Annotated in this window: 30 protein-coding genes, 1 tRNA gene and 2 pseudogenes; 15 read left to right on the top strand and 18 right to left on the bottom strand. The window is 51.6% G+C overall.

Features of this window, described 5'->3' with window-relative positions; translation table 11 throughout:
• Window positions 1-107: 107 nt before the first annotated feature.
• Together ACP5D4_RS03705 and ACP5D4_RS03710 are read right to left on the bottom strand one after the other, a co-directional pair.
• A complete protein-coding gene (locus ACP5D4_RS03705; protein ID WP_428010280.1) occupies window positions 108-4886 on the bottom strand; it encodes a PAS domain S-box protein in 4779 nt (1592 codons plus the stop codon).
• A gap of 136 nt (window positions 4887-5022) precedes the next feature.
• Window positions 5023-6012, bottom strand: coding sequence for a GGDEF domain-containing response regulator (locus ACP5D4_RS03710; protein WP_428010281.1), 990 nt, complete (start codon window positions 6010-6012; stop codon window positions 5023-5025).
• Between the two features lie 822 nt (window positions 6013-6834).
• On the opposite strand from ACP5D4_RS03710, the gene ureE reads away from it, so the two are divergent.
• On the top strand, window positions 6835-7272 hold the full coding sequence (gene ureE, locus ACP5D4_RS03715) for an urease accessory protein UreE (RefSeq protein ID WP_428010282.1): 438 nt from the start codon (window positions 6835-6837) through the stop codon (window positions 7270-7272).
• Window positions 7273-7729: 457 nt separating this feature from the next.
• Here ureE and ACP5D4_RS03720 read toward each other — a convergent pair whose 3' ends face one another.
• Window positions 7730-8242: a DUF1269 domain-containing protein gene (locus ACP5D4_RS03720; RefSeq protein WP_428010283.1), complete on the bottom strand. Its 513-nt coding sequence runs from the start codon at window positions 8240-8242 to the stop codon at window positions 7730-7732.
• A gap of 123 nt (window positions 8243-8365) precedes the next feature.
• Window positions 8366-10774, bottom strand: a complete 2409-nt coding sequence (locus tag ACP5D4_RS03725; protein WP_428010284.1) for a phosphoketolase family protein — start codon at window positions 10772-10774, stop codon at window positions 8366-8368.
• 634 nt (window positions 10775-11408) lie between these two features.
• Between ACP5D4_RS03725 and ACP5D4_RS03730 the strand changes: the two genes are divergently transcribed.
• Both ACP5D4_RS03730 and ACP5D4_RS03735 read left to right on the top strand, forming a co-directional pair.
• A complete protein-coding gene (locus ACP5D4_RS03730; RefSeq protein ID WP_428010285.1) occupies window positions 11409-12041 on the top strand; it encodes a histidine phosphatase family protein in 633 nt (210 codons plus the stop codon).
• 49 nt (window positions 12042-12090) lie between these two features.
• The gene (locus ACP5D4_RS03735; RefSeq protein ID WP_428010308.1) at window positions 12091-13308 is read left to right on the top strand and encodes an acetate kinase; all 1218 of its coding nucleotides are present in this window, start codon (window positions 12091-12093) and stop codon (window positions 13306-13308) included.
• A 7-nt stretch (window positions 13309-13315) separates the two neighbouring features.
• Here the strand turns inward: ACP5D4_RS03735 and ACP5D4_RS03740 are convergent, their stop codons facing one another.
• From ACP5D4_RS03740 to ACP5D4_RS03765, 6 genes are all read right to left on the bottom strand, one after another.
• Window positions 13316-13819 carry a hypothetical protein gene (locus ACP5D4_RS03740; RefSeq protein WP_428010286.1) on the bottom strand — a complete coding sequence of 168 codons (504 nt, stop codon included), beginning with the start codon at window positions 13817-13819 and terminating at the stop codon, window positions 13316-13318.
• 345 nt (window positions 13820-14164) lie between these two features.
• Window positions 14165-15790 (bottom strand): magnesium-protoporphyrin IX monomethyl ester anaerobic oxidative cyclase, encoded by a 1626-nt coding sequence (bchE, locus tag ACP5D4_RS03745; protein ID WP_428010287.1) that lies wholly within the window; start codon window positions 15788-15790, stop codon window positions 14165-14167.
• A gap of 244 nt (window positions 15791-16034) precedes the next feature.
• On the bottom strand, window positions 16035-17426 hold the full coding sequence (gene hemN, locus ACP5D4_RS03750) for an oxygen-independent coproporphyrinogen III oxidase (protein ID WP_428010288.1): 1392 nt from the start codon (window positions 17424-17426) through the stop codon (window positions 16035-16037).
• A gap of 374 nt (window positions 17427-17800) precedes the next feature.
• Window positions 17801-18550 (bottom strand): heme oxygenase (biliverdin-producing), encoded by a 750-nt coding sequence (locus ACP5D4_RS03755; protein ID WP_428010289.1) that lies wholly within the window; start codon window positions 18548-18550, stop codon window positions 17801-17803.
• Between the two features lie 215 nt (window positions 18551-18765).
• Window positions 18766-19128 carry a DUF4359 domain-containing protein gene (locus ACP5D4_RS03760; RefSeq protein ID WP_428010290.1) on the bottom strand — a complete coding sequence of 121 codons (363 nt, stop codon included), beginning with the start codon at window positions 19126-19128 and terminating at the stop codon, window positions 18766-18768.
• Window positions 19129-19163: 35 nt separating this feature from the next.
• A complete protein-coding gene (locus ACP5D4_RS03765; protein ID WP_428010291.1) occupies window positions 19164-20105 on the bottom strand; it encodes an ATP adenylyltransferase family protein in 942 nt (313 codons plus the stop codon).
• Window positions 20106-20283: 178 nt separating this feature from the next.
• On the opposite strand from ACP5D4_RS03765, the gene ACP5D4_RS03770 reads away from it, so the two are divergent.
• The 3 genes from ACP5D4_RS03770 (at window position 20284) to ACP5D4_RS03780 (ending at window position 24149) form a co-directional block, all read left to right on the top strand.
• Window positions 20284-21777 carry a carotenoid oxygenase family protein gene (locus ACP5D4_RS03770; RefSeq protein WP_428010292.1) on the top strand — a complete coding sequence of 498 codons (1494 nt, stop codon included), beginning with the start codon at window positions 20284-20286 and terminating at the stop codon, window positions 21775-21777.
• A 369-nt stretch (window positions 21778-22146) separates the two neighbouring features.
• Complete coding sequence (locus ACP5D4_RS03775) at window positions 22147-22494, top strand: 4a-hydroxytetrahydrobiopterin dehydratase (protein WP_428010293.1); 348 nt, start codon at window positions 22147-22149, stop codon at window positions 22492-22494.
• Between the two features lie 920 nt (window positions 22495-23414).
• Window positions 23415-24149 carry a DUF3386 family protein gene (locus tag ACP5D4_RS03780; protein WP_428010294.1) on the top strand — a complete coding sequence of 245 codons (735 nt, stop codon included), beginning with the start codon at window positions 23415-23417 and terminating at the stop codon, window positions 24147-24149.
• Window positions 24150-24369: 220 nt separating this feature from the next.
• Here the strand turns inward: ACP5D4_RS03780 and ACP5D4_RS03785 are convergent, their stop codons facing one another.
• Window positions 24370-27558: an MFS transporter gene (locus ACP5D4_RS03785; protein ID WP_428010295.1), complete on the bottom strand. Its 3189-nt coding sequence runs from the start codon at window positions 27556-27558 to the stop codon at window positions 24370-24372.
• A gap of 99 nt (window positions 27559-27657) precedes the next feature.
• Between ACP5D4_RS03785 and ACP5D4_RS03790 the strand changes: the two genes are divergently transcribed.
• The 3 genes and pseudogenes from ACP5D4_RS03790 to ACP5D4_RS03800 form a co-directional block, all read left to right on the top strand.
• Window positions 27658-28119: an SET domain-containing protein gene (locus ACP5D4_RS03790; RefSeq protein ID WP_428010296.1), complete on the top strand. Its 462-nt coding sequence runs from the start codon at window positions 27658-27660 to the stop codon at window positions 28117-28119.
• A 703-nt stretch (window positions 28120-28822) separates the two neighbouring features.
• Window positions 28823-29215, top strand: a pseudogene (locus ACP5D4_RS03795) (PAS domain S-box protein); the annotation flags it as partial.
• Window positions 29216-29719: 504 nt separating this feature from the next.
• Window positions 29720-30484: pseudogene (locus tag ACP5D4_RS03800) on the top strand (adenylate/guanylate cyclase domain-containing protein); the annotation flags it as partial.
• Window positions 30485-30515: 31 nt separating this feature from the next.
• On the opposite strand, the gene ACP5D4_RS03805 reads toward ACP5D4_RS03800, so the two are convergent.
• From ACP5D4_RS03805 to ACP5D4_RS03815, 3 genes are all read right to left on the bottom strand, one after another.
• A tRNA-Ser gene (locus ACP5D4_RS03805) sits at window positions 30516-30600 on the bottom strand.
• Between the two features lie 102 nt (window positions 30601-30702).
• Window positions 30703-31614, bottom strand: coding sequence for a TIGR04168 family protein (locus tag ACP5D4_RS03810; RefSeq protein ID WP_428010297.1), 912 nt, complete (start codon window positions 31612-31614; stop codon window positions 30703-30705).
• Window positions 31615-31637: 23 nt separating this feature from the next.
• Entirely contained in the window at window positions 31638-32414 is a 777-nt protein-coding gene (locus ACP5D4_RS03815; RefSeq protein ID WP_428010298.1) for a ribonuclease HII, read from the bottom strand.
• 176 nt (window positions 32415-32590) lie between these two features.
• Here ACP5D4_RS03815 and rpiA point away from each other — a divergent pair, with 176 nt between their 5' ends.
• On the top strand, window positions 32591-33298 hold the full coding sequence (gene rpiA / locus ACP5D4_RS03820; protein ID WP_428010299.1) for a ribose-5-phosphate isomerase RpiA: 708 nt from the start codon (window positions 32591-32593) through the stop codon (window positions 33296-33298).
• Between the two features lie 95 nt (window positions 33299-33393).
• Here the strand turns inward: rpiA and ACP5D4_RS03825 are convergent, their stop codons facing one another.
• Window positions 33394-34029: a peroxiredoxin gene (locus tag ACP5D4_RS03825; RefSeq protein WP_428010300.1), complete on the bottom strand. Its 636-nt coding sequence runs from the start codon at window positions 34027-34029 to the stop codon at window positions 33394-33396.
• Window positions 34030-34235: 206 nt separating this feature from the next.
• Between ACP5D4_RS03825 and ACP5D4_RS03830 the strand changes: the two genes are divergently transcribed.
• Window positions 34236-34532 (top strand): hypothetical protein, encoded by a 297-nt coding sequence (locus tag ACP5D4_RS03830; RefSeq protein WP_428010301.1) that lies wholly within the window; start codon window positions 34236-34238, stop codon window positions 34530-34532.
• A gap of 51 nt (window positions 34533-34583) precedes the next feature.
• Here the strand turns inward: ACP5D4_RS03830 and ACP5D4_RS03835 are convergent, their stop codons facing one another.
• Window positions 34584-35132: a late competence development ComFB family protein gene (locus ACP5D4_RS03835; RefSeq protein ID WP_428010302.1), complete on the bottom strand. Its 549-nt coding sequence runs from the start codon at window positions 35130-35132 to the stop codon at window positions 34584-34586.
• A gap of 452 nt (window positions 35133-35584) precedes the next feature.
• Window positions 35585-36754 carry a glycosyltransferase family 4 protein gene (locus ACP5D4_RS03840; protein WP_428010303.1) on the bottom strand — a complete coding sequence of 390 codons (1170 nt, stop codon included), beginning with the start codon at window positions 36752-36754 and terminating at the stop codon, window positions 35585-35587.
• A 205-nt stretch (window positions 36755-36959) separates the two neighbouring features.
• Between ACP5D4_RS03840 and ndhL the strand changes: the two genes are divergently transcribed.
• Genes ndhL through trpA form a run of 3 tightly spaced genes read left to right on the top strand, consistent with a single transcriptional unit; the run spans window position 36960 to window position 38374 of the window.
• On the top strand, window positions 36960-37184 hold the full coding sequence (gene ndhL / locus ACP5D4_RS03845; RefSeq protein WP_428010304.1) for an NAD(P)H-quinone oxidoreductase subunit L: 225 nt from the start codon (window positions 36960-36962) through the stop codon (window positions 37182-37184).
• 10 nt (window positions 37185-37194) lie between these two features.
• A complete protein-coding gene (locus ACP5D4_RS03850) occupies window positions 37195-37530 on the top strand; it encodes a DUF3007 family protein (protein ID WP_428010305.1) in 336 nt (111 codons plus the stop codon).
• A 49-nt stretch (window positions 37531-37579) separates the two neighbouring features.
• Complete coding sequence (gene trpA, locus ACP5D4_RS03855) at window positions 37580-38374, top strand: tryptophan synthase subunit alpha (protein ID WP_428010306.1); 795 nt, start codon at window positions 37580-37582, stop codon at window positions 38372-38374.
• A gap of 267 nt (window positions 38375-38641) precedes the next feature.
• Here trpA and ACP5D4_RS03860 read toward each other — a convergent pair whose 3' ends face one another.
• Entirely contained in the window at window positions 38642-39655 is a 1014-nt protein-coding gene (locus ACP5D4_RS03860) for a GAF domain-containing protein (protein ID WP_428010307.1), read from the bottom strand.
• Between the two features lie 204 nt (window positions 39656-39859).
• On the opposite strand from ACP5D4_RS03860, the gene purB reads away from it, so the two are divergent.
• The gene (purB, locus tag ACP5D4_RS03865; protein ID WP_428010309.1) at window positions 39860-41158 is read left to right on the top strand and encodes an adenylosuccinate lyase; all 1299 of its coding nucleotides are present in this window, start codon (window positions 39860-39862) and stop codon (window positions 41156-41158) included.
• Window positions 41159-41613 lie beyond the last annotated feature (455 nt).

Below are 41613 nucleotides of genomic sequence, written 5' to 3' on the forward strand. Positions count from 1 at the left end.
GTCGGTGCGTGACGAGTACTCGGTTTGAGGTTCGACACCCGATTTTTCAAGTCACGCACCCTACGGGACGATCGCGCCGTTCATTGAGCAAAACCGCCGCGAGGGGGTTACGATCGCCGATCGAACCGATATTTGGACAGGGTAAATTTAATTCTCGTCCCTTCGCCGACTTCGCTCCAATCGATCCAAATTCGTCCGCCATGTTCGACGACGATCGATTTGGCAATGGCCAACCCCGCCCCGCTGCCATCGATAGCTAAATCCAGGTGAACTCGCTGAAACAAATCGAAGACGCGATCGCGACAGTTCGGCGGAATTCCCAACCCGTTATCTTCAACCCAAAACTCGAAGCGATCGACCCATTCCCGAGCGCCAATTTTTATTTTCTTCGGGGATTTTTGATTGTATTTAATACCGTTTTGAATTAAATTTTCAAACAGCACATAAATCCAAGTCGGCTGACAAAATACGCTCGGTAATTCCCCAAATTCTAGCTTGACATTTTCCGAATTGTGTGGTAAATCCTGGTAGATTTTCTCGAGAATAGATCGAATCTCAACTGTTTTAAACTCGACATCCTGGCGACCGACTCGAGATAGAACTAACAAATCATCGATCGTTTGTGTCATTTTTTCCGTCGATTTCAAAATACGAGAAATATAATCTCGTCCGCCTTCATCGAGGGTTTGGCTGTAGTCTTCATTGAGAAATTGTACGAAATAGCGAATTCGTCGAATCGGCGCTTTCAAATCGTGGCTGATGGTGTACGTATAATCTTCTAACTTCTGATTGACCTCTTGTAGTTTTTCCTCGGCATACTTGCGGTCGCTAATATCGACGGCAATCCCCTGATTGACCAACCGTCCGTCGGGCCAGTTTAACGCCTTGTTCGTACAGCGATACCAACGCCGGTCGATTTCGTTGTGATGTTCCCAAGTATAGGGTTGTCCGAATCGATTGCCAAACAACTGTTCTTTGGGACAAAACGGACAGGGTTCGCTTCGGTCGTGCAAGAGTTGGTAACATTTTCGAGCGCCCGGTTGCCCGAAATTACGCCGCGTGGCCTCGTTGACGTACAACACCTCATAAGTGGCGGGATCGCTGACGTAAACGGGCGATTCAAGTCCGTCAAAAATCGACAACAACCGCTGGTGTGCTGTCTGAATTTCCTTGTGGGCTTTTTGTCGATCGAGATAACTGCCAATCCGTTCGGCGGCCAGTCGCAACAGGCGCAGGTCTTCCTCTTTCCATTGACGGGGGGAGAGCGAATCGAAACCGATAAATCCATACCACTGTCGATCGACAAAAATCGGTAACAGTACAATCGAAACCACATCTTGGGACTTGAGGAGTTGACGAGTGCGTTCGGGCAAATCCGCAACATCAGCAGCGATCGATTCTCCCCGTTCCAGTTGCGTCGGCACTTCCTCAATTCCAATCTCTCCATAACTCAGATGTTGAAATGTGGGGTTATCCAATTCCGAAGAAACTCCCGGTGCGACCGCCTCGTGAATTTGTCGCATACAGAGTCCCTTATCCGGGTCTTCAAAATTTTCAAACAGATACAGACGATCGACCCCCGCCGCTTTCCGCAAATAGGACAAAGCCCGATCGATCGCCCCCTCTTCGCCGCCGAGTAACGCCTGAGAACACAACTCCAATCCCTTCTCGTGGCGGTGTCGCAACTGTAACGCCCGTTGCGCCTCGACGCGCTCAGTTAAATCCGTGGCGATTGCCCCGAACAACCTGGGAGCGCCTTGACGTTTCCGCACCAAAAACAACACCGACTGAAACACGAGCTGGCCTCCATCGCCGGGAATCCAATCTTCAACCACCAACGGCGTTTCCGTCTCCGCCAACCGCCGCATACGCGTCCTAAACATCGCCGCCGTTTCCGGTAACAACACTTCCTCAAAATGACGGCCGACAATTTCCGTTTCAGACCGACCGACTAACTGACAAAGAGATCGATTCACGCGCCGATATCGACCCGTTTCGTCGAACAAGCAAACCGGAGCCGGGGAATTATCCAAAAACGCTTGTAATTGCTCGTTGCTGTCCTGTAACGCCACTTCGGCCGCTTTGCGATCGCTAATCTCAATACTGGTTCCAATGAGGCGATAAATCCTCCCCTCCCCATCTCGCAACGGCGTTAAACTGGTCATCCACCAAGTCTCGCGCCCATGAAACGGCAAACATTCCTCATAAGAAATCGTTTCCCCCGCCTCCACACAATCACGATATCGCTGACAAACCGCTTCGGCGATGTCCAGCGGTAACACCTGTTGCGGCGTTTTCCCGCACAAGTCCGCCGCCGACAATCCCGTTAACGCTTGATGCGCCGGATTGAGATCGACGAATTGAAACGCCCCCGTCTCCAATACATCCACCACGAAAATCGACTGTTCCCCCCCCTCGTAAATACTGCGGAGAAACTGCTCCTGTTCGAGGATTGCCGCCTCCGCCGCTTTGCGATCGCTAATATCGGAATGAATACCGATGGCTCGCAGCGGTTGTCCCTCTTCCGTGCGTTCGATGACCTTCCCGCGATCGAGAATCCATTTATAACTGCCATCTTTACAGCGAACCCGATGCTCGGCTTGATAACAGTCCGTTTCTCCCCGTAAATGTCGTTCTAACATTGCTTGGCAACGGAGCAAGTCCTCCGGATGCACCCGCGACACCCAGGCTTCGATGCCGTTTTCAATCTCGTCCTCCTCGTATCCCAACATAGCTTTCCACTGGCGGGAGAAAAACACCTCGTTAGTTTGCAGGTTCCAATCCCATAACCCATCTCCCGTTCCCTCAATGGCAAACTGCCAGCGAGCTTCGCTGTTGCGAAGTGCCGCCTCCGCCGCTTTTCGATCGCTGATGTCTTGGAGATAGCCCAAATAATGAGTCACAGTACCGTCCGCTTGCCGAACCACCGTCGTAAAATCGTAAACCCACAAATAATGTCCCCGAGCGTGGCGCAGTCGATACTCTTGCTCAAAGCAAGGGTTTCCCGCCGCCGTATGAGTTTCCACCTCTGCCAACACCCCCTCAAGGTCTTTAGGATGGACGAATTCAGTAAAACGCAACCGTCCCGACATCAGCTCTTCCGGGCGATAGCCCAATTGCTCGAACAGATTTTGAGAAACGTATTCCACCGGCCAGCCTTCCTCAGCTCGCCATTTAAACACCACCGTCGGCCCAGCCACGAACAACTGTCGCTCTTCGATTAAGGCATCTTCAGCCTGTTTGCGTTCGGTAACATCCCGAGAAATACCAAACAGCACGTTGCGTTCGCTCCAGCGACCCAGTTTGACCCGCGTTTCCACCGGAATTAAGCTGCCGTCTTTGGCCTGCAACGGAATCGGACAAAACTGGCGGCGTCCGGCCATCATCTCAGCCACGATTTCAGTCGCTTCCTCTTGTCGTTCTGGGGGGTGAACCTCCAACACCGTCATCGACAGCAATTCCTCGCGACTGTAGCCGAGTCGCCGTTCCACGACGGGATTGACCTTTAAAATCTTGCCCTCTTGGTCGGTGACAAACAGAAAGTCTTCCAGGGTATCGAAGAGAGTTTGCAGGTTTTCCCGACTTTCGTGCAATTCGGCTTCCATCTTCAACCGCACCACCGTTTCCCCGATGCGGGTGGCGATGCTTTCGATGGCGTGGCGGACGGTTTCGGGAATGTCGTCGTGGCTGTGGGAGCTGAGGTTGAGGGCGGCCACCACCGAATCGCCGGGACAGTCTGAGGTGTTGGAGCAGATGGGAACGATCGCCACCGCCTGCAAGCCTTCGGTTTGGCGAACGGTATCGTTCTCTAGGTCTAAATCCAGCTTCTCATAGTGTTGGTAAACGGGTTTTCCCTGAACCAACAACCGCCCTTGAGCGGAGTCGAGTTCGATATGTTTCGCCTCGTCGATGAAATCCGGCGAGAGGTTGCGATGGACGACTAACTCGAACTGGCCGGTACGGTCGTCTCGCAGATAGACGCCGCCGCAATCGAGGGCGTCAATTTGTAACACCAAATCCAGCAATCGATCGAGCGCCTGTTGGAGATCGCTGGTAGACCCCAGGGACAGGGCGATTTCCTGCTCGATAGCCAGGAGAGCTTCCGTTTGTTTGAGATGGTGAACGTCTTCGTGAGTTCCGACGACGCGGTGGGGAACCCCGGAGATATCTTTTTCGTAACTTTTGCCTTTGGCCCGTATCCACCGCCAACTGCCGTTTTTACACCGCATTCGGAATTCAATATCGAACAAACTCCCCCGTTCGACGGCTGCGCGAACCACGGGAACCGCCCATTTGCCATCCTCGGGATGTAAGAGAATTTCCCAGGTTTCAAATTTCATGGGAAGTTCTTCCGGTTCGTACCCCAGCATGGTGTACCAGCGAGGACTGTAATACACCTCGTTGGTGGTTAGGTTCCAATCCCAAAAGCCATGTTCGGCGGCGTCCATCGCCAGTTCCAGCCGTTCTTGACTCTCTCTCAGTTCTTGCTGAACGCGCCGCTGTTCGGTCAGGTCGATGGCTACGCAGACGATAGATGTTATCTCGCCGTCGCCGTTGAGTCGCGGAGTTTTGGTAATGGAGAGCAATCGCGCTTCTCCCGTAGCGTTGGGAACCCATTCTTCTAAGACGATGCTTTGTCGCTGTTGGCAGACTTGGCGATTGCTTTTGATGCAAGTTCGGGCGACTTCTCTCGGGAGGAAGGTTTCAAGGGGCTGGTTTTGGATTTGGGATTTGGGCAATCCTAGGAAATCTGCGTGGGCTTGGTTGGCTAATCCGTAGGTTTCGGCGTCGTGAAGACACCACACTTGCGCTTCCATGACATCGAGGATGTCGGTCAATCCGGTTTCGAGATCGATTGAGGAGGAGTCGGGTTGAGGTACAGACATCGCAGGTGGGATTCGATCGATAGAAGTCGCCGCAACTGGAGGCTTGGCGAGTTTAGGCTGGGAATCTGCCTTAGACAAATGGCGGTTTGAGGGATGTTGCATTGTTGTGGGTTCGGGGAAAGACGACGGGAGGTGTTTAAGGGGAGGAATCGGACTCGAATAAATAGAGTTGTCCTTGGGAAAAGTAGGCGACGCGGTTTCGTCCCTGTTGTTTGGCGTGGTATAAGGCTTTGTCGGCTTCGGATAAAATATCTGCGACCGTCGTCGGTTGTCCGGAAAATTCTGTCACGCCTATGCTGAGGGAAATGTGAATCGGTCGATCTCCCTCGGGAATCGAGATCGATCGACGTTCGATCGCTTGACGAATTTCATCGAGACGCCGACAAGCATGGAGGAGGAAATCAGACCGATGGCTGTCTGAATTTTGGTTCAAGACCACGATAAATTCGTCGCCTCCGTACCGTCCGATAAAGTCGTAATCGCGAATTTGTTCTTGGACGAACGCGGTAATATTTTTCAGGAGAACGTCTCCGGCCAGATGGCCGTAAGTGTCGTTGATGGATTTGAAGCGATCGACATCAAAAAATACAACGGCAAATCGATCGAGGGACTGAATTTGGGACTGTCGGTTTTCGATTTTATTCCTTAATTTTTCGAGAAGATAGCGGCGGTTCCAAACCCCCGTCAACTCGTCGGTTTCCGCCAGTTTCTTCGCTTCTTCTCGTTCTCGCTCTATCCGGGTTTCGCGGTCGCTGGCTTTAATCGCCTTGGCAATGACTTCTAAGATTCGGGCTTTTGTGTAGTCTTCTTTGACTAAGTAATCTGCCGCCCCTTCTTTCATACATTCGACAACAATGCGATAGTTTTTTTCTCCTGTTATCATAATTACGGGCGTTTTTTTGCCCGGTTCGCATTTTTTGATGTCTCTTAACACTTCTATGCCATTGTAAAGTCCCATATGATAGTCCAATAAAATACAGATTGGTTTGCGTTCTTCCAGTTTTTTCTGGACTTCGTATAACTGAGGAACGTAGAGAGTTTTATACTCTGGCGATACCAATCGAGAGACAATAATATAATCGTCTTCATTGTCATCTACAATTAAAATTAGGCTTCGTTCGGGCATCTTTCTTTAAAAAAACGATTGAGCGCAACTCTATATTTTAGCAAAAAGATAAAAGATATCAAGAAAAATTCCTGACTTGGGCTGAAAACGCCTCATTTCTTGTTTTAACTTTTCATGACTCGATTTCGATTCCCAAACGATTCTCTCTACAGATCCCTCTCAGGCTAAAATGGTGTTCTACTGGGTTAGAGAGCGGTTTGCATCAGTACCAGATAAGTTCGATATAAGTTCGATCGACCAGGGATATAACCATGCTAACTCTCAAAAAATTTACTTGTCCCTTTCTTCAACAAATAACTGATAAAATTTCGCGTTTTTCAGTTATCAGATTAACTTAAGTTAAGTAACATTACGATATATAAAAATTACTATCGGTTGAGATACTGCGGTTCTCTCTTGCAAAAAAAACCGAATAAAAGGCAAAAATAGAGAGATTATGCCCAAAAACCTCTATTTTTTTGCAAAAAACATTAAAGCCACCTAAAAGTAAGATAATTATCGCGACGATCGCAGTCAAATCCCAAATCTGCGTCTAAAACATACATCGAGATCGAAAGCAGGGATCTAGCAGATCCCTTGAAAATACCCGATCTTATGCCAATTGACTCTCAATGCTTTTGGCAAAGAAGTCCACAAATCTGGGTCTTCGGATATTATGGTGTAATTTGTAAGTTTTAATACAAAATCTGGATAGGGGGCATAAAATCTGCTTATAACCTCAAATCTTAGTAAAAACTCCATATATAAAAAAATCTATTGCGTTCACCAAAAAAGAGAAAAAAATCCCTTAAAATAAACAAAAAACGCGATTAACGTTTAAAAATGCTCGTTTTAACCCAAATCGTGCGTCCCCAGGAGTCGATCGACCCGGACTTTACCCTTTCCCTCAGCGCCGAAGATCGCACCCGCAGCCGACACCGCTTCACCGCAGATTCCGGCGAAACCCTCTTTTTACGGCTAACCCGAGGAACCGTCCTCCGCGACGGCGACTGGCTGCAACCCGACAGCCGCGACTGCTGGGTTCGCATCCTCGCCAAACCCGAACCCGTCCTCACCGTCACCGCCGCCACCCCCTTAGACTTACTCCGCGCCGCCTATCACCTGGGAAACCGCCACGTTTCCCTCGAAATCGCCTCAAATTACCTGCGCCTCTCCCCCGATCCCGTATTAAAAAGAATGTTAGAACAGCTTGGCGTCCAGGTTAGCGAAGAAACCGCCCCCTTTCAGCCCGAATCCGGCGCTTACGGACACCATCATTGATGAGGACATAATGGGATGAAGAGATAATGGGATGAGGGGATGCCCCAATCCCACCCTGTCGCAACACGAAAGAGTCCGGGAGCGTGGTAGCCCCGTGATTTTAATCCGGGGCGGAAACGCGACTCGTGCGGCTTTAGCCGCAGTGATATAATTGAATTACCTTCTCGATAACCCGAATGGAAGGGGCTTAACATCCCGTGAGGGCAGACTTGCATCACGCAGAAATGTCGGTAGCAAAGTGGTTCCATCGGCGAGAGATCAAAGGCGATCGCAAACAAGTAAAGGGAAGCCTTTGGGCAACCCATAGAGGCGTATTTGACTTCGCCTATGAGTCCGACAAGTCGGAAGTTCTGAAATCCCTCCGGGGAATCCCCGTCGCTTCAGCGCGGGGAGTAGTCAAAAACCCCCCGTATCTCAACGATACCGGGGGTGAAAACGCACGAAACCGAACCGAGATCTAAGCAGGCGCTTCCTCCAAAGCAATCCCTCGATTCGACAAGACTTCCTGAAGCTGATTCTCGCGATCCTTACTCAGCGACGTGCGAAGCACCTTTCCGCCGTACTGCGCCACTTCATCGAGAACCTTGTCCGGCGTCACTTTCCGAACCAACAAGAACAACGCCGAACTTCCCGGCGTCATCGACTCGCCCAGTTCCCGCATAAAATCATCGTCCACGCCAATATCGCTGAGAGCGCCACCAATGGCACCCCCCGCCGCACCGACAGCGACGCCGAGAAGCGGACTGAGGAACAGAACGCCGATGAGCAAGCCCCAAAATCCACCGCTGGCGGCTCCGGCTGCGGTGAGATTGATGGCTTGATTGAGTTTGACTTTACCTTTTTGATTTTTCACGACAACGGCGGCGTCTTCGAGTTCGATGAGATGCTCTTTTTGCAACTTCATCAGTGCGAGGCGTACTTCTTCAGCCTTAAATTCGTCATCGTAAGCAACTGCGATGAGATCGCTCATATTTTCTCCTAGTTACAACATCAATTCGGGCAAGGGGGATGAGGGGGGATGAGGGGATGAAGAGAAACGGCGAACTGTCTTGACTCGTCCCTCTTCACCTCACCTCATCGCCTCTTCATCTCCCTAATACGGCCATTTCCAGTTGGTGATTTCGGGTTTGTCCGTTCCGTGTTCGAGGACGTAATGCAGGTTGTTGATGATTTCGTTCTTCATCCGTTCCTTGACGTAAGCCCCCGCAGAACCCAGCTTGGGAACGCGATCGATGACGTCGATAACCAAATTGAATCGATCGATCTGGTTGCGAATCGCCAACTCCAACGGCGTGTTGATATTCCCCTGTTCCTTATAGCCGCGAACGTGAATCCGTTCTTGATTGCTGCGGCGATAAGTGAGTTTGTGAATCAACCAGGGATAGCCGTGGAAGTTGAAAATGACCGGTTTGTCCGGAGTGAACAAACTATCAAAATCTCGGTTCGAGAGTCCGTGGGGATGTTCCCCTTCCGACTGCATACGGAACAAGTCCACCACGTTGATAAACCGGACTTTGATGTGGGGAAACTCTTCCCGCAGAATCGCCGTCGCCGCCAAAGATTCCATCGTGGGAATGTCGCCGCAGCAAGCCATAATCACGTCCGGTTCGTCCGGTTCCTTACCGCAGTCGTCGTTACTCGCCCATTCCCAAATACCAATCCCTTTGGTGCAGTGGGCGATAGCATCCTCCATACTCAAATATTGCAGGTGCTTTTGCTTGTCCGCCACGATGACGTTGACATAGTTCTTACTCCGCAAACAGTGATCGGTAACAGACAACAAACAGTTGGCGTCTGGCGGAAGATAAATCCGCGTCACCTCGGCGCTTTTATTCGTCACCAAATCAATGAAACCGGGGTCTTGGTGGCTGAAACCATTATGGTCCTGACGCCATACCACCGAAGACAGCAGGATATTCAACGAGGACAGGGGCGCACGCCAAGATACTTCGTGTTTGGAAATGTCCAACCATTTGGCATGTTGGTTGAACATAGAATCAATGACGTGAGCGAAGGCTTCGTAAGTATGGAACAAGCCGTGTCGTCCCGTCAGTAGATAACCCTCTAACCACCCTTCTAAGGTATGTTCGCTGAGCATTTCCATCACCCGTCCGTCGGGAGAGAGAAGGCTTCCGTCGGCGTCTTCAGGCAGAATTTCCCCCATCCAGGCTTTTTGAGTGACTTCGTAGAGAGCCCCGAGACGGTTGGAGGCGGTTTCGTCAGGACCGAACACGCGGAAATTCGTCATGTTGTTCCGCATCACGTCTCGCAGAAATTCCCCCATAATGCGGGTGTTTTCAACTTCCACATGACCCGGCGACGGGATGTCCACAGCGTAGTTGCGGAACTCCGGTAATTTCAGGTCTTTACGCACCAATCCCCCGTTGGAGATGGGGTTGGCACTCATGCGGCGGTGGTTTTTCGGGGCCAGTTCCTTCAGTTCGGGAATTAACGTTCCGTTTTCGTCGAAGAGTTCTTCGGGTTTGTAACTCTTCATCCAGGCTTCGAGTTGTTTCAGGTTCTCGGGGTTTTTGTGAACGTCCGCCAAGGGAACTTGGTGCGCCCGCCAGAAGCCTTCGACTTTGTGGCCGTTGACTTTTTCGGGTCCCGTCCAGCCTTTGGGAGTGCGGAAAATAATCATCGGCCAGCGGGGGCGCGTCGCCACGCCGCTTTGACGGGCTTCTTGTTGCACGCGGCGGATTTCCGCGATGCACTCTTCGTAAGTGGCCGCCATTTTCTGGTGCATGGCCTCGGGATCGCTTCCTTCGACGACGTAAGGGGTGTACCCGTAGCCTCGGAAAAGGCTCTCGAGTTCTTCAGCGGAAATTCGCGAGAGTAGGGTGGGGTTGGCGATTTTGTAGCCGTTCAGGTGCAGGATGGGCAGCACGGCACCGTCGCGGATGGGGTTGAGATATTTATTGGAGTGCCACGCTGTTGCCAACGGCCCGGTTTCGGCTTCGCCGTCGCCGACCACCGCCGCTACGATGAGATCGGGGTTGTCGTAGGCGGCACCGAAGGCGTGAGAGAGGCTATAGCCGAGTTCGCCTCCTTCGTGGATGGAACCGGGGGTTTCTGGGGTGACGTGACTGCCGATATGGCCGGGGAAGGAAAACTGTTTGAAGAATTTTCGCATCCCTTCTTCGTCTTCGCTTTTGTCGGGGTAGATTTCTGAGTAGGTGCCTTCGAGGTACACCGGGGCGAGGACGCCTGGTGCGCCGTGACCGGGGCCGGCGATGTAGAGGGCGTTGAGGTCGTATTTTTTGATGAGGCGGTTGAGGTGGATGTAGAGGAAGCTCAAGCCGGGACTCGATCCCCAGTGACCCAGAAGCCGTTTTTTAACCTGTTCGGGTTTGAGGGGTTCTTTCAGTAGGGGGTTGGCTTTGAGGTAAATCATGCCAACGGCCAGATAGTTGGCAGCTCGCCAGTAGGCATGGATTTTTTGCAGTTCGTCGGGGCTGAGGGGGGTTTGGCTTGAGACGGGTTTGGTGGGGGTTAAAGTCATAATTGTCCTGTGAGTTCGTCAATTTTGGCTGAATTTTATTCAACTGAAAGGAAGATATTCTCGGCGATCGCAGTCTGTTTGGGGTGTTGCGATATCTTCCTTTGGGTAGAGGCTTGTACGGAAGGATTATGATAAAGAGAGGATGGCAATCCTGCGATTCTATTTTTCGGGATTGCTAACAATGGTAAGCGATCGCACTGGGAAATTTTCTGGAGAAAACTTAAAGTTTTTGTCGTCCTGGCTGTCGCCATCGTCTTTAAAACCCTACCTTGAAAGAGTTTCAGCGACGACAACCCCTTTCGGAGCGGGACGTTTAATTTTATCTTTAGCTCACATACCCTAGAAATTTCAAGCGGGACTTGTTAAATATTGAGGAAAGTTGAGAAAAGACTAAGATTTAGAAAATCCTTAACGGGAAGTTAACGTAAAAATTAAATTTTCAGGAGTAACCTTTGTTGGTAACGATCGCGATATTTCCCAGGAAGGGTAACACAAGATTTAGCACCTGTCGAAGACGCAACCGCCAGACCCGCAGTCGGGACGGTCAGCCGACGACGCCTCGCCCCCCGATTCCCGGCGTCGGCGTCTCTCCCCGGCTGGGGCGATCGGCTTGTCGAACGCAAGGTAACGATTCATGAAACTCTTCTTCATCCGACACGGCGAAACCACCCACAGTAAAATCGGCGGATATTGCGGCGATCTCAATCCGGATTTAACGGAAGACGGGTCGAAAATGGCGCATCAGTTCGCTGAAACTTATGCCGATCTCGATTGGGCTGCGGTGTACGTCAGTCCCATGCAACGAACCCTTTCTACGGCGAAGTTTTTGTGCGATCGAACTGGCTTAACGCCCCAGATTCGCGAAGGAATCAAAGAACTCGCCTATGGAAAATGGGAAGGTAAAACCCCCGATGAAGTCAACCAGGAATTTCACGATGATTACATCCGATGGTTGACCGATCCCGGTTGGAACGCCCCCACGGGCGGCGAAAAGGGCATCGAAGTCGCCCGTCGCTCCTCGGAGGTAATTCGCGAAATTCAGGAACGCCACGAGACGGGTAATGTCTTGGTGGTTTCTCACAAAGCTACCATTCGCATCATGATTTGTAGCTTGCTGGGAATCGATGCGGGACGGTTCCGCGATCGCATCGCCATGCCCGTTGGCGGCGTGAGTGTGGTCGAATTCCGCGAACACGGACCTCTTATGCATGCCTTAGCCGATCGATCTTATCTCGACGAAAACCTTCGCACGCGACCGGGGACGTGATGCGGTGATGGGGTGATGGAGTGAAGTTATCAATTCTCAATTTTCAATGATGAAGATTCTCGTATTGAATGCTGGTTCGAGTTCTCAGAAAAGCTGTTTGTACGATGTTCCTGATGTGGGGTTTCCCGAGACGCCTCAAGAGCCGATTTGGGAAGCTACCATCGATTGGGGCGTGGGAACGGACTACGGACTGTTAACGGTGGAAGCCAACGAGACGAAACAGAAAAGCGAACTCTCGATTCACGCCCGGGCCCACGGTTTGGGGGAAATGCTGGATACGCTGGTGCAGGGGGAAACTCAGGTTCTCGAGAACTTGTCGGAAATCGCGATTGTCGGCCATCGGGTGGTTCACGGTGGAACGGAGTATTCGGACGCCACGCTGATTACGCCAGGGGTGAAACAAGCGATCGAGGATTTGATTCCGTTAGCCCCCAACCACAATCCGGCACATTTGGAGGAAATCCTCGCGGTGGAGGAGGTGTTGGGAGATATCCCCCAGGTGGCGGTGTTCGATACGGCGTTTCACAGTCAAATGCCGAAATCTACGGCGGCGTATCCGATTCCCTATCACTGGTTCGAGAAGGGGGTACGTCGGTATGGGTTTCACGGTATCAGCCATCGCTACTGTGCGGAACGGGCGGCGGAACTCCTCGAGGAATCGGTGGAATCGCTGCGAATTGTGACTTGTCATTTGGGACATGGGTGTTCGCTGGCGGCGGTTCGCGATGGTATTAGCGTGAATACGACGATGGGTTTTACGCCGTTGGAAGGGTTGATGATGGGAAGTCGTAGTGGTTCGATCGATCCGGCGATTCCGATGTATTTGATGCGAGAGGAAGGGTTCGATTTTGAGGGCGTCGATCGAATGCTGAATAAGGAATCGGGACTCAAAGGTGTTTCTGGGGAGTCGGGGGATATGCGATCGATCCTCAAGGCCATGGAAAATGGAAGCGATCGCGCCAAGTTGGCGTTTGAGATGTATGTTTCTCGGTTGCAGAGTTCGATCGCCTCGATGATTCCCCAGTTAGGCGGTTTGGATGTTTTGGCGTTTACCGCCGGGGTGGGGGAAAATTCCGCCGACGTGCGGGCGGCCACTTGTGCGGGGTTAGATTTTTTGGGTTTGAAACTCGATTCGCGCAAAAACGCCGCGTCTGTGAAGGATGCGGATATTGCGGCGGTGGATTCGACGGTGCGAGTTTTGGTGATTCGCGCTCAGGAGGATTGGGCGATCGCGGGGGAATGTTGGAAGTTGGCAAAGGGGGGTTAGAAAAGCTTTAGTTCGTTCCGACAGAAAGGATTAATCCTGACTCGCCATCGAAGCGAGCGTTAAAAATCTTTCCGTCGTCTTCCGTTAACAGCTTCACTACCTTGGGATCGAGTTCTGTATCTTGAATTAAGCTACTGTCATCGTCGGACAGCAATTCTTCAATATCTTTCCCGTCGATTTTAGCGATTTGTTGTTCGATTTTTTGAGAAATCGAACTTTTTACGAGACTGACCGGAATATCAGGACTACTTACGTTCAATTCTCCGGCTTGGAGATTGATAGTTCCATCTTGAAGGTTGACGAGCAAATCTTGCGCGAATTCGAGATCGACTCGTCCGACAAAACGGCGTTCGCCGTGAAGTTTGGCTTGTAGTTGAATTCCATCGTTAATTAAGCTATAATTCAGATCGTCAATTTGCAACGCCTCCCCAGACTCTTCGTTGAAAATATCTTTAACGAAGGATAGTCCATCGCTTATGTGAAGTTTTTCTTCAAGACAAGGTGGAGACAAAGTGATACGCGCGGTATTGAAATCGATAATACTCGACTGAACGTCACGAACCCCGTGCAACGAATAGAGTTTTCGCTTAACTTCCCGATCTCGCCGTTCGTTCAGCGATAAACAATCAAATTTCGTAGGTTGGGTGAAACGAAAGCTAAACCCAACAGCTTTTTCAAACCTATAAGATTATTTATAACGGGTGATTGGGGTGAGAAAATTGCAATAGATTTACGCAGAAACCCGGTTTTTTTGACCGAGAATTGCATCACGAGAATTGCATGAATCGTACACAATAAAAATCCCGTAGAAACGTTGCACGCAACATCTCTACGGGAAACGATCGATCTGGCGTTCCTACACCTTCATGGTTTGAGAACCGGAATCCTGAGAACTAGCCTCGTCCTCGTTATATTCCAAATCCCGAGGCGCACCGCAAGCGGAAACCGTTCCCGCAAAATCCACGTCTGCGGCCAGTTCCGGATGTTCCTGTTTCCGTTTGGCGATTTCTTCCCGCGAGAGAATTTTCGTTTCGTCGAAACCCAGTTCGATTTCCATCCCCAAGCCTTTCTGTTTGACGCGGCTGAGGTTATAAAAACGCTTGTTCAAAGTGGTTTGAGCGAAGGCTTTCAAACATCCCAGCAAATACTTGCGCTTGAAGGGATCTTTAACAAACCAATACTCTAACGTCTTCCACAGATAGAAACGAGCGTAGTTCCGCAACACCCCTTTAAGAACGTCTTCCCGTTCCATGGCGTCCGGTTTCATAATCGGCGTCACGAAATTGTACTGAGAATAATCCCGCACTTCTACGCGATCGCCCAAATCTTCAAACAACTCAGAAAACGGCCAGGGCGTGAACATATTCCAGTTCGCCATGTCCGGCTGCCAATCCCGCGCCATGCGATAGGTTTCTTCAATGGTGTCGGGGGTTTCGTTTTCCAGCCCCATGATAAACTGCGCTTCGGCAACGATGCCGTTATCTTTGAGCAGTTTAATCGCCCGTTTGTTCTCTTCAATCGTCGTTTCTTTGCGGAACAAATTCAGTTTGAGTTGAGCGGCGGCTTCCGTTCCCAAGGAAACGTGAACCAAGCCCGCTTTGCGATATAATGCCAACTCGTTTTCGTCCCGCAAAATGTCCGTTACGCGAGTATTAATACCCCAGTGAACGCCGAGATCGCGTTTCACCATTTCCTCGCACAAGGCGATAAAGCGAGGTTTGCTGATGGTGGGTTCTTCGTCGGCGAGGATAAAGAAACCCACGTTGTATTCTTTGACGAGTTTTTCGATTTCGTCAACGAATTTTTCCGGGGTGCGAGAACGATATTTCCGCCAGAACTTCCACTGGGAACAGAAGCGACAGCGGAAGGGGCAACCTCGGGCGTAGTTGGGGACTGCCAAACGCACGTTGAGAGGCGTGTAGTAGTAATCGTTCCAATCGAGGATACTCCAGTCGGGATCTAGGGTGTCGAGATCGCAAATGGGGGGATGGGCTTCGGTGGCGACGACTTTTCCGTCTTCGAGAAAGGCGATTCCCTTGATGTCATGGCGATCGCGTTTGTCGGAACCGCTTTCGATCGCCCGCATCAAATTCACCGTGACTTCTTCTCCTTCACCGCGAATAATGTAGTCGACCCAGGGCGCTTCGTGCAGTACCTCGGAATACATATACGTCGGGTGAATGCCCCCCATAATCGTAACGGCGTTGGGGCAGGCTTCTTTAGCAATTTGCAGCGTTTTTTGGGATTGGTAAATCATCGGCGTAATCGCCGTTGCCATCACCACGTCGGGTTGGTTGGCTTCGATGATTGTGCCGAGGGTTTCGTCGTCGATGTACTTCGTCATGGCATCGACGAACCGCACGTTGTCGAATCCCGCGTTTTTCAAGGCACCTGCGACGTAGGGAACCCAACTCGGGGGCCAGTTTCCGGCAATTTCTGCGCCGCCGGAGTGGTAGTTGGGTTGAATCATTAAAATTTTCATAGGGCTTTCGATCGAAGTCTAGAAGGACAAGGTTTGGACAAACAAATGGCAGAGTTTATCGAATTCGATCGAGATTTAGTTTGAAAATCTTTAGAAAAATTTCGCAATAGAACGCGATGGGAATCTCGATCGATTATCTTAAAGCTTTGAAATTAAAGGAATTTCACCACACCAGAGCTTGAGGACACGGAGGGAGAAGGAGAAAAATCGAGGCGTACCCTCATACGCCTCGATGGAGAGAGGATTAGATGGCTTTCGAGAAGCGTTGGTGTTGGATCTCTTTGGTGTAAGCGTCGAAAGCAAAAGCGATGTTGCGGATGAGAAGTCGTCCGCTGGGGGTGACTTCAATGCGATCGGGGAAGTTCATCAACAAGCCATCGTCTTCTAAGTCTTTCAACCCCTTTTCTTCCTCGGAGAAGTAGGTATCGAAATCGATGAGATATTTGTTTTCGATTTCCCGTTTGTCCAGGCGGAAGTGACACATCAGTTCCATGATGACTTCACGGCGCATGATGTTATCGTCTTCGGCGAGGTGAACGCCTTTTTCGATGGGTTGTTCTTGGCGATCGATCGCCTTGTAGAAGTCTTTGAGACGCTTGTGATTCTGCACGTAAACGTCGTGCAGCATGCTGATAGACGTCACGCCAAATCCAAACAGTTCGGAATCCGGCTGGGTGGTGTAGCCTTGGAAGTTGCGGTGAAGTACCCCTTCCCGTTGCGCGATCGCCAACTCGTCGTCAGGTTTGGCGAAGTGATCCATCCCGATGAAAACGTAGCCGCCTTCGGTGAGTTTGTCGATCGTCATGTGGAAAATGTCCAGTTTTTCCGCCGCCTGGGGTAAGGCTTCTACCGGAATCTTTTTCTGAATCGGTTTCATCCAGGGAACATAGGCGAAGTTGAACACCGCCACGCGATCGGGATCGAGTTGTAGGGTTTTTTCAATGGTGTTGCGGAACGTCTCCAAGCTTTGGTAAGGCAAACCGTAGATGAGATCGACGTTGACGCTTTCAAATTCTGCTTCGCGAATCCAACTCATGACGTTGAAGAGCATTTCTTCGGGTTGGATGCGGTTGATGGCTTCCTGCACTTTGGGATCGAAATCTTGAATGCCGAAGCTGATGCGGTTGAAGCCGAGTTTTCTTAAGAAGTGAATGTAGTTGCGATCGACGTAGCGGGGATTGACTTCGATGGAGATTTCCGCGTTCTCGGCAAAGGTGAAATGTTCGTGGATTTTGTTCCACAACATTTCCACGTGTTCCGGGGTGAGGTAGTTCGGCGTCCCGCCGCCCCAGTGCAGTTGAACCACCGGGCGATCGCGATCGATTAACGCCGCCGTCCGTTCGATGTTTTTAAACAGGTATTCTAAATAGGGATTGACCACGCGATCTTTTAATCCCGTGATAATCACGTTGCAGCCGCAAAAATAGCAGGCACTTTCGCAAAAAGGAATGTGAAAATAGAGAGAAAGCGGCGTTTTTTTGGCGTTGCCTCGTTCGATGGCCGCTTTGAATTCTTCTTCTGTAAACTTCTCGTGGAGTTCCGTGGCGGGGGGATAGCTGGTGTAGCGAGGTGTGGGTCGATCGTATTTAACGAGGAGATCGGAATTGAAACGAACGGTTTGAGTCAGTGCTTCCATTGGTAATTTGGTAATTCGGTCTGAATATTGAAACAGGTTCGATGTTTGAAACGGTCGAATTTAGCGCAGTTTGCTAAACTCCCAATTTTCTGGAATTTCAGAAAACAGTTCGGTCTGAAAAAAAAGTTCGAGAAAAAATTCTTACTCGATCGCCGAGGCTTGTTGGCCTAACGGTTATAAAAAATGGAATTTTCGATCGATAAATCCCAAAAAAAAGCGGCGATCGAGTTAAGAATTTATCCGTGTCGGTCGGAACTTTCAGCTAAAACTCAGGAAAATCAGAAAAGTTAGAAAATGTAGGTTAGTTAAAACGGGGAAACCCAACAAAAAACCCTCGTCTCCGTTGAGTTTCCATACCATCGCCCCAACCTACACTACTCCGTCGGAACCATATTCGCGGCTTGACCGGGGGCCCGTTCGGTACTTCCCGGCTTGTCTTGGCGCGTCACCAAATCGAAAACGTGGTCGCCGATGGCGGCTTTCACTTCGTCTTCCAAATCGTGCATGACGTTGCGATTGAGCTCAAACGCCAAGTTCGCTTCGTCCACCATGCGATGGGCGATATCGTCAGACACCGGTAAAGCGTTGAGGGTGTCGCGATAGCGGAATTTAAACGCCCGTCGCGCTTCCGGCGTCGCAATGGCGTCGAATTCGTGCAGCCCCGTTCCTTTATCTTCGGGTAAATCTAACGCCGAACGTGCGATGGTTCGCAGGCTTTGTCCGCCGGACAAATCCCCCATATAGCGGGTGTATGCGTGGGCCACCAACAGTTCCGGTTGGGTTTGGGCCACTTCCCGAATTCGATCGACATACACTTTTCCGGCTTCCACCGGGACAATTTGTTCCCGCCAGTTGTCGCCGTAGTAGTAAGCGAGATCCTCTTCGAGTTTCTGAGTTCGGTTGAGTTCGGGGAAGTAAATCCCTTTGACGGCGGGATTGTCCAAATGGTTTTGGATTTCTTCCTCAAGGGTGCTATAGACCAAATATAAGTTCGCTAGGAGCTTGCGGAACGGCTCCCGCTCTACAATTCCTTTGAGGAAGCATTTCATAAAAGCGGTGTTTTCCGCTGCGGTGTGGGAGTGTTTCGTCCCTTCCCGTAAAAGACTGGCTAAATTGCTACTCATATGCCTAACCGAAGCGTTTTTATACTTTAATCACTGTATAGCGATTAAACAAATCGGCAAGGGGTAGTTCTCAAAACTTTACATTTCGAGGGGTTGAGGTAAGTAGAATTGCTTAACTTCGTTTCATCTAGGATCTCATCTAAGATCCCCGGCATCTCCAAGATGCCGGGGATCTGGCAGGAATTCAGAGTTTAAAGAGTATTCAGAAAATCGCGCTACCGTTTTTCCGTCTTCACCTCATAAATATGAAACTGTCGAAACCCGCCGATGGTGTGGGCTTCAACAGAGGGAATACCGGGAATCGGCACCGCAAACTCCGTATGGTAGAGACTGAACAGGAGAAAATTTTGGCGATCGGTGTTGTTGGCAATAAGGCGTTGCAACTCCGGCTGACTCGACTCCACCAGGGACTCACAAGGACTCTGCAACCGCCCCGCTTGACTGCAAGCTTCCTCTTTCAAATACACAGACAGTTTCTCTCCTGCATAGGCGTCGTAAGCAGCTTCGCCGGGATTCGTTACCGCCATCACCGCCCCCACTCCGAGAACTACGATTCTGGCTCCAACAACAGCTTTCATGGGTGTTTGGGTTTCCTTAAAACGTGAAAACGAGGCTAGTCCTCTTCTTCTTCCATCTTAGCCACGTGGGTCAGGATATTGAGCGGTTGGCTGGCTTTCAGTTGCTGTAACTGGGTTTCGTCGCGCACTAGCAAAGCTCCGGCGAATCCCAAAGCGTTAACGGAAATCCCCTGAAAATCTTCTCGAACGCGGGGAACGACGAGCATCCACTCTCGCGTCGCCAAGAGGTTGTAGGGTTGAGTTTGGCGTTCTGTCGTCGGTTCCCCCTCGAGAATCCCCACGGCGTTCAGCAGGCGGTAATAGGTTTGTAAGACGGTTTCGGCGTCGGTGTCGGGAGTCAGAGGCGCGATGGCGTGGGGGAAGGGAAAACTGGGGGTTTGTCCGATGTCGCCCTCCTGTTGCGCGTCGTACTGCGTGCGTGCGATCGCCTCCTCGATGGGAAGTCGCCCCCCATCGGGCATCATGGGAAGGGGAACCAGTTGTAAATGCTTGTGTTTCTGACTGGCACCGGCTTCTCTTCCGCCGTTGTAAAACGCCAAACCGTCGATTTCCTGCAACCCGACTTGCATGGCCTCGAAGTCGGAGGCGGTGAGCCAGGTTTCTTGATGCTCGAAGTGGCGCGTCACGATTAGAAGGTGGTGTTCGACGACGTTGAACTTGTTTAACAAGCAAAGATGGGTTTTTGAAATATCGGCAACAAAGAGTTTTTCTTCGTAGGGAAGAAATGGATTGAAATCTTTTTTTGTCTCTTTTGAATGCTTTTCTCGTTTATTTTTTGCTTTTTCTTTTCGGACTAGACTGGAGACAATTCGCACTAGAAACCGCACGTCTCCTCGTTCAATGTATTCGTAATCCGTGGCGATGGGTTGCAAGGCGCCGCAGTCGATCGCCTGTTGGGTTTGTTCGAGGGTGCGCCGCCAGAGGGTGTTGGGTTTCAGGAGAATTGGCGTTTCGAGGGTGGATTGTCCGTCAGACATGGCAAATTTCGAGTGTTTCTGGTAATTGTGAAGACTTTTTTTAGGGTAGCGATCGCCCCGTTACAATTCTGAAGTGTTCGCAATATATCGTTACAATAGCGAAGATCGGGCGTTCCCTCTCCGATGCGCCCGATATCAAAACACCCGATATTAGAACACCCGAGAATTGCAAGCCGTTATGCAGACTTACAACCGACAAGGCGATCGAGCGTCAAAATCGAGTCTTCCCTACAGTCGCGAAGATTGGAAACGGGGCTATCTCTCCCAAACTCAAGAGTCGGCGTACTGGATAGACGACATCGAAGGGGAAATTCCCCCAGAGTTGACCGGAACCCTGTTTCGCGTCGGACCCGGTTTGCTGAATATCGGCGACTACCCCATCAATCACCCCTTCGACGGGGATGGAATGGCTTGTGCGATCGCCTTCAAAGACGGTCGCGCCTTTTTCCAAAACCGTTTCGTGCGAACCCAAGGCTTTCTCGAAGAACAAAAAGCCGGAAAACCGCTCTATCGCGGCGTCTTCGGCACCCAAAAACCCGGCGGTTGGCTGGCGAACCTCTTCGATTTGCGCCTGAAAAACATCGCCAACACCAACATTATCTACTGGGGCGGTAAACTGCTGGCGTTGTGGGAAGCGGCCGAACCCCATCGCCTCGACCCGAAAACCTTGGAAACTGAAGGGATCGATCGCCTCGACGGACTTCTCGAGGAAGGGGGGGCGTTTTCCGCGCATCCCCACATCGACCCCGCCTCGCAATTCGACGACGGAAAACCCGTTTTGGTGAATTTCGCCGTGAAAGCGGGACTGTCGGCGGACATCACCATTTACGAGTTTACGCCAGACGGAACGCTGCAACGCCAACACAGCCACGCCATTCCCGGTTTCGCCTTTCTCCACGATATGGCGATTACGCCCAACTACTGCGTCTTTTTCCAAAATCCCGTTAGCTTGAATCCCCTTCCTTATCTATTGGGCTTTCGCGGGGCGGCGGAATGCGTCAAGTTCGACCCCAGCGCCCCCACCAACGTCATTTTGATTCCCCGCGACGGGTCTCGCGACGTGAAAATTATTGAAACTGAACCCTGTTTTGTGTTCCACCACGCCAATGCTTGGGAGGAAGAGGGGGAAGTGGTGGTCGATTCGATTTGTTATGAGTCGTTCCCGCAACCCGACCCGGATTCTGATTTTCGCGAGGTGGATTTTAGTCAGATTCCCGAGGGCCAGTTGTGGAATTTCCGGGTGAATTTGCAGGAAAACCGCGTCCGTCACGAGGTGGTCGAACCTCGCTGTTGCGAGTTTCCGGTGTTGCATCCGTCGAAAGTGGGGCGGAAAAATCGATATTTGTTTGTGGGAATCGCCCATCCGGAACGGGGAAACGCTCCGTTACAGGGGGTGATGAAGGTCGATCGCGAAACGGGGGCGCGTCAGGTGTGGAGTTTTGCGCCTCGGGGGTTTGGCGGCGAACCGACGTTCGTTCCCCGTCCGGGGGGAACGGCGGAAGATGATGGATGGGTGTTGTTGTTGGTGTACGATGCGCAGACGCATCGATCGAAGTTGGCGATTTTCGACGCACGGTCGATCGATGCCGGCCCCATCGCCGAGTTAAAGTTGAAATATCACATTCCCTACGGGTTGCATGGGAATTTTACGTCTGAGTATTTTGGAGGCTAGAGAGGGTTGAATTTGAGCCTCGGGGCGTTGTCGATGGCGTTCCGAGGCGATTTGGCGTGGCTGGCTGAAGGCTTTAGTGAAAAATAAGTCTGTGGAAAGAGGAGATTGGCAGCGGTGCGATCGCACAATCGTATTGAGTCTCGTACCGAGGAGTGCATCTCACTTTTGTCAAAATTTGTAAAAATATTTTGTAAAAATATGAGTTTGACGTAGTTTGACGTAATTTGACGTAGGTTTGGTGGAGCGATAGCGAAACCCAACAACAGCTCAATTCATTGCAAAGACGTCAATTTGATAAACTTACATTTTTGAGATGCACCCCGTACTGAGGCTCGATCGACCGACTGAGTAAATTAGAGAGTTAACAGAATGGAAAGCCTCGATCGAGAACACTGCGAACCTTGTAAAGGGAACTCGACGCCGCTGAGTCAAGCTGAAGTTGAAGAACTCAAAGCTGAAATTACCGATTGGGAAGCCATTGAAGAATATGGGGAGTTGCATCTTCAAAAAATCTACCGCTTTCCCGATTTCAAAACGGCGTTGGCGTTTACGCAACGGGTTGGGGAAGAAGCGGAAAAAGAAGGCCATCATCCGGCGTTGCTGACGGAATGGGGAAAAGTTACTGTGACTTGGTGGACGCACGCCATTAACGGACTGCACCGCAACGATTTTATTATGGCGGCGAAGAGCGATCGCATCGCGCAGTCCTTTGAATGATGCAGCGAAATGATGCAACGATCGGAACGATAATTTATTCGTCTATATTTTTTTAAACATCGATAAAACCCCGGTTTTTTTAAAAAAACGGGGTTTTGATAACGGCAAGTCAAATTTGAGGTCAATTGGCTTGCAATCTCAGGGAAAGTCCATCGACAGCGTTGTGTTGAGTGGCGTTTTTCAGACCTTTAAAGCTCGAGTCGATTCCGTCAGGCTGTTCTGATGAGTGGTTTCGCACTCCTTTCGGAACCGTTAATCTGGGGAAACGACAAAAACCCAGAACCTCGCGACTCAACATAACTCTTTCAACAAGTCGCTTCAATTTGACAACCATTCAAATTGAATGGGACTGCGTCTCAAATTTTTCATGTCCTTCCTGACGTCGTTCTCCTTCGGAAGAACTATTCCTTAAGGAATACTCTTAGGAATACTCTGAGGAATACTCCAGGTCAAACAGCAAAACTCCTGAAGATGTTTGTTTTTGAGACGAAATGAAACGACTTTCTTTGTATTTTTATAATAACCATTTTTGAAAAAACCCCCAAATTTGAAGGGGGCAGTTGTTGAAAAGTTAAAGCTTAGATATCGCTAGAACTCTTGTGTTTCTGATACATCGGACGTCCCAATCAAATCTCGTTGGCGAATTCGCCAACTGTTCGAGGTGGGGGTATCTCTTCGGCCCGCGCCTACCACAACCGCGCCGTGTTAGCTGTGGAACTCGGCGATCGCGACGGGGCTTGGGCGGACTGAAGCCAAGCAGTACAACTGTTTCTCGATCGCGGCCAACCGAACTCTTACCAACAGGCGGTATCCTCCCTCGATGGCCTGGGTTGTCCTTAATGCCAACGGGTTAATGCCAACGGGTTGCCGAGAAACTTCCTAGAATAAAACGAACGACGTTTAGCGGAGTTCTAAAAACAGTGAAGTTCACACTCCAACGAGTTTTAGCAGTCAGTTTGAGTTGTCTCGCGGCTTTGAGCCTGTGGAGTTGGGGAGGCGTCGCCTCCGCCATTCCCTCGGCGACTCAGCTCTTTCAAGAGGCCTACAGCAACCGTTATACCTGGGATGCTGACTTTCCCGGCTATTCGGCGACGGTGTTGGTACAGTCAGGAGATGCCAGCGAACGGGGGACGGTTCTTGTCGAAGCGGATCTCAACGTCTCCGTCTACGACATCGAAGACACCGACTTACGGGATTTTGTCAAAGGACAACTGCAAATGGAGGTGATTCACCGTCGCCGCTTGCCCTTTGAGGAGATTCACGGAGACGCCCTGTTCGATTTAGAAGGCATCGATAATTCGGGGGCGGCTATCGTCCGCGAAGTGGGCAACGAAGCCAATGCCTTTTATCGTGTTAAAGACGGCGTCATCACTCAAGTCAACCGCACCTTAGAAGGGGTGAAAGTCACTGTCGATACCCTGGAAACCCGAGATACGCCACAGGGTATCGTGGTGACGCAGTTTCAAACCCAGTTTCGCGATCCCACCGTCGGCACTGTATTGGAACAGGAACGAGTGAGCGATCGCTATACCCAGTTAGCCGGCTATTACGTCTTAGCCGAACGGTCGATCGAACAGGTTCCCGAATCTACGGTAGACGAGTTCGTGATGCCCGATATTTCCTTGCGTTTTGAGGACATTCAACCACCGATTTAGGGGGTGTGGAACGAGAGAGTGGGGACAGTCTCAACTCTGGATTTCACTCACTTAATTTCACGGGTCTCCGCCGTTTGCGGGGGAAAATGTATAGCAAAATACAAATACCTGGAGAATCGAGAGCCAAAACCCCTGAAATCTCGTGAAGTCAGTTTTTCTGTCACCCTAAACGGCGAAGAGCCAATTTCACTTCAAAGCATTTCTGCATTGATAGCGTCCCTTAAAACTCACTATCTAATGCCGCCAACGCAAAACAACTCGGCAATTTCGGCAAGACATCAATGAGAACGTCGAAACTATCTTTCGTCAAACATAACAACTGACAAGAAGACTCAGCGATGGCCGTTGCCCCATAAGGAAACTCTCCAAACAAACTGCTATCGCCGAAATAGCTTCCCGGCGTCAGGCATCGATCGGATTCCTCCATTTGTGACGTGACGTGCAAGCGCCCGCGATACAAAACATAGAGGGTGTTTCCCACTTCTCCCTCGCGGCAGATCGCGTCCCCTTCCTCGTAGGTTTTCAACTGAAAGCCTCGATCGAGCGACCAAACCTCATCGAGAGATAAATCTCGAAATAAAGAGGTTGTTTTTAAAAACAACACGCGATCGATGGACAAGTTCGAGATGGATTTCGCCGTTTCCTCAGAAAACGCCTCTTTGACCACACTTTTGACAATTCGATCGCGTTCCCGTTGAACCGTTTCCGGTAGCGGATAGCGATAGTGGGCCCAAACCAACAACGCCCCCACGCGCACCCATCGATCCTCGGAACAGACGAACTCCTCTAACACCGGCTTAGCGCGATCGCTATCCAATTCCGCCACGGGCGATCGCCCTTCGGGATATTCCACCAAGGGCAAAATCGGCATGATGTAGCGTCGGTGAGGAATCGAGGCCAGGGTTTCCACCGCGTTAGCCCGTTTGCGTTCGTCGCGGGTATGTAACATCTGCCGCACCTCCGTCAGGGCGTGACGGCTACCCAAACAGGACAAAACGTGAAACACGCGATTGACGATTTGCTGGCTGCGATCGCGCAACACCATCACCAGCGGTTGCCAAGATTCCGCCCGGGCGGGGATGCGCTGCCACCAAGCCTGAATGCGATCGGCCGCCTCGTAATCCTGTTGCAAATAATCTTCCAAAAAATGTAACGCTTGGCTGGTTTGCACGTAGGCGATGGCGGCCACCGCCGCTTCCGAAACATCCGCCCGCGCCCCAAACAAATACATCTGAGCCAACTGTTCCAAATTATATTCCTCGTAATTCGCCAAGGCCGACGCCGATCGCAGGCGCACGTTGACGTCCAAATCCTCCAGCCCTCGGGCTAAAAACTCCCAAAACTCGGGCAGTCGAATCGCCCCCAACAGATCGATCGCCGCCACCCGTACTTGAGGACTGGGGTGTTCCAAAAACCGCACCGCCAGTTCCCCCAGAGTGGCGTCTCCGTCCGGCTTCAACTCCGCCATTCCCTTCAACACTTCGATTTGCACGTCCACCGAAGCCCCTTGCAGCAACTCCAACAACTGCGGAATCATGCTGGGATTTCCCGTATGGCGGATGCCGCGAATCACGACCTTTTTCGTCTCGTCGTCCATGTCCGACTGCCAAATCTCGGCGCAACGCTGCCGTAACGCCTCCTCGAGATCTCCCCGCTGCTGTGCTACCACCGCCACCAACGCGCGAATCGTCGGGCGATCGCTGTGGCTGAGGCGTTCCAAATCTTTCGCGTCCAGGGGGTTTCTCCTCGCCATCAGGGCTTCTAACGCCATCAGTTGCCGTTCCTCGTCGCTAGAAGCCAAACAGTCCCGCAAATATCGCGTCACCCCAGTGTCTTGGGTTGTCTTACTGAAAAAGCTCAAAATGCGCCGCTGTAGGGAAACGTCCGCTTCTGAGAGGAGGGCGTCGATTTCCGTCAGCAAGCGACTGGGTTTTCGTAGATAGGTCGCCAGTTCCAGGGCTTCCTTTTTCTCTTTCGTTTCGCCCCGTTTCAGCATTTGGGCGAGTTGGGCGCTTTGGCTTTCCGGAAGCTGTACCAATCCTTCTCGGACGGCTTTGAGGTCGAGTTTGTCGGTTTTCGATCGAAGTCCCGACAGTAAGGATCGATAGTAATTTTGACCCAGCTTGTAGCGCACGCCCACAAAAAACGCCCCTACCAACAATCCCACCAACGCGATGGTTTGCAGGTTGACGTACAGCGCGGCCACCCACAACAGTCCACCCGTCAACGCCAGTCCTAACGAATAACACAACCCGTTCGTCACGGCGCGAACTTGTCCCAAATAGCGGTTGGGAATAGGGTTGTACACCAAGGTATAGGCCGGTTGGTCGATCGCCGTATCGATGGTGGAGTTGTTGAAATGAGCCAACACCGCTACGGGAAAGGAGGGAAACAGCCACAAACCCAAGAAAGAGAAAAACGTCGCAACTGGATAAATCGAATTGACCCGCGCCACCCCCAACCGCTCGATGAGTTTCCGGGTTAGGAAAAACAACAGCAGCATTTGCAAGGCGCAGTTGACGGCGCTGAATCCCCCTAAAAAGCTCGTCAGCCCTTGGGGATTGTCGGCAAAGGTCTCGGCGTAAATCCCGAAATACAAATATTCCGCCAAGCTGTAAAGCAGAATCCACAGGAACGTACTGCCCGCCAGAAACTTGACAATCGGAAATTGTTGTGCTAATTGCAGCGGAGAGGGAGGGGGTTCGTCAGTTTGGCGTTCCGTTTCTTCCGAGGGAATGGGTTTCTCGCGACGTTCGAGATGCCAGACCTGCACTAACACCAGCAAGTACAGCACGGGCAACAACAGCAAAATATCCGGCGTCGCCACGAAGGAGGCCAGCAAGCTGACGAGACCGCCCCCCAGCAAGCCCCCGACGGCCTGAGCCATAGTGATAAAGGGAGCGCGGCGGTTGTACTCGCGGGAGGTGAAGTAGTCCGAAATCAGGGTCGGCAACAAAATATCCAGTTGCAGCGTCCACTGGAAATACACTCCGATATAGAGGGCGTAGTAAATCGGTTGAACGTCCCAAAACAGCAACAACCGAAACAGCAACGCCACCCCGGCCGCCGCCACCGACCAATATCGAAACAAGAGGGGATGGGGGATGCGATCGGCGACGCGGGCAAACACGCCGTATACGGGCATCGAGGCCAAGCCCACCAGCACGTAAGATAGCGGTAATCCGCTGGCCCCGATGTGACTGACGAACAGCGAACTGGCTAAGGTATAGCCCATCGTATTGAGAGCCATCACCGTGCCAGCTAACACCAATATGCGAGCCAGTCGGGCCAGTTTTCCCGTTTGAGAAGAACCGACGGATAACCGACCTCCCGAGACTTTAGCGAGAATTTTCTCGATCGCTTGCACGAGTTGACCTTGCAACGCTTTGGCGAAGGAACTCTTTACCATAAACCTGAAACACTAGACGGGCGTGCCACTCGAATGTCACCCTGGTTCGTGAAATACAATCTGTAAATACAATCTGCGTCGGACGGAACGCGACCCAACATGAGTTTAGATACAATATCCCATGTCGAAATTCGACCTGCCGGACAAAAGGGTTTGGGGGTTTTTGCCACTCGCGACTTTAAACAAGGCGAGACCGTTGTGGTCGCCCGTCGCGTGTGCGTGTTACCCCAGCGCACCATTTACTCGATTCAGGTCGATTGGGACGTTCATATCGAAATGGACGAACCGGCCATCCGCATTAACCATTCTTACCATCCCACTACGGGAGTACGAGACAATCGTTTCGGCGCTTACGATTTCGTCGCCCTCGTCGATATCGCGGCAGGTGAGGAAATCACCTTCGATTACGAAACCACAGAGAGCGACTTAACGGAAGCGTTTCAACGATGCTGTCCGCCTCGGAACGAAGGTTCCGATCTCTCTCGACGAGGATTTTCCAGTTTGTCGGCCGAACTTCGTCAGCGATACGGAGAGTTTGTCGCGAACTACCTCAAATCTTAGCGAGTTCTGTCTTACACCCCAGACTGACGACCGCCTGTCGAACTCGAGAGTTCCCCACCAGTGCTTTCAGTCTGAGGACGGATTGCGTTACAACTAGGACAGCGATAATGAAAGGGTGCAGGCGATCGCTGGTCGATCGACGGGCAAAATAGCGGTTACGGTCGTTTTTCTGTTCTGTCGATCGACTCTACATTTTGGCTATAGGTTGTGGTTCTATTTTTGCTCGAACGAAACCTTACAGTATTGTTAAACTTATTGAAGCTCTCGTCGTTTGCCGCTCGATCAAACCCGATCTTCGTTGTTTGATTGCAATAGAACTCTGATGAAACACTCGATCGCTCGATTTTCGGTTTTACCTCACATTTCGTTTATTCTCATCGATCGTCAATTTTCCACCATCGAGGTATCGGAACGGGCGGCTGAATTTATCGGACTCGAAGGAGATATCGAACTGGGTTCGGATATTTTCGATCTGTTACCGGAACTGTTCGGACTCGATGCGGTATTCGAGACGATTCTCAACGGCGGACAGGACGATTTTTCCCTTCCCGCTATTGCCCGTTGCGACGCCTCCGGTACCATGCGCTATTTAGATTTGTTCGTCGTGCGCGATGCTATGGCGGAGGAACGACTGGTGTTGTTTCTCGAAGACGTAACCCACCGGATGGAGTTGGAACAAACTCTCGTACAGTCGTCGAACGAGATGAGTTTGTTGGTGGAAAAACTCTCGGCTTCGGAAGCCTATGTCGAACAAATGGTTCGATCGATGCCCGATGCTCTCATCGTCACCTCTCTTTCGGGAACCATCGTCAAAACCAATTCTTACGCTCTCGATTTACTGGGCTATTCCGAAGATGAACTCCTCGGACAACCGTTACTCGATATTTTAGAAGATAAGAATTTCGATATTGCGGAAATCCAACGTTTTTTATTTGAAGACGAAGGGGAAATCCTTAAAAATATCGAGTTAGTCTGTTGCTGTCGGGATCGCCACAAGGCGATCGTATCGTTTTCTTGCTCCGTCAAACCCGCTCGCTCGGAAGAACCGGCTCAGTTTATCTACATCGGACGGGATATTACGAAAAGCTATCGCGCCCAACGGCGGTTGATGGCGCAAAATACGATTACTAACATTTTATCTCAGGCTCAAAGTTTTGCCAGTGCTCTCCCCAAACTCTTACAAGGACTCGGGGAGGGACTCGATTGGGATTTGTGCGAGTTTTGGCAACCGGCTTCGAGGGAACAGGACAACGGGGAACCCCCCGAAACTCACCTGCACTGTGTGGATTTTTGGGCGAAGCCGTTTATCGATACCTCTAAATGGTATCCCGTCACCTTCGGACGGTCTTGTGGTTGGGTCGAGGCGGCTTGGCAGGAAGGGAGAGCGTTGTGGCTGTCAGTCTCGGATAGCGAATGGGTCAGCGATCGAGCGGCGGTGTGCGATCGATTGTTGTTGGCGACAGTGGTTCTCTGTCCGCTTCAGGTGGACGAAGAACGTATCGGACTTTTAACGCTGTTCTGTCAAAATATCGCCGATCGCGATGAGGAACTCCTGCAAATGATGGACACGGTGGGCAACCAAATCGGACAGTTTTTTCAACGGAAACTCGCCGAAGAAGCCCTGCGTCGCGAACAAATCGAAACGGAAAAACTCCTCCTCAATATCCTCCCGGCAGCCATCGCCAAACGCCTCAAAGACGAGTCGAAAACCATCGCCGACGACTATACCGCCGTCACCATTCTTTTTGCCGATATCGTCGGATTTACAAAGCTATCGTCCCAGATTCCCGCAACGGAATTGGTACAGTTACTCAATTACGTTTTTTCGGCCTTCGATCGCCTCTCGGAACGTCACGGTTTGGAAAAAATCAAAACCATCGGCGATGCGTATATGGTCGTCGGCGGACTCCCCGAACCGCGACCCGACCACGCTGAATCCGTCGCCCACATGGCCTTAGATATGCAGCAGGTGATTACGGAGTTCAACCGCCAAACCCAAAGTTCTCTCGACATCCGCATCGGTATTCACACCGGTCCGGTGGTGGCGGGGGTCATCGGTCTGAAAAAATTCGTGTACGACCTCTGGGGAGATACCGTCAACATCGCCAGTCGCATGGAATCCCACGGCGTCGCCGGCCAAATTCAAGTGTCCGTTGATACCTACGAACGGATTCGATCGAGCTTCGTTCTCACGGAACGAGGGACGATTCACGTTAAAGGAAAGGGCGACATGAAAACCTACTTCCTCCTCGGTCGCAAAGGCACAGCGGAAGACGGAAACGAGTTACAACCACACCTTCCATCGATCCTGCAAGCCAATCGAGACATCGCCGAACTCATTCAGCGAAAACTGAAAGATCGCTAAGGAGTCTCGGACGATGGGATTTCCAAAAAAACGGAGAGGGGGAGATTCGAACTCCCGGAAGCTTGCGCTTCATCCGATTTCAAGTCGGACGCAATCGACCACTCTGCCACCTCTCCACATAGTCCAACCTCCATTATATCATAATAATGCAGAAAGAAGCAAGTTTTTTGACCGAAAAGTGGGGCGATCGCTGACCTCATCATCCTGTCATCTCATCATCACCCGGTCAACTGCGCCTCGGATCGATCGAAATAGGGAATTTCTCGCAAAGTGTGGCTGTCGTCGTCTACCCAGCAGAGAACGGCGTCGGCGACGCGGCCGTTTTCTAAGGTGACGAGGGAAAAATTGCGGGCGAGACGGCGATCGATCTCCATCACCCGAGGAACAGAGGCGGCGTTCAAATACACCGTTCCCGCCTCGTCACAGCAGAGAGACCGACGCAAACGGGTTTTCGTATGGCGGAGGCGGTGGTGCATATGACCGAAGGTCACCAGGGGAATCGATTTTCCCTGACGGCGCGTCCTGGCGATCGCTTCGGCCAAATCGCGATCGCCGAAATCTCCCCCGAGAGGATTCCAATCGCGACCGCAGGGGTCTTCGGCGGCCTCTCCCAACCCCGTCGGACCGTTGTGTCCCAAAAAAATCAACGTCTCGCAACGGGCGCGTCGGGCGGCTTCGACGATGCGTTGAGTGGACTCCTCGAAGCCGCTGACGCCAAACCGAGTTTGGTAAAAGTCGCCGTATTTCCAGGTGGGGCCGCCCCAACTACAGGGACGACCGCCCACGACAGACAGCCCCAGTTGCGGGAAGTCTCGCACGCCGTAGCCGACGCGATCGCGCCCCAACAGGTCGAGTTGTTGTTGAAAGCGGTCTTCGCGGGTGCGATCGTAGGGACATTTTCGCCGCCCCCAATCGGTGGCGGTATACCAGGCGTCGTGATTTCCCAAAACCACCGCTTTGGGAAGGTCGAGTTGGGCGATTCGCCGCACTACGTCAACGGACTCGTTTCCGAAGTCGCCGACGAACAAGGCCAGGTCAACGCCTAATTGTTTTAAAATCGTGCCGTCGATATCGTCCCATTGGTCGTGAACGTCTCCAATAACGGCGATTCGGATTGCAGTCGGTCTCATGTCGGTTTGGGTTCGATCGATAATTAGCGATTCGACTCTGCATCGGTTTCCCAGGTCAAACGAGGCTTTCCGAGAGAGTCAAATAATAGCGGTTCGTTTTCTATTGTTGACTGTTTTTGGGTCGATCGTTTCGATTTCGACGGGGTTCGACCTAGAGGTTGACAGGGGGCGAAGGAACGGCGATGTTGGGGAGAGGCCCCCAAGGTTTGCAACGCCTGACGGTGTTTGGCGGTTCCGTAGCCTTTGTTTTTCGCCAAGTCGTAATCGGGATAGTCTTGCGCCAAACGGACGATTTCCGCGTCTCGCCAGACTTTGGCGACAATGCTGGCGGCGGCGATGGCGATTTCGAGTCGATCGCCCCCGATAACGGTACGTTGGGGAATCGCTAAATCGGGAACGGGGCGGTTTCCGTCGATGAGACACAGCGTCGGTGTGGGGGTGAGAGATTCCACAGCGCGTTTCATAGCCAGTAACGTGGCTTGTAGGATGTTGAGACGATCGATCTCTTCGACGGTGGCGACGCCGATTTGACAGTCGAGGGCGATTTCAGCGATGCGATCGCGCAAGGTTTCCCGACGTTTGGCGGTGAGTTTTTTACTGTCCGTGACGCCGAGGTTTTGTAAGGCGATCGATCCCTCCGGCGACAGCAGCACAGCGGCGGCCACCACCGGGCCGAATAACGCACCCCGTCCCACTTCGTCCACTCCGGCGATAAGGCTTGAATGAGGATTTGAATGAAGATTTGAAAACAAGGCTGAATTCGGGCGAACGCCGTTCGCCCCTACGGAATTCCGTGACATAGCTGCGGGAAAAGGGGTTGAATTCGATGGGACTGTTGGCCGTTTCAGCGAGCGTCCATTCTAACGCCTGCAACCTTCTGAAGCGACGCCCCACGGGGTAAAGTGTGTAAAGACGTGCCGATCGCGCGTTTTTGACGTATTTATCTTTGACGTTAACGGAGACAGGAACCGCCAAGATGAGTGAAGACGCAGTAAAAGTCATGAAACAGCAAGTCGGGAAAGCGGCCGCCGACTTAGTAAAATCGGGATCGATCGTTGGTTTGGGAACCGGATCGACCACCGCCTACGCCATTCAATATATCGGCGAACGCCTGCAAAACGGCGATCTCCAAGACATTAAAGGAATTCCTACCTCGTTCCAAGCCCGCGTTCTCGCCAAACAATACGGAATTCCCCTCACCAGCCTCGATGAGGTCGATCGCATCGATATCGCCATCGACGGCGCCGACGAAGTCGATCCTCAAAAACAACTCATCAAAGGGGGCGGCGCCGCCCACACCCAAGAAAAAATCGTCGATTCCCTCGCCGAACAGTTCGTGGTGGTGGTGGACGAGTCGAAAATCGTTGAAAAGCTCAATCTGGGTTTCCTGCTTCCGGTGGAAGTTCTTCCCATGGCTATGACGCCAGTGATGCAGAAAATCGAAGCCCTCGGCGGAAAAACCACCCTTCGCATGGGGGTTAAAAAAGCCGGACCCGTCGTCACCGACCAAGGAAACCTGGTGATTGACGTGAAATTCGACAACGGAATCGACAATCCCGCCGAACTCGAGAAAACCCTCAACAACATCCCTGGCGTCTTAGAAAACGGCTTGTTCGTCAACGTCGCCGATGTGGTGTTAATCGGAGAAGTTAAAGACGGAAAACCGACGGTTCGTCAGATGTAGAGGGGGAGATGGGGAGAGGGGGAGCCGGGGAGCCGGGGAGAGCATTTCCTATCATCCCATTATCTCCTCATCCCATCATCCCCTCATCCCTTCAACTACTTATTCGGTTGCGGTGTCATCCGCAGATAGGGTTTGATTTCTTTAACGCCTTTGGGAAACTGCTTTTGAGCGTCTTCGGTGGAAATCGAGGGAGACACGACGCAATCGTCGCCGTCTTTCCAGTTGACGGGGGTGGCGACTTTGTAGTTGTCCGTCAGTTGTAACGAGTCGATGACGCGCAGGATTTCTTGGAAGTTGCGTCCGGTACTCGGAGGATAGGTAATCGTCAGACGCAATTTTTTCTGGGGATCGATGACGAAAACGGTGCGAACTGTGACGTTGGGATCGGCTTTGGGGTGAACCATCCCGTAGAGATCGGAGACTTTGCGATCGACATCGGCGAGAATCGGATAGTTAATCGCCGTACCTTGGGTTTCGTCGATATCGCCAATCCAGCCTTTGTGAGATTCGGCGTCGTCGATGCTTAAGGCGATGACTTTGGCGTTGCGCTTCTCGAATTCGCCTTTGAGTTTGGCGACTTCGCCGAGTTCTGTGGTGCAGACGGGGGTGTAGTCCGCCGGGTGCGAGAACAATACCACCCAGCTATCTCCCGCCCATTCGTAGAAGTTTATCGTTCCTTCAGAAGAGTCCTGGGTGAAATCAGGGACGATATCTCCGAGTTGTAGAGTCATAAACCAAGCTCCAGACATCTCAGCAACACTTTCGATTGTACGGCCGATCTCTGGGAAAAACTACGGTTTATCGGTCGGGTTTTGTTGCTTTTTGTTGCTCGGCGAACATCGGGCTGGGGTTTCGGCCGGTATAATATTGCGAGCGGGGAAATAACGCTTCACCTCGTGGGTACTGCAATTTTGCTGATTTTGAGGAGAACTGCGCCGTGTTGCAACTCCTGCGTCCGTTTATCGAAACGCTGCAACCCTATCTGGTTCCGATTTGTTTTGTCTGCGCCTGGGCGATCGTGTTGGCGATCGTGGGGAACACTGTCGCGGCGGTACGTTCTAGCGTCCGTCGCGCCCAGGAAATGCACCGCATCCCCTGTACGGATTGCGTGTTTTTCACTAACGACTATCGCTTGAAATGTCCGGTTCACCCGAAAACCGCGTTGTCTGAAGGGGCGATCGACTGTCCGGACTATCGATCGAGTCGTCCGGAATTTCTCGATCGCCTGTCTTGAAATTGCTGGGTTTAAAATCGATAACCCAACCGCCAAGGACAGGGATAATTCCTAAGATAAGTAGGTTTGAGCAGTCCAAGCGTGTTTCGGGCTGTGTTTCGAGGAGCGCGACGCCGTTCTAGAAACCGTTATCGAGTCGTTTTTTGTGACAGAAATCGATCGATTCGCTGTCGTTTCTCGACTGCTGTTTTCAGCGGCGACCGCCTGTCGTAACGCTCGTACCACTGTCTGACGCAGGTGGGAGTGGTTGGGGATCGATTCGAGGGCTTGTATTAAGATGTTTTGGTATTCTAATTCCTCGGGAGATAACAGCGGCGTAGACTTGCGAATCGGATCGCGTTGCACTGCTGCAATGGCTTGCATGACGGCAATTTTAACTTGAGAACGATACTTTTTTCGTCCGATGTAGGTTTGCCGTTCTAAGCCTTCTTGAGAGGACGCATAGAGACAAGGAAGGCGGTTTAGAGCGTAAGTTTCGAGGTCGGTTTTCCGAATATAAGGAAGCATTGTTGTCGGACATTTTTTGAGTTGCTTCTCGACTTCTTCGGAAACCAAAATTTCCATCACATTGATATACTCTTTGGCAAGATGTAGTGTCATCGTAAAAAATCCGAGGGTCAGTTTCCTGTTTATCGTCAGAATATCATAGGGTTTGCAAAGATTTGCAGCCCCACCAGCGGCGCTTTATCAAGTCTTTAAAGATGGCGAGATTCTTCGACTCCATAGCGCGAGCATATGTTTTTTGGGTTACATTATTGAGCTGTGCAAACCTGGGGAAATTATGTATTTATGCTCGGGTATAAAAAAGATTTATCCGTATAAATATAGAAACGAGTCTCAGGGTTTATACGTAAAAGACCGAGAACCCTTCCGATCGATCGAAAAAAAGTCCGCGATCGCCATCGCCGCTGCAAGTCTCAAAACCCCTACAAAAACAACGACAAACGCCTCTAGAGATCGATCGATCCCCTAAATCGCACGACAACGAACGCGATAACAATTCCTCTAGCTTTACCCAAACTTTAAAATAAGGCTCAAATTCCCGTCAAAATTTAACAAAATTGCATCACCTCGAGTAAGCGATCGACCACATGAGTCCAAGTCAACCGCGAGGCGACAAATTTCGGGGCGATACGTCGCGCCTGGGCGGCAAACTCCGGTTTTTCGATAATATCCGACATCAAATCGATCGTACTCTCAAGATCCGGATGAAGATAATAACGGACTTCCCGATCGATTTCCACCGTACTGAGTTGGCTCTCGATATATCCCGTAAAACTCGCATCCGTAAAATCGTCCGTCGAACCCCCTTTCGTACAAAGAATCGGCATCCCACAAGCCGCCGCTTCCAACACCGGCATATTAAACCCTTCCGCCAAATAGGGCGTCACGTAAGCATCGCAAACCTGATATAACCGCGCCAGAGCCTTCCCCGAAAGATTTCGACCAATATAGGCGATACGGGGAACCACACGATCGAACTCTTGCGGCGTCAGCATTTCCCGCAAATCCCCCACCACGAACTCCCGAGACTTGCGAATCGCATCCGTTCCCTTCAACACCAAACGCGCCTGCGGATAGCGTTCCGCCACCATCGCAAACGCCTTCAACAACAGGCGAATTCCCTTATTCCACGTCATGACGCCCACGTGGAGAAACACAAAACAGCCCTCCAAATCCCACTGACGGCGCAACCGTTCCCGTTCCGCCTTAAGAATCGGACGAAACACCCGCGTATCCACACCGTGGGGAACTACCACCACCCGTTCCGGAACCGCTCCCGCATTCAAAAAGCCCTGTCTCGACCAATTCGAGGGAGTAATAATCACCGTATCCGAATTTCGATGAGCCTCCTCAAACGATCGCACCCCCATCGCCTGCACCATCACCCGCTGCACGATGCGCCATTCCGTCGTCGCAAAAACATAAGTTCGTTTCGACTTCGACGGCGCTAAATTGTAGGGCATAACCATCCGAAGCGTCGCGTCGCCGTGAAGCGATTCCGGCGGTGTCGGAATGCGACGCAAACGATCCTCAGCAGCGGCGTCGAACAAACCCAATTTCGGCGTCCAATGGGGGTTTAAATAAGGCATTTCCCGATGAAACACCCGCAAATTCGAGCCGGGTTCCTCGGAGCGATCGAGCATTTCCAAAAGTTGAAACTGATTGGCGATGGCGAAAGAATGGGGAACAAAACGCCAGCCTTCAACAATAAAGTCCATGAACCAGCGGTGGAATTGGGCGCGTTCACTATACCTCAGAACTCGCCGCGAGGGTACGTTGAGAGTCTTAAAACGACTGAGGGAGAGCGTCGGCTTTGTGCCTCTTTTGTACCTCTGACGAATTTCCGAGTTGCGGTAAAATCGGAACGAGTTGTGGGACAGACTCCCATTGCCTCGGCCTATTCGATTTATCGTGACAGCTTATATGACCTCGACAACGATCGCTCTGCTTCTCTATGCCGCTCTCAGCGGTATCTACCTGTTAGTCGTTCCGCTGGCGCTGTACTTCTACCTGAAAAACCGCTGGTACACCGCCGGATCGATCGAACGGTGGTTCCTGTACTTTCTCGTCTTTATGTTTTTCCCCGGAATGATTGTCGTCGGGTTGTTCCTCAACTTCCGCCCCCAAAAGCGCCAATTGAACACCTGATACGAGAACTATGCGGCGCATCGACGTTATCGGCATTGGAATTGGTATTTTTATCGCAGGCGGCGCGTTGTACGTCCTGCTAAACCAGGCGGGGTTCGATCGCCTCGACGCGGGAATTTGGAGTCAAGTGCTGCTGGTGGGGGGACTCATCGGATGGGTGGCCACCTATCTGTTCCGGTTTGCCACAAAAAACATGACCTACCACCAGCAGCTACAGGACTATACCGACGCAGTCCTTCAAAAACGCTGGGAAAAGATGACAGAAGAAGAACGACAAGCCCTGTTGTCTGAATTGAAAGACTCCGAATCAAAAGAGGCTCCCGACGCACCTCCAGGCGACACTTAACCCCGTCTCAACCTTCTCAAAACTCCCAAAAAACTCAAATCAGCAACGTATGAAATCGGTTTCAGACTGCTTTTCCGCACTGCGCCAACAGGGGCAGTGCGCTTTAATTCCTTTTATTACCGCCGGCGACCCAGACTTAGAAACGACGGCAAAAGCCTTAAAAATACTCGATCGCAGCGGAGCGGATATTATCGAATTGGGCGTTCCCTACTCCGATCCCCTCGCTGACGGGCCGGCGATTCAAGCAGCGGCCACTCGCGCCCTCAATCGCGGCGTCCGTCTCGACGGCGTTTTGGAGATGGTGAAGCAGATCGGCGGGGAACTCTCAGCGCCCATCGTTCTGTTTTCGTACTATAACCCCATCCTCCATCGCGGCCTCGACACCTTTTTACAGCAGGTGGCCGCGGCCGGGGTTAAAGGTCTCGTAATCCCAGATTTACCTCTCGAAGAAGCCGAAAACCTCATCGTTCGCAGTCGGGAGATGGGCATCGAACTGGTGTTACTCGTGGCACCGACGAGTCCGAAAGAGCGAATCGTCGCGATCGCCGAACGTTCTCAAGGCTTTATCTACCTCGTCAGCGTTACTGGAGTCACAGGAACGCGAACTCAAGTCAGTTCTCGGGTCAAAGACTTGCTGGTGGAACTGCGAGCGGTTACAGACAAACCCATCGGTGTCGGCTTTGGAATTTCTCAACCCGAACACGCCCGTCAGGTCAAGGATTGGGGCGCTGACGCCGCGATCGTCGGCAGTGCCTTCGTCAACCGACTGGCCTCGGGATCGTCAGATGAAGGACTCGCAAAAATCGAGCAGTTTTGTCGAAGTCTCAAAGCCGCTATTTCTTAAGGGAAGAGGGAATAGGGAATAGGGAACAGGCAACGGTGAAGAGGGAACAGTCACCAGTCACCAGTCACCAGTCACCAGAGAAGAGGGAAGAGGGAATAGGGAATAGGGAACAGGCAACGGTGAAGAGGGAACAGTCACCAGTCACCAGTCACCAGTCACCAGAGAAGAGGGAAGAGGGAACAGTCACCAGTCACCAGTCACCAGTGAAGACAGCAAACAGATAACTGTTTCTCCCCCTCTCCCCCTCTCCCTCTCTCCCCCTCTCCCTTACGGCACCAATCGCACCGTTCCGACGATGGCGGGTTTGCCGTAAAATTTGGTGCGATTGCCTTCGATTTCGATGGTGATGGGGTCGTTGTATTTGCTGCGACCTCGGAAGGTGCTAGAAAAGCCTTTTTGATGCTCGCGGAAGCAGCGATCGATCGCCTCGAACAATCGAGTTTCCTGTTGGGAATCCACTAAATCGAACATGGAATTGAGGGCGACGAGTTCTTCGAGGGAATAGTTGAAAATTTCGGCAAAGCGGGGATTGGCGTAGAGAAATTTTCCGTTGGCGGTGACGATGTAGATTCCTGTTAGGGTGAGGTCGTTTGGCGAGGGAGAAACCTCAGAAACCTTTGTGGAGAGGGGAGCGGAACTCTGAAGGGGGGAGGCGGGTACGGTGGTGGCTTCCGAGAGTTGAAGTTGTAAGCTGACGTTATCGAGAACGAGGGCGACGATCGAGCCTAGATGTTCGATAAAGCGGACGATGGGTTGGGTGTTGAAATGCCCCGGTTGGGAGTGCATGAGCGTCGAGACGCCCAAGACTCGCTTTCCTTTGAGGATGGGGAAACACAACGCCGATCGCACGTGGTAGGGTTCGGCGGGAAGCGTAACCCAGCGTTCGTCGGTTTTCGTGTCTTCGATGAGTGCGACTTGTCGGTGGCGAATCACCCATCCGGCTAAGCCTTTATCGACGACTTCGCCGATGAGGTGGCGTTTTAACTCGCGCATGGTGGCGCCCCGGGCTAGGATACTTTCGACGACGATACCCTTTTCGTCGAGGAGGAAAATGCTACTTTCGTCGGCGTGGGTGAGTCGATCGAACAGTTGGACGACTTCGAGTAACATGGATTTGAGCATCAGATGCCCCGTAGCCGCTTGTTGGGTGGCGTTGGCGCTGGACATCAGTCGCCGCTGTACGTCTAAAACCGTTTGCAGGATTTCGGCGTCGCCTAATTGTTGTTTGAGGGATTCGATTTCGGCGATACAGTCTTCTTTGGATCGATCGTGGTAGTCCATCTCACACCTTGACGTTGTAGGTCTGCTCCGGAACCCGCCCGACCGGGGCGTTTTCGAGATACACCGTCGAATCCCAACAGTGGAAGACCAACGGTCGCGTCCCCATTCAATACACCCTCAAATACAAATTTATCTGAAGGAGGATCGGGCCCGAGTTTGGCGTCCGTACTACAATATTACGGTTGTATTTGCATTGGATGGCGGATGGCGATCGAACGTTACACGCTGCCCGAAATGGGCGATCTCTGGACCGATCGGTATAAGTTGCAAACTTGGCTGCAAGTGGAAATTGCGGTATGTGAAGCCCAGGCGGAATTGGGCTACATTCCTACAGAAGCGGTGGAGGAAATTAAAGCCAAGGCGAATTTCGACCCCGATCGCGTTCTGGAAATTGAGGCCGAAGTCCGCCACGACGTCATCGCGTTTTTAACGAACGTTAACGAGTACGTCGGCGAGGCCGGCCGCTACATCCACTTAGGCATGACCAGTTCCGATATGCTGGATACGGCGCTGGCGTTGCAATTAGTGGCGAGTCTCGACGTTCTCCTCAAAGGTCTCGAAGACGCTATTGTTGCGATTCGCTATCAAGCTCAACAACACCGCAATACGGTGATGGTGGGTCGCTCTCACGGGATTCACGCCGAACCGATTACCTTTGGGTTTAAGTTAGCGGGATGGTTGGCGGAGATGATGCGCCACCGCGATCGATTGGTGAACTTGCACAAGCATATCGCCGTCGGAAAAATTTCTGGGGCGGTGGGGACTTACGCCAATATCGATCCCCGGGTGGAAGCCTTGGCTTGTCAGAAGTTGGGCTTAGAGCCGGATATGGCTTCGACTCAGGTGATTTCGCGCGATCGCCATGGGGAGTTCGTGCAGCATTTGGCGCTGTTGGCGGCCTCCCTCGAACGCTTTGCGGTGGAAATTCGCAACCTCCAACGCACGGACGTTTTAGAGGTCGAAGAGTATTTCTCGAAGGGTCAAAAAGGCTCTTCGGCGATGCCCCACAAACGCAATCCGATTCGATCGGAACGGATTTCGGGTTTGGCGCGAGTGGTTCGCGGAAACGCTGTCGCGGCGTTGGAAAACGTGGCCTTGTGGCACGAACGGGATATTTCCCACAGTTCTGTCGAACGGATGATTCTTCCCGATTCTTGCATCGTGACCCATTTCATGTTGCACGAGTTCACGGATTTGGTGAAACATCTGTTGGTGTATCCCGACAACATGGTTCGCAACATGAACCTCTATGGCGGCGTCATTTTCAGCCAGCGGGTGTTGTTGGCGTTGGTGAACAAGGGCTTGACGCGGGAAGATGCTTACGCGATCGTACAGTCTTGCGCTCACGAGGCTTGGAATAAGCCCAACGGCGATTTCCGCAAGTTAATTACTGCCGATCCTCGCGTGACGGAACAGCTTTCTTCCCAAGAAATCGATGAGTGTTTCGACCCGCAACATCATTTGAAAAATTTGGATGAGGTGTACCAGCGGTTGAATATTTAAGCTAGAGCCTTTAAACTCCCCTGTTTCCGCCCAAACCCCGGTGTCTTAGAGATACTGGGGTTTTTGGCTTGGGTTCGATCGCGATCGAACCCCCGCAAAAGGGTTAAATAACGGTCAATACTCCATCCTTGTTCGACCGGATGGGTTGCCAAAGGTCTTCGCCACAGGGACACAGATGACCTCGTTTTTCTGGAGTTAAAAACATCAAATACAATTGTTGTTTCGGGTAATCCGTATAAACCCGCAAGTCACTGAAGTGTATTTGCCTAATTCCGGGTATATCATCCGTATTTATTCGCAAAAAATTCACAAACCAAGCGAATTTGATTAAAGAGAGTCTTTAAAGAACGCCTTGTTTTGTTAAGAGTCAAACAACTTTGGAACTTTTCTATTGAGTTTCCGTAATTAGTCACCGCAACAGGTGAGGCTTAATGAAAAAAGCCTCAAACCTCGTC

It is taken from the genome of Baaleninema sp., from assembly GCF_049974805.1.
Taxonomy (GTDB): Bacteria; Cyanobacteriota; Cyanobacteriia; order Cyanobacteriales; family Geitlerinemataceae; genus Baaleninema.

Coding starts and splice junctions, on each gene's coding strand:
- ACP5D4_RS03705 (WP_428010280.1), bottom strand. CDS start 4,886: ATGTCTGTACCTCAACCCGACTCCTCCTCAATCGATCTCGAAACCGGA.
- ACP5D4_RS03710 (WP_428010281.1), bottom strand. CDS start 6,012: ATGCCCGAACGAAGCCTAATTTTAATTGTAGATGACAATGAAGACGAT.
- ureE (WP_428010282.1), top strand. CDS start 6,835: ATGCTCGTTTTAACCCAAATCGTGCGTCCCCAGGAGTCGATCGACCCG.
- ACP5D4_RS03720 (WP_428010283.1), bottom strand. CDS start 8,242: ATGAGCGATCTCATCGCAGTTGCTTACGATGACGAATTTAAGGCTGAA.
- ACP5D4_RS03725 (WP_428010284.1), bottom strand. CDS start 10,774: ATGACTTTAACCCCCACCAAACCCGTCTCAAGCCAAACCCCCCTCAGC.
- ACP5D4_RS03730 (WP_428010285.1), top strand. CDS start 11,409: ATGAAACTCTTCTTCATCCGACACGGCGAAACCACCCACAGTAAAATC.
- ACP5D4_RS03735 (WP_428010308.1), top strand. CDS start 12,091: ATGAAGATTCTCGTATTGAATGCTGGTTCGAGTTCTCAGAAAAGCTGT.
- bchE (WP_428010287.1), bottom strand. CDS start 15,790: ATGAAAATTTTAATGATTCAACCCAACTACCACTCCGGCGGCGCAGAA.
- hemN (WP_428010288.1), bottom strand. CDS start 17,426: ATGGAAGCACTGACTCAAACCGTTCGTTTCAATTCCGATCTCCTCGTT.
- ACP5D4_RS03755 (WP_428010289.1), bottom strand. CDS start 18,550: ATGAGTAGCAATTTAGCCAGTCTTTTACGGGAAGGGACGAAACACTCC.
- ACP5D4_RS03760 (WP_428010290.1), bottom strand. CDS start 19,128: ATGAAAGCTGTTGTTGGAGCCAGAATCGTAGTTCTCGGAGTGGGGGCG.
- ACP5D4_RS03765 (WP_428010291.1), bottom strand. CDS start 20,105: ATGTCTGACGGACAATCCACCCTCGAAACGCCAATTCTCCTGAAACCC.
- ACP5D4_RS03770 (WP_428010292.1), top strand. CDS start 20,284: ATGCAGACTTACAACCGACAAGGCGATCGAGCGTCAAAATCGAGTCTT.
- ACP5D4_RS03775 (WP_428010293.1), top strand. CDS start 22,147: ATGGAAAGCCTCGATCGAGAACACTGCGAACCTTGTAAAGGGAACTCG.
- ACP5D4_RS03785 (WP_428010295.1), bottom strand. CDS start 27,558: ATGGTAAAGAGTTCCTTCGCCAAAGCGTTGCAAGGTCAACTCGTGCAA.
- ACP5D4_RS03790 (WP_428010296.1), top strand. CDS start 27,658: ATGAGTTTAGATACAATATCCCATGTCGAAATTCGACCTGCCGGACAA.
- ACP5D4_RS03810 (WP_428010297.1), bottom strand. CDS start 31,614: ATGAGACCGACTGCAATCCGAATCGCCGTTATTGGAGACGTTCACGAC.
- ACP5D4_RS03815 (WP_428010298.1), bottom strand. CDS start 32,414: ATGTCACGGAATTCCGTAGGGGCGAACGGCGTTCGCCCGAATTCAGCC.
- rpiA (WP_428010299.1), top strand. CDS start 32,591: ATGAGTGAAGACGCAGTAAAAGTCATGAAACAGCAAGTCGGGAAAGCG.
- ACP5D4_RS03825 (WP_428010300.1), bottom strand. CDS start 34,029: ATGACTCTACAACTCGGAGATATCGTCCCTGATTTCACCCAGGACTCT.
- ACP5D4_RS03835 (WP_428010302.1), bottom strand. CDS start 35,132: ATGACACTACATCTTGCCAAAGAGTATATCAATGTGATGGAAATTTTG.
- ACP5D4_RS03840 (WP_428010303.1), bottom strand. CDS start 36,754: ATGGACTTTATTGTTGAAGGCTGGCGTTTTGTTCCCCATTCTTTCGCC.
- ndhL (WP_428010304.1), top strand. CDS start 36,960: ATGACCTCGACAACGATCGCTCTGCTTCTCTATGCCGCTCTCAGCGGT.
- ACP5D4_RS03850 (WP_428010305.1), top strand. CDS start 37,195: ATGCGGCGCATCGACGTTATCGGCATTGGAATTGGTATTTTTATCGCA.
- trpA (WP_428010306.1), top strand. CDS start 37,580: ATGAAATCGGTTTCAGACTGCTTTTCCGCACTGCGCCAACAGGGGCAG.
- ACP5D4_RS03860 (WP_428010307.1), bottom strand. CDS start 39,655: ATGGACTACCACGATCGATCCAAAGAAGACTGTATCGCCGAAATCGAA.
- purB (WP_428010309.1), top strand. CDS start 39,860: ATGGCGATCGAACGTTACACGCTGCCCGAAATGGGCGATCTCTGGACC.